49 protein-coding genes and 1 tRNA gene (1 of these 50 running past the window's edge) are annotated in these 57,671 nt (G+C 62.4%); 19 read left to right on the top strand and 31 right to left on the bottom strand.

The window, feature by feature from the left end; translation table 11 throughout:
* Positions 1-466 precede the first annotated feature (466 nt).
* Both rapA and rluA read left to right on the top strand, forming a co-directional pair.
* Positions 467-3,334, top strand: a complete 2,868-nt coding sequence (rapA, locus tag ACW5W4_RS14805; protein ID WP_456689886.1) for an RNA polymerase-associated protein RapA — start codon at positions 467-469, stop codon at positions 3,332-3,334.
* 182 nt (positions 3,335-3,516) lie between these two features.
* Positions 3,517-4,173: a bifunctional tRNA pseudouridine(32) synthase/23S rRNA pseudouridine(746) synthase RluA gene (gene rluA / locus ACW5W4_RS14810; RefSeq protein WP_408775853.1), complete on the top strand. Its 657-nt coding sequence runs from the start codon at positions 3,517-3,519 to the stop codon at positions 4,171-4,173.
* Between the two features lie 73 nt (positions 4,174-4,246).
* On the opposite strand, the gene ACW5W4_RS14815 is transcribed toward rluA, so the two are convergent.
* The 5 genes from ACW5W4_RS14815 to ACW5W4_RS14835 all read right to left on the bottom strand — a co-directional run bounded on the left by ACW5W4_RS14815 (position 4,247) and on the right by ACW5W4_RS14835 (position 8,998).
* On the bottom strand, positions 4,247-4,393 hold the full coding sequence (locus ACW5W4_RS14815; RefSeq protein WP_456689887.1) for a hypothetical protein: 147 nt from the start codon (positions 4,391-4,393) through the stop codon (positions 4,247-4,249).
* Between the two features lie 102 nt (positions 4,394-4,495).
* On the bottom strand, positions 4,496-6,313 hold the full coding sequence (locus ACW5W4_RS14820) for a putative bifunctional diguanylate cyclase/phosphodiesterase (RefSeq protein WP_427262215.1): 1,818 nt from the start codon (positions 6,311-6,313) through the stop codon (positions 4,496-4,498).
* Between the two features lie 123 nt (positions 6,314-6,436).
* Entirely contained in the window at positions 6,437-6,931 is a 495-nt protein-coding gene (locus ACW5W4_RS14825; RefSeq protein WP_456689917.1) for a molybdopterin-binding oxidoreductase, read from the bottom strand.
* A gap of 96 nt (positions 6,932-7,027) precedes the next feature.
* Positions 7,028-8,665 carry a chaperonin GroEL gene (gene groL / locus ACW5W4_RS14830; RefSeq protein ID WP_427262153.1) on the bottom strand — a complete coding sequence of 546 codons (1,638 nt, stop codon included), beginning with the start codon at positions 8,663-8,665 and terminating at the stop codon, positions 7,028-7,030.
* 39 nt (positions 8,666-8,704) lie between these two features.
* The gene (locus ACW5W4_RS14835) at positions 8,705-8,998 is read right to left on the bottom strand and encodes a co-chaperone GroES (protein ID WP_041995438.1); all 294 of its coding nucleotides are present in this window, start codon (positions 8,996-8,998) and stop codon (positions 8,705-8,707) included.
* Between the two features lie 248 nt (positions 8,999-9,246).
* Between ACW5W4_RS14835 and ACW5W4_RS14840 the strand changes: the two genes are divergently transcribed.
* On the top strand, positions 9,247-10,572 hold the full coding sequence (locus tag ACW5W4_RS14840; protein ID WP_456689918.1) for an MATE family efflux transporter: 1,326 nt from the start codon (positions 9,247-9,249) through the stop codon (positions 10,570-10,572).
* A gap of 100 nt (positions 10,573-10,672) precedes the next feature.
* On the opposite strand, the gene ACW5W4_RS14845 is transcribed toward ACW5W4_RS14840, so the two are convergent.
* The gene (locus tag ACW5W4_RS14845; RefSeq protein WP_456689888.1) at positions 10,673-11,137 is read right to left on the bottom strand and encodes an FxsA family protein; all 465 of its coding nucleotides are present in this window, start codon (positions 11,135-11,137) and stop codon (positions 10,673-10,675) included.
* Positions 11,138-11,581: 444 nt separating this feature from the next.
* Between ACW5W4_RS14845 and aspA the strand changes: the two genes are divergently transcribed.
* Positions 11,582-13,024 (top strand): aspartate ammonia-lyase, encoded by a 1,443-nt coding sequence (aspA, locus tag ACW5W4_RS14850; protein WP_427262155.1) that lies wholly within the window; start codon positions 11,582-11,584, stop codon positions 13,022-13,024.
* A 128-nt stretch (positions 13,025-13,152) separates the two neighbouring features.
* The gene (locus ACW5W4_RS14855; protein ID WP_456689889.1) at positions 13,153-14,472 is read left to right on the top strand and encodes an anaerobic C4-dicarboxylate transporter; all 1,320 of its coding nucleotides are present in this window, start codon (positions 13,153-13,155) and stop codon (positions 14,470-14,472) included.
* Positions 14,473-14,593: 121 nt separating this feature from the next.
* Here the strand turns inward: ACW5W4_RS14855 and mdtH are convergent, their stop codons facing one another.
* Positions 14,594-15,787: a multidrug efflux MFS transporter MdtH gene (gene mdtH, locus ACW5W4_RS14860; protein WP_456689919.1), complete on the bottom strand. Its 1,194-nt coding sequence runs from the start codon at positions 15,785-15,787 to the stop codon at positions 14,594-14,596.
* Between the two features lie 94 nt (positions 15,788-15,881).
* Here mdtH and ACW5W4_RS14865 point away from each other — a divergent pair, with 94 nt between their 5' ends.
* A complete protein-coding gene (locus ACW5W4_RS14865; RefSeq protein WP_408801196.1) occupies positions 15,882-16,781 on the top strand; it encodes a LysR family transcriptional regulator in 900 nt (299 codons plus the stop codon).
* A 45-nt stretch (positions 16,782-16,826) separates the two neighbouring features.
* On the opposite strand, the gene ACW5W4_RS14870 is transcribed toward ACW5W4_RS14865, so the two are convergent.
* Entirely contained in the window at positions 16,827-18,596 is a 1,770-nt protein-coding gene (locus ACW5W4_RS14870) for a M4 family metallopeptidase (RefSeq protein WP_456689890.1), read from the bottom strand.
* Between the two features lie 352 nt (positions 18,597-18,948).
* On the opposite strand from ACW5W4_RS14870, the gene ACW5W4_RS14875 reads away from it, so the two are divergent.
* Positions 18,949-19,503 (top strand): GNAT family N-acetyltransferase, encoded by a 555-nt coding sequence (locus ACW5W4_RS14875; protein ID WP_456689891.1) that lies wholly within the window; start codon positions 18,949-18,951, stop codon positions 19,501-19,503.
* On the top strand, positions 19,503-20,078 hold the full coding sequence (locus ACW5W4_RS14880) for a GNAT family N-acetyltransferase (RefSeq protein WP_456689892.1): 576 nt from the start codon (positions 19,503-19,505) through the stop codon (positions 20,076-20,078). The genes ACW5W4_RS14875 and ACW5W4_RS14880 overlap by 1 nt, the downstream gene beginning before the upstream one ends.
* Positions 20,079-20,127: 49 nt before the next feature.
* Here ACW5W4_RS14880 and ACW5W4_RS14885 read toward each other — a convergent pair whose 3' ends face one another.
* Positions 20,128-20,328, bottom strand: a complete 201-nt coding sequence (locus ACW5W4_RS14885) for a hypothetical protein (RefSeq protein WP_456689893.1) — start codon at positions 20,326-20,328, stop codon at positions 20,128-20,130.
* 380 nt (positions 20,329-20,708) lie between these two features.
* A complete protein-coding gene (locus ACW5W4_RS14890) occupies positions 20,709-21,875 on the bottom strand; it encodes a multidrug effflux MFS transporter (RefSeq protein ID WP_456689894.1) in 1,167 nt (388 codons plus the stop codon).
* A 172-nt stretch (positions 21,876-22,047) separates the two neighbouring features.
* On the opposite strand from ACW5W4_RS14890, the gene ACW5W4_RS14895 reads away from it, so the two are divergent.
* From ACW5W4_RS14895 to hemW, 3 genes are all read left to right on the top strand, one after another.
* Positions 22,048-22,737, top strand: coding sequence for a metallophosphoesterase (locus ACW5W4_RS14895; RefSeq protein ID WP_456689895.1), 690 nt, complete (start codon positions 22,048-22,050; stop codon positions 22,735-22,737).
* Between the two features lie 131 nt (positions 22,738-22,868).
* Positions 22,869-23,465 carry an RdgB/HAM1 family non-canonical purine NTP pyrophosphatase gene (rdgB, locus tag ACW5W4_RS14900; protein WP_456689896.1) on the top strand — a complete coding sequence of 199 codons (597 nt, stop codon included), beginning with the start codon at positions 22,869-22,871 and terminating at the stop codon, positions 23,463-23,465.
* A 166-nt stretch (positions 23,466-23,631) separates the two neighbouring features.
* Entirely contained in the window at positions 23,632-24,777 is a 1,146-nt protein-coding gene (hemW, locus tag ACW5W4_RS14905) for a radical SAM family heme chaperone HemW (RefSeq protein WP_456689897.1), read from the top strand.
* Between the two features lie 96 nt (positions 24,778-24,873).
* On the opposite strand, the gene ACW5W4_RS14910 is transcribed toward hemW, so the two are convergent.
* Positions 24,874-25,113 (bottom strand): alternative ribosome-rescue factor A, encoded by a 240-nt coding sequence (locus ACW5W4_RS14910; protein ID WP_456689898.1) that lies wholly within the window; start codon positions 25,111-25,113, stop codon positions 24,874-24,876.
* A gap of 146 nt (positions 25,114-25,259) precedes the next feature.
* Positions 25,260-25,700, bottom strand: coding sequence for a Zn(2+)-responsive transcriptional regulator (gene zntR / locus ACW5W4_RS14915; protein ID WP_427262167.1), 441 nt, complete (start codon positions 25,698-25,700; stop codon positions 25,260-25,262).
* 455 nt (positions 25,701-26,155) lie between these two features.
* Between zntR and purH the strand changes: the two genes are divergently transcribed.
* The 6 genes from purH (at position 26,156) to ACW5W4_RS14945 (ending at position 33,814) form a co-directional block, all read left to right on the top strand.
* A complete protein-coding gene (gene purH, locus ACW5W4_RS14920; RefSeq protein WP_456689920.1) occupies positions 26,156-27,748 on the top strand; it encodes a bifunctional phosphoribosylaminoimidazolecarboxamide formyltransferase/IMP cyclohydrolase in 1,593 nt (530 codons plus the stop codon).
* Positions 27,749-27,816: 68 nt separating this feature from the next.
* Positions 27,817-29,106: a phosphoribosylamine--glycine ligase gene (gene purD / locus ACW5W4_RS14925; RefSeq protein ID WP_427262168.1), complete on the top strand. Its 1,290-nt coding sequence runs from the start codon at positions 27,817-27,819 to the stop codon at positions 29,104-29,106.
* A 268-nt stretch (positions 29,107-29,374) separates the two neighbouring features.
* On the top strand, positions 29,375-31,951 hold the full coding sequence (locus ACW5W4_RS14930) for an alpha amylase C-terminal domain-containing protein (protein WP_456689899.1): 2,577 nt from the start codon (positions 29,375-29,377) through the stop codon (positions 31,949-31,951).
* A gap of 290 nt (positions 31,952-32,241) precedes the next feature.
* Positions 32,242-32,616 carry a cytochrome b562 gene (locus ACW5W4_RS14935; RefSeq protein WP_041995378.1) on the top strand — a complete coding sequence of 125 codons (375 nt, stop codon included), beginning with the start codon at positions 32,242-32,244 and terminating at the stop codon, positions 32,614-32,616.
* On the top strand, positions 32,597-33,118 hold the full coding sequence (locus ACW5W4_RS14940) for a cytochrome b/b6 domain-containing protein (protein WP_456689900.1): 522 nt from the start codon (positions 32,597-32,599) through the stop codon (positions 33,116-33,118). The genes ACW5W4_RS14935 and ACW5W4_RS14940 overlap by 20 nt, the downstream gene beginning before the upstream one ends.
* 306 nt (positions 33,119-33,424) lie before the next feature.
* A complete protein-coding gene (locus ACW5W4_RS14945) occupies positions 33,425-33,814 on the top strand; it encodes a hypothetical protein (protein ID WP_456689901.1) in 390 nt (129 codons plus the stop codon).
* 3 nt (positions 33,815-33,817) lie between these two features.
* On the opposite strand, the gene ACW5W4_RS14950 is transcribed toward ACW5W4_RS14945, so the two are convergent.
* From ACW5W4_RS14950 to rpsU, 5 genes are all read right to left on the bottom strand, one after another.
* Positions 33,818-33,894 (bottom strand) — tRNA-Ile (locus ACW5W4_RS14950).
* A gap of 181 nt (positions 33,895-34,075) precedes the next feature.
* Positions 34,076-35,986 carry an RNA polymerase sigma factor RpoD gene (rpoD, locus tag ACW5W4_RS14955; protein ID WP_258955577.1) on the bottom strand — a complete coding sequence of 637 codons (1,911 nt, stop codon included), beginning with the start codon at positions 35,984-35,986 and terminating at the stop codon, positions 34,076-34,078.
* A gap of 168 nt (positions 35,987-36,154) precedes the next feature.
* Positions 36,155-37,939 carry a DNA primase gene (gene dnaG / locus ACW5W4_RS14960; protein ID WP_456689902.1) on the bottom strand — a complete coding sequence of 595 codons (1,785 nt, stop codon included), beginning with the start codon at positions 37,937-37,939 and terminating at the stop codon, positions 36,155-36,157.
* 87 nt (positions 37,940-38,026) lie between these two features.
* Positions 38,027-38,470, bottom strand: coding sequence for a GatB/YqeY domain-containing protein (locus tag ACW5W4_RS14965; protein WP_408796711.1), 444 nt, complete (start codon positions 38,468-38,470; stop codon positions 38,027-38,029).
* A 14-nt stretch (positions 38,471-38,484) separates the two neighbouring features.
* Complete coding sequence (gene rpsU, locus ACW5W4_RS14970) at positions 38,485-38,700, bottom strand: 30S ribosomal protein S21 (protein ID WP_005309452.1); 216 nt, start codon at positions 38,698-38,700, stop codon at positions 38,485-38,487.
* A 179-nt stretch (positions 38,701-38,879) separates the two neighbouring features.
* Between rpsU and tsaD the strand changes: the two genes are divergently transcribed.
* A complete protein-coding gene (tsaD, locus tag ACW5W4_RS14975; RefSeq protein WP_427262175.1) occupies positions 38,880-39,893 on the top strand; it encodes a tRNA (adenosine(37)-N6)-threonylcarbamoyltransferase complex transferase subunit TsaD in 1,014 nt (337 codons plus the stop codon).
* A gap of 94 nt (positions 39,894-39,987) precedes the next feature.
* On the opposite strand, the gene rpoS is transcribed toward tsaD, so the two are convergent.
* The 14 genes from rpoS to rlmD all read right to left on the bottom strand — a co-directional run bounded on the left by rpoS (position 39,988) and on the right by rlmD (position 54,610).
* Positions 39,988-40,965 carry an RNA polymerase sigma factor RpoS gene (gene rpoS / locus ACW5W4_RS14980; protein WP_427262176.1) on the bottom strand — a complete coding sequence of 326 codons (978 nt, stop codon included), beginning with the start codon at positions 40,963-40,965 and terminating at the stop codon, positions 39,988-39,990.
* A gap of 46 nt (positions 40,966-41,011) precedes the next feature.
* Entirely contained in the window at positions 41,012-42,073 is a 1,062-nt protein-coding gene (locus ACW5W4_RS14985) for a LysM peptidoglycan-binding domain-containing protein (protein WP_456689903.1), read from the bottom strand.
* A gap of 10 nt (positions 42,074-42,083) precedes the next feature.
* A complete protein-coding gene (locus ACW5W4_RS14990) occupies positions 42,084-42,665 on the bottom strand; it encodes a YqaA family protein (protein WP_427262178.1) in 582 nt (193 codons plus the stop codon).
* Positions 42,662-43,279: a protein-L-isoaspartate(D-aspartate) O-methyltransferase gene (locus ACW5W4_RS14995; protein WP_408796706.1), complete on the bottom strand. Its 618-nt coding sequence runs from the start codon at positions 43,277-43,279 to the stop codon at positions 42,662-42,664. The genes ACW5W4_RS14990 and ACW5W4_RS14995 overlap by 4 nt, the downstream gene beginning before the upstream one ends.
* A gap of 4 nt (positions 43,280-43,283) precedes the next feature.
* On the bottom strand, positions 43,284-44,030 hold the full coding sequence (surE, locus tag ACW5W4_RS15000) for a 5'/3'-nucleotidase SurE (RefSeq protein ID WP_427262179.1): 747 nt from the start codon (positions 44,028-44,030) through the stop codon (positions 43,284-43,286).
* Positions 44,031-44,074: 44 nt separating this feature from the next.
* Positions 44,075-45,145 carry a tRNA pseudouridine(13) synthase TruD gene (gene truD, locus ACW5W4_RS15005; protein WP_456689904.1) on the bottom strand — a complete coding sequence of 357 codons (1,071 nt, stop codon included), beginning with the start codon at positions 45,143-45,145 and terminating at the stop codon, positions 44,075-44,077.
* Positions 45,145-45,621, bottom strand: coding sequence for a 2-C-methyl-D-erythritol 2,4-cyclodiphosphate synthase (gene ispF, locus ACW5W4_RS15010; RefSeq protein ID WP_456689905.1), 477 nt, complete (start codon positions 45,619-45,621; stop codon positions 45,145-45,147). The genes truD and ispF overlap by 1 nt, the downstream gene beginning before the upstream one ends.
* A 79-nt stretch (positions 45,622-45,700) precedes the next feature.
* Complete coding sequence (gene ispD, locus ACW5W4_RS15015) at positions 45,701-46,414, bottom strand: 2-C-methyl-D-erythritol 4-phosphate cytidylyltransferase (RefSeq protein ID WP_456689906.1); 714 nt, start codon at positions 46,412-46,414, stop codon at positions 45,701-45,703.
* The gene (ftsB, locus tag ACW5W4_RS15020) at positions 46,407-46,715 is read right to left on the bottom strand and encodes a cell division protein FtsB (protein WP_427262183.1); all 309 of its coding nucleotides are present in this window, start codon (positions 46,713-46,715) and stop codon (positions 46,407-46,409) included. Before ftsB ends, ispD begins: the two co-directional genes overlap by 8 nt.
* A 167-nt stretch (positions 46,716-46,882) precedes the next feature.
* Entirely contained in the window at positions 46,883-48,184 is a 1,302-nt protein-coding gene (gene eno / locus ACW5W4_RS15025) for a phosphopyruvate hydratase (protein WP_456689907.1), read from the bottom strand.
* Positions 48,185-48,273: 89 nt separating this feature from the next.
* Positions 48,274-49,911 carry a glutamine hydrolyzing CTP synthase gene (pyrG, locus tag ACW5W4_RS15030; RefSeq protein WP_408796700.1) on the bottom strand — a complete coding sequence of 546 codons (1,638 nt, stop codon included), beginning with the start codon at positions 49,909-49,911 and terminating at the stop codon, positions 48,274-48,276.
* A gap of 141 nt (positions 49,912-50,052) precedes the next feature.
* The gene (mazG, locus tag ACW5W4_RS15035; protein WP_456689908.1) at positions 50,053-50,850 is read right to left on the bottom strand and encodes a nucleoside triphosphate pyrophosphohydrolase; all 798 of its coding nucleotides are present in this window, start codon (positions 50,848-50,850) and stop codon (positions 50,053-50,055) included.
* Positions 50,851-50,929: 79 nt separating this feature from the next.
* Positions 50,930-53,137 (bottom strand): GTP diphosphokinase, encoded by a 2,208-nt coding sequence (gene relA / locus ACW5W4_RS15040; protein ID WP_041995340.1) that lies wholly within the window; start codon positions 53,135-53,137, stop codon positions 50,930-50,932.
* A 150-nt stretch (positions 53,138-53,287) separates the two neighbouring features.
* Positions 53,288-54,610, bottom strand: a complete 1,323-nt coding sequence (rlmD, locus tag ACW5W4_RS15045; RefSeq protein WP_456689909.1) for a 23S rRNA (uracil(1939)-C(5))-methyltransferase RlmD — start codon at positions 54,608-54,610, stop codon at positions 53,288-53,290.
* 461 nt (positions 54,611-55,071) lie between these two features.
* Here rlmD and barA point away from each other — a divergent pair, with 461 nt between their 5' ends.
* Positions 55,072-57,671: the 5' portion of a two-component sensor histidine kinase BarA gene (gene barA, locus ACW5W4_RS15050; RefSeq protein WP_456689910.1), read on the top strand. Its footprint extends 109 nt past the window's final position; 2,600 of the gene's 2,709 nt are visible here — the first part of the coding sequence; it begins with the start codon at positions 55,072-55,074; its stop codon lies off the right edge, out of view.

A 57,671-nucleotide genomic window follows, 5' to 3' on the forward strand; every position in this document is an offset into this window, starting at 1 on the left:
ATGTTCGATGCTGTGAGTGCCCACACAGATTGCTTGATTCAAATTGTTAAAGAGCGTCACGCTTATCGCGTTGAGGAGGCGCATCTTACGCCCCTCACTTCGAAAGTCAAGCGGTTGTTTTCGCTTTTCTTTCGGCGCCCACTTCGCTAGGAAGCTGGCTCATCAGTGCGGCGTGTTCCGCCGTGCTGGTAGGGGCGCATTATAGGGATGGCGCGCCCGCTGGCAAGGGAAGAATGACAAAAAGATGACAGAAAGAGTGCGTTCGCTGGTAAATGCAGCAAAACACTCATTTATCGAGCGCTTAACCCAACGGACAAGCCGGTCAGGGGCAATGGGGCTCCATGACACATAGGGAGGAGCGGCTATCTTTGCTGCCAGCCATATCCATGATGATCGCGTTCACGCCTTCGGGTAACATAGCGCCCCTTTGTGATTCACACACTCTTGTTGGGCTTTGGAGAGTTTAATGCCTTTTGCACTTGGCCAGCGTTGGATTAGTGATACGGAAACGGATCTGGGGTTGGGAACAGTTGTGGCCGTCGAAGGGCGCATGGTGACCCTGCTGTTTCCGGCGACCGGTGAAAACCGCATGTATGCCAAAGAAGAGGCGCCGGTCACCCGGGTCAGCTTCAATGTGGGGGATCAGATTGCCAGCCATGAGGACTGGACCCTGACCGTCGACGAAGTGCAGGAAAAGGATGGCCTCCTTATATATGTAGGCACACGCACCGACAACGGTGAACCCGTGGCGCTCAAGGAAGTGTTTCTCAACAATTTCATCAAGTTCAACAAGCCGCAGGAGCGCCTGTTCGCCGGTCAGATCGATCGGATGTCCCGCTTTACCCTGCGCTACGAAGCCCTGGTCAATCAGCACAAGCGCCGTCGCAACCCGACCCGCGGTCTGGCCGGTGGCCGGGTCAGCCTGATCCCCCATCAGCTCTATATCGCCCATGAGGTGGGTCATCGCTATGCCCCCCGCGTCCTGCTGGCCGATGAAGTGGGTCTGGGCAAGACCATAGAAGCGGGCATGATCATCCACCAGCAGCTGCTCTCCGGTCGCGCCCAGCGGGTGCTCATCCTGCTGCCCGAGACCCTGCAGCATCAGTGGCTGGTCGAGATGCTGCGCCGCTTCAACCTGCACTTCTCCCTGTTTGACGAGGAGCGCTGCATCGAGGCCTTCGCCGACGCAGAGAACCCCTTCGAGACCGAACAGCTGGTGATCTGCAGCCTCGACTTTCTGCGCAAGAAGCGCCGCCGCTTCGAACAGGTGCTGGAAGCCGAATGGGATCTGCTGGTAGTCGACGAGGCCCATCACCTGGAGTGGAGCGTGGAGGCACCGAGCCGCGCCTATGAGATGGTGGAAGCCCTGGCCGAACAGGTGCCGGGCGTGCTGCTGCTGACCGCCACCCCGGATCAGCTGGGCCACCAGAGCCACTTCGCCCGCCTGCGTCTGCTCGATCCCGAGCGCTTCTACGACTACGATGCCTTCCTCGCCGAGGAACAGGCCTATGGCCAGGTGGCCACGGCAGCCCAGGAGCTGCTCGATGGCGAGACCCTGAGCGAGGAGGGAAAGCAGATCCTCGCCAGCCAGCTGGAAGGGCTGGATCTGCGCGATGCTACCGCCCGTCAGCAGGCGGTCGCCAAGCTGCTGGACCAGCACGGCACCGGCCGGGTGCTGTTCCGTAACAGCCGCGCCAATATCCAGGGCTTCCCCGAGCGTCACCTCAACGTCTACCCCATGCCGCTGCCGGAGCAGTACAAGACCGCCATCAAGGTGATGAGCATGATGGGGGGCAATGGGGGCGACCTGCAGGCTCGCGCCCTGCGCTACCTCTATCCGGAGAAGATCTACCAGCAGTTCGAGGGCGATAGCGCCAGCTGGACCCAGTTCGACCCCCGCATCGACTGGCTGCTGGAGCTGCTGCTCGGCGCGCGCCAGCAGAAGGTGCTGGTGATCTGCTCGGAGGCGGCCACCGCCCTGGCCCTGGAAGAGGCACTGCGCACCCGCGAAGGGATCCGCGCCACCGTCTTCCACGAAGGCATGTCCATCCTGGAGCGGGATCAGGCGTCCGCCTATTTCGCGCAGGCCGAGGGCGGCGCCCAGGTGCTGCTCTGCTCCGAGATCGGCTCCGAGGGTCGCAACTTCCAGTTTGCCAGCCACCTGGTGTTGTTCGACCTGCCCCTCAACCCGGATCTGCTGGAGCAGCGCATCGGTCGTCTGGACCGGATTGGCCAGCAGAACACGGTCGAGATCCACGTCCCCTACCTGGCGGGCAGTGCCCAGCCTGCGCTCCTGCGCTGGTACCATGATGGCCTGGATGCCTTCGAGCAGACCTGCCCCACGGCCCGCCCGGTATTCGAGGCCGTGCAGGATCAGCTGTTCGAGCTGCTGGCCGCCAACAGCGGTGACACCGACGAACTCGACGCCTTGCTCGACCGAACCCGCGAGTTGCACGAACCGCTCAAGGCGCGCCTCGAGCAGGGGCGCGATCGCCTGCTGGAGATCCACTCCAGCGGGGGCGATGCCGCCAGACAGCTGGTCGAGAAGCTGGCCGCCGAAGATGACGACACAGCCATGATCTCGTTTGCCCTCAAGATGTTCGACGAGATCGGCGTCAATCAGGATGACAGGGGCGAAAACGCCCTGGTGCTGACCCCGGGGGATCACATGCTGGTCTCCAGCTTCCCGGGCCTGCCCCAGGACGGCATGACGGTCACCTTCGACAGGGATACCGCCCTCTCCCGGGACGATATGTTCTTCCTCTCCTGGGATCACCCCATCATGCGCGGCGGCATAGATCTGATCCTGGGTTCCGAGATTGGGGCCACCTCGGTTGCCCTGCTCAAGAACAAGGCGCTGCCGGTGGGCTCCATCCTGCTGGAGCTGATCTTCGTGGCCGAGTCGGCGGCCCACCCTCAGCTTTACCGTTTCATGCCGCCAACTCCGATCCGTCTGCTGATGGACAAGAACGGCCAGAACCTGGGCGAAAAAGTGGCGTTCGATGCCTTCAACCGCCAGCTGACCCCGGTCAATCGTCACCTGGGCAGCAAGTTGGTGACTGCGTCCCAGCCGGTGATCCATGGGCTGATCGGCAAGGGTCAGGTCATTGCCGACACCCTGAAGGTCGCCATCGTCGATGAGGCCCGTGGTCAGATGGCGCAGACCCTGCAACAGGATCTGGACAGGCTGGAGGCCCTCAAGGCCGTCAACCCGAACGTGCGTGACAGCGAGATCGACTATCTGCGCGACCTGCAAGCCGAGCTGCACCACCTGATCGATCAGACCCAGCTCAAGCTGGATGCCATCCGCTTTATCGTGGTCACCCATAACTGACTTGATACTAAAGAGGCATGACCTGATCAGGCTGGATGCCATGCACTTTTTATCGTGGTCACCCATAACTGACGCGATATTAAAGAGCAAGGATCCGGCTCACGCGGGATCTCATGCCCTTTATGATTGTGGTTACCCATAACCGATGGGGGCTTGCCCCCACCTTCTGATGCGAGACCTTTATGTTTGAATACTCACCGCCTCTGGAACCCTGGCTCGATATCCTGTTCAAGGACAAGGACATCATGGTGGTCAACAAGCCCACCGGCCTGCTGAGCGTCCCCGGGCGCGGCCCCGAGAATGAAGACAGCGTCCTGCACAGGGTGAAGCAGCAGCACCCCAAGGCGGCGGCGGCCCATCGCCTAGACATGTCCACCACCGGGGTGCTGGTGATCCCGCTCAACCCCAATGCCCACCGGGAGCTGAGCCGGCAATTTCGCGAGCGGGAGACGGAGAAGCACTACCTCGCCTGGGTCTGGGGCGAGCCGGCGGCGCAGTCCGGCGAGATTGACCTGCCTCTGTGCGTGGACTGGCCGAACCGGCCCAAACAGAAGGTGGATTTCGAGGAGGGGCGCCATGCCCTGACCCTGTGGCAGACGCTGAAGGTGGAAAACGGCAACAGCCTGATCAAGCTGACTCCCATCACGGGTCGCTCGCACCAGCTGCGGGTCCATATGCTGGAACTGGGGCACCCCATCCTCGGGGACAACCTCTATGCCCACCCACAGGCCCTGGCGGCGGCTCCCCATCTCTATCTCCATGCGGCCAGTCTGACCATCAGCCACCCCCGCAGCGGCGAGCGGATGACCTTTGAGGCCCCAGCTCCCTTCTCCTGCTAAGGCACCTCCCAGCACAGTGTCCTGAATGAAGAAAAGCCTCGGTCGAGAGACCGAGGCTTTTTGTTGCTTGGCATCATACGTGGATGTTGATGTTGCCACCCAGGGTGCTGCCTGCCGTGCTCTTGGGCGCGGGAGCGGACTCCGCTGCGCCCTGCAACAGGGCCAGGGCGGTTTGCCCCTCCTGCACCTGTTGCTTCTTCGCCAGGCTGGCGACCATCATGGCACTTCCATAAGATGCAGATGTAGAACCAGATATTTCCATGTGCATTCCTCCTGCCTTCAAGCTATCGGCCAGGGGAGCAGAACCATGAGCCACGATCGTTCAACTGTTGCATGCCTTGCCGGATTCTTTGCCCCCCAGCCAACGCTCTTCCATCTCCAGCAGGGTCTGATAGGCGGCCTCGGCCTGGGCCGGACGGCTAAACAGGTAACCCTGACCATAGAGATGAATATCGGTGAGGCTGCGCAACACATCGAGCTGGGCCTGGGTCTCAATTCCCTCGCACACCAGCGTCTTGCCCAGCATGGAGCCGAGTCGGCAGATGTTGGCGACCAGCTCCGCGGCCTCGACGGAACTGTCGATCCCCTGGATGAAGGAGCGGTCGATCTTCACCTTGCTCACCGGCAGTTTCTGCAGATAGCTGAGGGAGGAGTAGCCGGTGCCAAAGTCATCAAGGGCCAGCTGCACCCCCTGCTGATCCAGGTCCTGCATCAGTTGCAGCGAATTTTTCACCTCGTGCATCGTCGTGTCCTCCGTCACCTCCAGCACCAGGTGGGTGGCGGGAATATGATGATCCATCAAGGCCTTGGCGACCAGTTTCAGCAGGCTGCGCTGGTACATGCCGGGGGAGATGTTGACGCACATCTGCAGATCGACCAATCCCAGTTGCTGCCATTGATAGAGCTGCTCACAGGCCGTATTCAACACCCAGCTGCCCAGCTTCTCGGCCAGCTGAAACTCCTCGGCCACCTGGATCACCTCATTGGGAGGAATGAAGCCAAGCTCGGGGTGACGCCAGCGCAGCAAGGCCTCGACGGCTTCGCAGCGTCCCGTCTCCAGATTGATGATGGGCTGGTAGTAGAGTTCGAGGGCATTGCGCTCGAGAGCCACCACCATGTCGGAGGCCAGGTGCTTGCGCCTTGCCGTCTCGTTTTGCAGGGACTTGTCGTAGATGACGTAGGGCACATGGGTCTTGCGACTGTGGAAAAGCGCCTGCTCGGCCCGGCTCAGCAGCTCCTGAGTCTCCTCGCTGTCCATCGGGAAGAAGGCGATACCGATCCCCACCTCCAGGCGAAACGGGTAGTGATCCAGCAGTATGTCTTGCTTGATCAGATGGAGCAGACGGGAGACCAGCTCGCGCACCTGCTTGAGGTCGCTGCTGCCGCGCTGGATGATGGCGAATTGATCCCCCACCAGCCGCGCGGCCCATTCACTCTCGTTGCACAGTGAGGTCAGCCGGCGTGCCAGCTCTTGCAGCAAGAGATCGCCGATGTTGTAGCCAAACTTGCTGTTGATATCGCGAAACTCGTTGATGTCTATCAGCACCAGCCCAAAGGGCTGCTCCCGGGTGACGCACTCCTCCATCTGCTCCAGCAGGGCGAGGCGATTGGAGAGACCGGTCAACGGATCGAGGCGAGCCTCCCGATAGTGACGGCGTCCCTCACGGATCAGCAGGATGCTGAGCATGACCACAGACAGCAGCAGACCGCTCACCATGAACAGCAAGGAGTTGCGCAAAGAGCCAAAACGCTGGTCATTGCCCGTGTAGACCTTGATGTTCTGTTGCATCACGGAGGCGAGGGAGTAGGAGAGCGGCTCTTGCAAGGGAGAGAGCCGCATCATCACCTGTTGATAGTCACCATTGCCGCTATTGAGAGCCATGATACGGGGCTCGAGCTCGCGGATGGTGCTCTCGATCAGCTGCACCAGACGCAGGGCCTTCTGCTTGTCGTGCAGGCTCTCGCGCAGCTGGCCGCTCAGCAGCACAGGGGTGCGGCTCCACAGGATGTCGTAGCGCAGCATCAGGGTGTCATGGTCGATGCCGCCATAATGGTAGAGCTCGACCGAATTGAGAAAGCGTCCCAGCTCCAGTTGCAACTGCATCAAGGCCCAGGAGACGTCATAGGTGTACTTCTCCATGACCCGGGTCGCATTCTGGATCTGCACCAGGCAGTAGAGGGTACTCCCGGTGAATGAGAGTATGGAGAGGTAGAGAATGAGCAATATCGGCCAACTCTTTCTTTTCACCCGCCCTCCCCCTCGTCAGTGCTGGATATCGATGGCACTCAGTTGCCAGATCATCATGTCGGTGAAGACAGACTGCTTGAGTTCCGGATATTGGTCCAAGGGTAGGATAAACCAAAGCGGTCCCTTGTCACGTACCCGCATGGTGATGCCGTCGTCCTGCCAGGCCAGTATGGGCTCGTATTGCTGCACCTTCTCCCAATCGACCTTGATCTGAAAACTGTTGAGGGCGGTCAGGGTCAGGGTCTTGCCCTTGGCATCGAGCGCCGCCAGCAGATCCGCCACCTTGGGTCCCTTGTAGTGATGGGGTTTGTCGACCCAGGGGTTGCTGGTGACTATCTCGTGCTGGGGCAGGGACTGGATGAGGGCAAGATCCAGCGCGACCCGGCCATCTTGCGCGTGCTCGGCCTGGACGTTGCCGGTCACGGTCAGGATGACGGGCCCCCTGGGCGCCTCCATGGCCATGACCGGGCTCATGAGACCGGCAAGCAGGGCGAAAACAACGAGTTTCATCATAGATACACCAATGATTTCATTATCAATATAACCAGTTTAACCGCAGTAAAAAAAACGGCCCGCCAATGCGAGCCGTTTGATGGCAAGGTGCGATTACATCATGCCGCCCATGCCACCCATGCCGCCCATATCCGGCATGGCAGGGGCATCTTTCTTCGGCAGTTCGGTGACCATGCACTCAGTGGTGATCATCAGACCGGCGATGGAAGAGGCGAACTGCAGCGCGGAGCGGGTGACCTTGGTCGGATCCAGGATCCCCATGGCCAGCATGTCGCCATACTGTTCGGAGTAAGCGTTGTAGCCGTAGTTGCCTTCACCGTTCTTCACGGCATTGGCGATGACGGAGGCCTCTTCACCGGCGTTGATGACGATCTGACGCAGCGGGGCTTCCATGGCGCGCAGGGCGACCTTGATACCCACGTTCTGATCTTCGTTGTCGCCACGCAGGCCAGTCAGCTTGGCGGCCACGCGCACCAAGGCGACACCACCACCGGCCACCACGCCTTCTTCCACGGCAGCGCGAGTGGCGTGCAGGGCATCGTCGACGCGGGCTTTCTTCTCTTTCATCTCGACTTCGGTGGCAGCGCCAACCTTGATCACGGCAACACCGCCGGCCAGCTTGGCCACGCGCTCTTGCAGCTTCTCGCGATCGTAATCGGAGGAGGTCTCTTCGATCTGCTGACGGATCTGAGCCACACGGCTCTCGATCAGGGCAGCATCACCCACGCCATCGATGATGGTGGTGTTCTCTTTGGTGATGACGATGCGCTTGGCGCGGCCCAGATCTTCCAGTGCCGCCTTCTCCAGCTCCATGCCCACCTCTTCGGAGATGACGGTACCGCCGGTCAGGATGGCGATATCTTGCAGCATGGCCTTGCGACGGTCACCGAAGCCAGGGGCCTTGACGGCGGCCACCTTGACGATGCCACGCATGGTGTTGACCACCAGGGTCGCCAGGGCTTCGCCTTCCACGTCTTCGGCGACGATCAGCAGGGGTTTGCCCGCCTTGGCCACGCCTTCCAGCACCGGCAGCATTTCGCGGATGTTGGAGACTTTCTTGTCCACCAGCAGGATGAAGGGGTCATCCAGCTCGACGGCGCCGGTTTCCGGCTTGTTGACGAAATAGGGGGAGAGGTAGCCACGGTCGAACTGCATGCCTTCCACCACGGCCAGCTCGTCTTCCAGGCCCTGGCCATCTTCGACTGTGATGACACCATCACGGCCGACCTTGTCCATGGCTTCGGCAATCAGCTTGCCCACTTTCTCGTCGGAGTTGGCGGAGATGGTACCGACCTGGGCGATGGCATTGCTGTCGGCGCAAGGCTGGGACAGGGTCTGCAGCTCGGCAACGGCGGCCACCACGGCCTTGTCGATACCACGCTTCAGATCCATGGGGTTCATGCCGGCGGCAACGGCCTTCAGGCCTTCGTTGACGATGGCCTGAGCCAGCACGGTGGCGGTGGTGGTGCCGTCACCGGCGGCGTCGTTCGCCTTGGAAGCGACTTCCTTGACCATCTGGGCGCCCATGTTCTGGAACTTGTCTTCCAGTTCGATTTCACGGGCGACGGAGACGCCATCCTTGGTGATGGTCGGGGCACCGAAGGACTTGTCCAGTACCACGTTGCGGCCTTTCGGGCCCAGGGTCACCTTGACGGCATCGGCCAGGATGTTGACGCCTTCCAGCATTTTGATGCGGGCTTCGTTGCCAAACTTAACTTCTTTAGCTGCCATGATTGTTGAATCCTTTAATCAATTCGGGGGAAGGAAAAATTACGCTTCGACGATCGCCAGGATGTCGGTCTCGGACAGGATCAGCACGTCCTGGCCGTCCAGCTTCTCGGTCTTGACGCCGTAACCTTCGTTGAAGATCACCTGGTCGCCGACCTTGACTGCGAGGGCTTTCACTTCGCCATTATCCAGAATTCGACCAGTCCCCACGGCCAGAACTTCACCACGGGTGGACTTCTGAGCCGCAGTACCAGTCAGGACGATACCGCCAGCGGATTTGGCTTCAGCCTCGATGCGCTTGATGATGACGCGGTCGTGCAGTGGACGAATTTTCATCGATAACTCTCCCAAAATGAGTCACTTTGTTACTTGAGGAATGGCCATTCCTGGCCAAATTGCATATGTCCCAGATGTGGGGCACTTATTCCGCCCCTTCAAGGGCGGATACAAAAAAAATTTTTTCACGTACTATGAACGCCTTCGATGGATAGCCGTGCCCCGTCATGGACCCGGGTTTGCCCCAGCGCAAACCAGACCTCAGTCCCCAGCCGTGAAGAGACGAGCCCTTGACCCGACCCAACCCCATGCTGACCGCCCCCATGCCCGCCGTTCTGCTGCGCATGACAGGTCCCATGATCCTCGGCATCGTCGCCATCCTGGCCTTCAACCTGATCGACACCTTCTTCATCGGCATGCTGGGCACCCAGGCACTGGCGGCCATCAGCTTCACCTTCCCGGTCACCTTCGTGATCACCTCCCTGGCCATGGGACTGGGGGCCGGGCTCAGCGCCGTGATCGGCCATACCCTGGGCCAGGGCAAGCACGAGGAGGCGGCCCACCTCACCACCGACAGCCTGTTTCTCGCCGTGGTGCTGGTCTGTGCCCTCGCCCTGCTGGGCGCCCTCACCATAGACCCGCTGTTTCGTCTGCTGGGGGCAGGGGAGGCGCTGATCGCCCTCATCCACGACTACATGTTGATCTGGTACCTGACGGTGCCCATGCTGGCGCTGCCCATGGTGGGCAATGCCGCCATTCGCGCCAGCGGGGACACCAAGACCCCCAGCCTGGTGATGGCGGTGGCCGGCCTGGTCAACGGGGTGCTGGATCCCCTGCTCATCTTCGGCATAGGCCCCTTCCCCGAATGGGGCATTCGCGGGGCGGCCATCGCCACCTCCCTCTCCTGGCTGATGGCCATGCTGGTCAGTCTCTACATATTGCGTCATCGGGAAGGCCTGCTGCGCTGGCGCCTCTCGCCCCGTCACGCCCTGCTGGCTCACTGGCGCGCCCTGCTCCAGGTGGCCGTGCCCGCATCGTTTACCAACATGCTCAATCCCCTGGCCAACGCCGTGCTGATGACCATCTTCGCCGGGCTGGGCACCGAGGTGGTGGCCGCCTACGGGGCGGCATCCCGGGTCGAGGCTTTGTTGCTGATCGTCATGATGGCGCTCTCCTCGGTGCTGGCGCCCTTCGTGTCCCAGAACTGCGGCGCGAGCAATCCGGCCAGGGCCAAGGCGGCGCTGCTGCTCTGCATGCGCTTCGCCCTGCTGTTCCAGCTCGCCATCTATGGCCTGACCTGGTTGCTCGCCCCCCTGATAGCCACCCTGTTCAGCGACAACCCCCAGGTGGTGCGCCTCATCGTCCTCTACCTGCATCTGGTGCCCATCGGCTACGGTTTTCAGGGCATGGTGATGCTGCTGGCCTCCTCCCTCAATGGGGTGCGGGCCTCCAGCATCTCTTTCCTGTTCAATGGCATGAGGCTGTTCTGCCTGTTGCTGCCCGGGGCCTGGCTCGGCGCCCGGCTGGGCGGGGAGGAGGGAGTCTATCTGGGCATACTGATCGCCAATCTGGTGGCAGGGTCTCTGGCCTGGTTTTATGCCCACCACCACTTCGAGCGGCTCTGCCGCCGCTAAGGCGGGGGCCGCGAAGCCATATGACAAACGGGGCCGCTGTTGCGGCCCCGTTGCGTCTCATCCTGTCCCAGCCGGGGCAAAGTCCCCGTCGGCGCGAGCATCACTCCTTGCGCTCGAACTCCCCCTCTATGGTGGTGCCGGGACGATCGTGCAGCCTGGGCTCCGGGGAGGTTCCAAAACCCTCCTGGGATGGGAAGCCCCCCATGGCCCCCTGCACCCTGACCCCCTTGACCAGCTTGTCGGCCAATCGACCCCGCAGCGGCGGCAGCAACAGCAGCAGCCCCAGCAGGTCGGTGACAAATCCCGGCACGATCAGCAGCAAGCCCGCCAGGGCGAGCAGCATGCCCCCCAGCAGTTCGCGGGCCGGCATCTCGCCCAGTTGCATCCGTTGCTGGGCCTCGAGCAGGGTCTTGAGCCCCTGCCGCCTCACCAGGGCGCTGCCCACCATGGCGGTCAGCACTATGAGTACCACGGTCGGCAGGGCGCCGATCACGGTCCCCACCTGGATCATGACGGTCAGCTCCAGCAGGGAGAGACCGATAAACAGCAGAAACAACTTACCCATGTTGACCTCGGTGCGGCTTGATAGAGATAGGCCAGTCCTGGCTGGCACTCGCCTTCTCCACCCTGTTCGGGTCAAAGAAACGGCATTCCTGTCCATTAGATGGGGGGGGATGCCTGCATCTTCAAGTCAAAGCGCGATCCACTCGTGATTTCAGGGAAAAATTCTGCTGACATGGCTGGGCGTCACGGCCCTGTTCTGTCACAGTAAATGGGTCAATTGCAACATCTGTTGAATAGCCGCAATAAATTTGAAAATCTCTCAAATTTAGTGATCTGCGTCTAGTTAGGATTACCCCCATTGGGGTAAAGTTGCCGACAGTAATTGGGGAGCCATTCCCCTACCGCCCCACTCGATGTGTGGTGCTTCAGGATGAGCCGTGCGCAAGGAACTCGCGACCACTCGGTGAGGATCATTTTCCATTTATCTGATTTCTGAGGCATGACAATGAGCGACATCAACAACGTCCGCATCGAAGAAGATCTGCTGGGCACCAAAGAAGTGTCCAATGAACTCTACTACGGCGTCCATACCCTGCGGGCGGTCGAAAACTTCAAGCTGAGCACTCAGAAAATTTCTGACGTTCCCGAGTTTGTCCGTGGCATGGTGCTGACCAAGAAGGCCGCCGCCCTCGCCAACGGCGAGCTGGGCACCATTCGTCCGGAAATCGCCGACAAGATAGTCGAAGCCTGCGACCTCATGCTCAACACCGGCAAGTGTTTCGACCAGTTCCCGATCGACGTCTACCAAGGCGGCGCCGGTACCTCGGTCAACATGAACACCAACGAAGTGCTGGCCAACATCGCCCTCGAAATCATGGGGCTGGAGAAGGGTCACTACGACGTCATCAACCCGAACGACCACGTCAACAAGTGCCAGTCCACCAACGATGCCTACCCGACCGGTTTCCGCGTCGCCGTGGTCAACAGCACGGACACCACCCTGGATGCCCTGGAAGATCTGATCACCGCCTTCGATGCCAAGGCCAAGGAGTTCAGCGGCGTGCTCAAGATGGGCCGCACCCAGCTGCAAGACGCCGTGCCCATGACCCTGGGTCAGGAGTTCCACGCCTTCGCCGTCACCCTGCGTGAAGAGATCAAGTCCATCAAGCGTTGCCAGGAGCTGCTGCTGGAGGTGAACCTGGGGGCCACCGCCATCGGGACCGGCCTCAACACCCCGCCCGAGTACTCCGCCCTGGCCATCCAGCGCCTGGCCGAGATCACCGGCCGCGCCTATGTGCCCGCCGAGGATCTGATCGAGGCGACCTCCGACTGCGGCGCCTACGTCATGCTGCACGGCGCCGTCAAGCGTCTGGCCATGAAGCTCTCCAAGATCTGCAACGACCTGCGTCTGCTCTCCTCCGGCCCGCGCACCGCGCTCAAAGAGATCAACCTGCCGGAGATGCAGGCTGGCTCCTCCATCATGCCGGCCAAGGTCAACCCGGTCATCCCGGAAGTGGTCAACCAGGCCTGCTTCAAGGTGTTTGGCAACGACGTCACCATCACCTTCGCCGCCGAGGCGGGTCAGCTGCAGCTGAACGTGATGGAGCCGGTGATTGGTCAGGCCATGTTCGAATCCCTGAGCCTGATGAAGAATGCCTGCATCTCCCTGCGCGAGAAGTGCGTGGAAGGCATCACCGCCAACCCGGAGATCTGTATGAACCACGTGCTCAACTCCATCGGCATCGTCACCTACCTCAACCCCTTCATCGGTCACCACGAAGGGGATATCGTCGGCAAGATCTGTGCCCAGACCGGCAAGAACGTCCGTGAAGTCGTGCTCGAGCGCGGCCTGCTGACCCCGGAACAGCTCGACGAGATCCTCTCCATCGACAACCTGATGAACCCGCAGTACAAGGCCAAACGCTTCCAGCGCGGCGCCACCGTATAAGCGAGTCAGGGCCGGGACACTCCCGGCCCTGAAAGCCATTTCCCGACGCGCAGGTTCACCCGGCCCATCGGGAAATGGCTTTATGCCAGAGCTCATTTTCAAAACTAAAAAATAACGGAGTGTTCACTATGATTGGAATCGAGTTGGCCGTCGTGCTCGGCGCTATCTATCTGGGGGCCAGAATAGGCAGCATAGGCATCGGCTTCGCCGGTGGCCTGGGGGTGCTGGTGCTGACCTGGGGGCTGGGCATGCAGATCCCGGGTGATCAGCTGGTCAGTTACATCCCCTGGGACGTGATCATGATCATCGCGTCCGTCATCTGCGCCATCGCCTGCATGCAGCTGGCCGGCGGCATGGACTACCTGGTCTCCCTGGCCGAGAAGGCCCTGCGCAAGAATCCCAAGCACATCACCTTCGCCGCCCCCGTGGTCACCTACCTGATGACCATGCTGGCCGGGACGGGTCACACCGCCTTCTCCACCCTGCCGGTGATCGCCGAGGTGGCCAAGGAGCAGGGCATTCGCCCCTCCCGCCCGCTCTCCATCGCCGTGATTGCCTCCCAGATCGCCATCACCGCCTCCCCCATCTCGGCGGCCGTGGTGGCCTTCTCCGGCATGCTGGAACCCTTTGGCGTCGACTACCTGACCCTGCTGGCCATCTGCATCCCCTCCAGCTTCCTGGCCTGCATCCTGGGCGCCTTCGTGGCGAACCTGATGGGCAAGCCGCTGGATCAGGATGAGGTCTATCTGGAGCGCAAGGCGAAAGGCCTGATCAAGCTGCGCGGTACCAGCCAGGTCGAGCTCAAGCCCTATGCCAAGCTCTCCGTTGGCATCTTCGTCGCCGCCATCGTCGCCGTCATGGCCTATGCCACCGCCATCTCAGGCAACGTGGGCCTGATTGCCCACCCGCCCATCCCCCGCGATGGCGCCATCATGGGCATCATGCTCGCCGCCGCCACCATCATGACCCTGGTATGCAAGCTGGACGCCACCCAGGTCACCAACATGCCCACCTTCAAGTCCGGTATGTCCGCCTGTATCTGCGTGCTGGGGGTGGCCTGGCTCGGCAACGTCTTCGTGAAGGGCAACATGGACACCATACAGATGGTGGCCGGCGATCTGCTCAACAACTACAGCTGGCTGCTGGCGGTGGTCTTGTTCTTCTCCTCCATGCTGCTCTACTCCCAGGGTGCCACCACCAAGGCTCTGATGCCGGCCGCCCTGGCACTGGGGGTCAGCCCGCTGACCGCGATTGCCTCCTTCGCCGCCGTGAGCGCCCTGTTCGTGCTGCCCACCTACCCGACCCTGCTGGCCGCGGTGGAAATGGACGACACCGGCTCCACCCGTATCGGCAAGGCGGTGTTCAATCACCCCTTCTTCGTACCGGGTGTCGCCACCATCGCCATGGCCGTGACCCTGGGCTTCTTCTTCGGCGGTCTCATGCTCTGACCCCGACACGCCCTGCTCTGAAAAAGCGGCCTGCGGGCCGCTTTTTCATGGCCGCCGCTCAGGCAAGACCCCCTGCAACGACACCGGCCGCATCAGCGGCCGGTCTCTTCTTGTCTCGCGCTCACGCCCGGAGCTGGGCCAGCTCCGGGCGGTGGGCGAAGCAGCGCGCCAGCAGCAACAGGGTCACCACGCCGACGGTGCCGAGCACCAGCCAGGGCAGCCAGGGCTGTCCCTGGGCCATGGCGTAGTCATGGAGCGCGCCCCCACCCACGTACCCCGTCATGCCCCCCAGGGCCAGGCCGAGCCGGCTGAAGCCCATGTAACTGCCCCGCGCGCTGGGGTGGGCCAGCCGGGTCATCAGGGTCTCCCGGGCCGGCTCCACTATGATGATGCCGAGATAGAAGCAGGCCAGCAGCACGAAGATCGCCTCCAGGCTGGTGGCAAACGCCACCAGGCCTATGCCGGTGGTCATCAGCAAGATGCCCGCCAGCAACCGGGTCTCCAGCCGGAAGTGGCGCTCGCCGTAACGGGCAAGGGGATAGAGCAGCGCCAGGGAGAGGGCCGCCTCCAGGCTGTACATCCAGCCCACCGCCGTGCTGCTGCCCGCCATCTGCTTGACCAGAATGGGGAAGATCAGCATCACCTGCACCCAGAGCGCATAGTAGCCGCTCAAGATCAGCACCACCCGGCAGAAGCCCTTGTCCGCCAACACCCGGCCGAGCCCGGCCTTGATCGGCGTGGGACGCAGGGAGATCCTGTAGGCGGGCAGGATCAGCCAGTTGCACAGGGCGGCGCAGACGAAGAGCCCCGCCCCCAGCAGGCAGACATATTCGAAGTCGAAGTTGAGCAGCCAGCTGCCGAGCAGGGCGCCGAGCACGGCCCCGGCGCTCTCCAGCATCATCAACAGCGAGATGTAACGCCCGCGCTGATGGGGACGGGTGAACTTGATGACCAGGGCCGCCCGTGGCGGATCGAACAGGCAGCCCCCGAGGCCTGAGACCACGCAGGAGAGGATCAGGGCCAGGCCGCTCTCGGCATAGGCCAGGCTGGCGAACCCCAGGGCCCGCAGCAGCATGCCGCCGACGATGAGCGGCCGCGCCCCGAAGCGATCGGCGAGCGACCCGCCGAAGATGCCGAGCCCCTGCTGGGTCAGCTGACGCAGGCCCAGGGCCAGCCCCACCACCCCGGCCGCCCAGCCAAGCTGATCGACGAACCTCAGGCTGATCATGGGCATCACCACGAAGAACCCCAGGATCACCAGCAAGGAATCCAATGCCAAGAACCAGCGTCCCAGCCGCCGCGCCCGCTCCACCATAGCCACCTCTGTCCCCAATTGATGCTGCTATTCTGCGAGGGGCAGAGATATAGTGGTAGCCGACAACTGGCTATATTTCATATTGGAAAATTTTATGGCTATGACGCTCGATGATCTGCAGCTGCTGCTGGATGTGGTCAACCGGGGCAGCTTCAGCAAGGCGGCCGCGGTGAGGGGCTGGTCGCAACCCATGGTGAGCCAGCGCATCGCCGTGCTGGAGCAGGCCCTCGGCCAGCCGCTGTTTCGCCGCCATCGCCGCGGTGCCACCCCCACCACGGCCTGCGAACAGTTTCTACCGGCGGTCAATACCGCCCTCGCCACCCTGGCGGCCGGCCAGCTCGCCCTGCAGGGCACGCCCCTGCTGCCACGCATCCGCCTCTCTTGCCTCCCCTCCCTCACTACTGTGGTGTTCGGCCCCCTGTTGCTGGCCCTGGTGGACGAGAGCTTCGAGATCCGCTGCAGCACGGATCACTCCGGCATCATCATGCAGGAGCTGCTGACCGGGGAGACGGATGTCGGCTTCATCCTCAAGTGCCCCGCCATCGCCGGCATCCAGCTCGAGCTGCTCTACCGCTCCCCCATCATAGCGGTGGCCTGTGCCACCCATCCCCTGGCCGGTCGCCAGGGGTTGACCCTGCAAGACATCGCCAACGAGCGCCTCGCCCCCCAGCAGTGGGGCACGGGCTGCGACGAGCTGCTGATCCAGCTGAGGCTGCTGCGCCAGGTGACCCGGCCCCTCCATGCCATCCAGCCCGCCAGCGCCGCCCGGGAGCTGGCTCTGGAGCACGGCTTCATCACCCTGATGCCCGCCCTGGCCATCGCCCGGGATCTGGAGTTCGGTCGCCTGGTGCAGCTGGATGTGACGGATCTGCCGCCGGATCACTGGGACGTCATGATGGCCTGGCGCGGTGGCAAGCGCCCCAACCCGGAGAAGGAGCGGGTGCTCGAGGCCGCCCGCACCCTGGCCCGGCGCTGGGCGGGGGACCTCACATAAAAAAGCGCCGGACCAGGCCGGCGCTCTTCTTCATCCCGTTCAGGCTCAGTAGCTGGCCTTGAGGGTCACGCCGGAGAAGGCGCTGTAACCGCTCAGCTGCACATGCCAGATCCCCGCCCTAGGGGCATTGAGGGTGCAGGTCTCGGTGTTGCCGCTCTGGTAGGGACGGCAGTCATAGCTGGTCGCCGTGGGCGCCGCGCCGAACTTCACGTAGAGATCCGCATCACCGCTGCCGCCACTGCTGGCGACCACCAGCTGGCTGCGACCGGCGGGCACCTCGACGGTGAAGTTCAGTTTGCCCCCCTTGGCGGCGGTGAGGTTGCTCATCGGCACCCCGTTTTGCAGCACGCTGCCCGGCGGGGGCGGGGTGGTGCCACAGCCGGCATTGACCCCGACCGCGCTGAAGGCGGCCGCCACGTCGCTCATGCTGTAACCGAGATCCGTGGCGGCCTTGGTCACGCCGCAGGCCCCCTGATCAAAGCTGGTGTTGGGACCCCAGTAGAGGCGGTTGGCCAGCACGAACACCTCGAACGCCTTGCGGGTGTTCCAGCCGCTGGTATTGGCCAGCAGGTAGAAGGCGCGGTTGTAGACCCCGGAGCTGTGGTGTACGTCCATGCCGTTGCGATAGTCGCTGGCATGGCCGATGGAGCTGCCGTCCCGGGTCGGATCCTCGAAGTAGCGCAGGGAGCCGTTGCCCTTGAAGATCTGGGCCCCCACCAGCCAGTCGTTGCTGCCCTTCATGTAGTTTTCCGCCGCCTCGCCCGCCATGTCCGAGAAGGCCTCGTTGATGCCGCCGGACTGGCCCGAGTAGACCAGCCCCGAGTTCTGCTCGGTGAAACCGTGGCTCACCTCGTGGGCGGCCACGTCCAGGCTCACCAGGGGGTGGAAGGTGGTGGCACCGTCGCCGAAGGTCATCTGGCTGCCGTCCCAGAAGGCGTTCTCGTAGTTGCGGCTGTAGTGCACCCGCATCTTGAGCTTGAAGCTCAGCGGCGCCGTGTTGTACCAGTTGCGGTACATGTCGAACACCACGTTGCCGAAGTAGTGGGCGTCGTTGAGGGGAGAGTAGGCGCCGTTGATCTCCTTGACCGTATTCTCCGGGCAGGTGAACTGGTGGACGGATCCCCCCGAGGTGCCATGGTTCATGTTGATGGTATCGACATGGGTGCTGCTCATGCGGCAGTTGGCATCGACCAGCAGGGGGCCGAAATCGGCACCATAGAAGTACTTCCCTGTCTTGATGTTGCCCCCGGGACCACCGGCGTTCTGGTGGTTGATCCCCTCCCAGCGCTTGAGCTCGGCGCCGCTGTTGGCATCCACCATCACGAAGGGGCGACTCGGCACTTCGCTCGCCGCCAGCCAGGAGACCAGGTAGACCAGCCGGGCCTGGCCCGCCTCATCCTGCACCACGAACAGCTTGACCCGCTCGTTGCTGCCCTTGGCCCCGGCGCGGGCCTTGGCCGCCGCGTCGGCGGGGGAGAGGCTGGCTTTCGGGCTGGCGAGATCGCCCTCGATCTGGCGCAGCATCTGACCGGACAGCTTGCTGACCTGGCCGCCGAGAGACTGCTCGGCCACCAGCACCTGACCCCAGACCGGGATCCCGTGCCAGGTCTGCTCATAGCGGACCCGCTGTTGACCATTGGGCAGGGTGACGGCCCGCACCTGGCGATACTCCCCCTCCCCTGCCAGTGCGCTCACTCCGGCCGCGCCACTCGGCGCCCCTTGCATGCCCGCGACCTGGGTGATGGTTACCTGCTCGGCCGCCAGGGCAATGCCGCCCCAGCAGGCCAGCGCGACGGCCACATAGACTCTGTTCATCTCAGCTTTCCTTAAAATCGATGATATGCCGGGCCACTCCCGGCGCCTCTAAGCTAGCGAGCGCCCGCCAGATTGCGCCCTGTCAAAACTGACAAGTCAGCACAAAGGGGTAGCAGGATCTGCTGATGCCCCCCTGGGGGGGGCCTGAAGGCGACCGACTCAGCATCTTGTGCCAGTGGCGGGGAGTCCGGGGCCAAATGCCCCCCCATATTCGGCGTATCTGTCACAGGGTCCCCATATGCTTCGCCGTACCGGTTCGCACACCGGCAGACGATGACGACCCCATGGCACTCCACGGGCCGATTGGCTACATTGGCACCACACAACGCGATGGCATGGATGGAGAGACCCTATGTTCACCTGGCAGCTGGATGACGAACTGGCGCTGATCTTCTTGCAGCCCGACATGGCGACCGAACTGTACGCCCTCTGTCGACAGAACCGGGATTACCTCGCCCAGTGGCTGCCCTGGCCTCCCCTCATCCAGCGCCACGACGACACGGCCACCTTCATCCGCCATGCCATCGAGGGGTTCGCCTGGGGCGAGTCCCTCACCACCGCCATCGAATATCAGGGGGATCTGGTCGGCATCATCAGCTACAACCGGATCGACCACAGCCTGGGCAAGGTGACCCTGGGTTACTGGCTGGCGGAGCGCTGGCAGGGCAACGGCATCGTCACGCGCGCCTGCCGCGCCCTCATCCATCATGCCTTCGAGGAGATGGTCATGGAGAAGGTGGAGATCAGTGCCGCCCTCGACAACGAACCGAGCCGGGCCCTGTGCGAGCGGCTCGGCATGCGTCAGGAGGGGGTAGTGCGCCGGGCCGAGCGGCTGGGGGACAGGGTGCTGGATCACGCCCTCTACGGCCTGCTGCGGGACGAATGGCTGCAGCAGAGGGATGCCTGATGGCCCTGCCTCACCTGACGACGGCGCGCACCCGGCTCACCGTGCTGCCCCCCGAGCGGGCGGATCTGATGCTCGACTATTACCTGCGCAACCGCCGGCACCTGGCCCCCTGGGAACCAAGACGTGACCCCGAGTTCTACACCCTGGCCTGCTGGTTCACCCGTCTGCGGGAGAGCTATGCCCAGTTCTTCGCAGGCCAGGCAGTCAACCTGGTGGCCCTCGACGGCAGCGGGGAGAGGGTGATCGCTACCTGCAACTTCACCAACATAGTCCATGGCATGTTCCAGGCCTGTCACCTGGGCTACTCGATCGATGAGGCCCACCAGGGCCAGGGGCTGATGCAGGAGGTGGTGCAGGGGGGAATCGACTACCTGTTCGGCGAGCTGGGGCTGCACCGCATCATGGCCAGCCACATGCCGGCCAATCTGCGCAGCGCCGCCCTGCTGGCCCGGCTCGGCTTCGAGCGGGAGGGGTATGCCCGCGACTACCTGATGATCAATGGCCGCTGGGAGGATCATGTGCTGACCGCCCTGCTCAACCCCGACTGGCGCGCCTCTGAGCGGGAGCAGCAATGAAAACGGGCCCGGGGAGATCCCCGGGCCCGTCTCTCAAGGCAGAGCCGGCTTAGTTGGCCTTGGCATCGCTCACGGCGGCTTCGACCTTGTCGGCGGCGTCGCTGGCGGCCTGCTCGACGGTGGCACCGGCTTCGCTGGCGGCTTGTTCTACTTTGGCAGCAACGTCAGCGGCAGGGGTCGCCGCTTCTTCTTTCTGACCACAGGCGGTCAACATCAGACCCAGGATACCGGCTACCAGTACTTTGTTCATGTGCATACCCTCAAGAAATTGGAGAGATGGCATCGTTGCCATCACAGGCATCTTGCCCCCTCTTCGATCAGCAATGAAAGGGAGCCAAGAGGCGCGCAGAATATAACCCCAACCCCGGACAATAGAAACGCGTATCACAATGATATTTTCTCACCCATTGGATAAATAAACCCGAATTAACGCGCTTTATTGACACAAATAATCAACAATAAACGATTTTGCGCACAACTTGCTCACTGTTCAGGCCAACTTCTCCCTCTTCTCGCCATCGAGGGTCAGGCCCCGCAGGGGCCTGGGCTCAGACAGCTTCTGACCGGATGGGCGGCACCAGGGGCAAAAACAAAGACGGGGGCCTGGGCCCCCGTCTTCTTCTACATCCCTCAGCCATTGACGCAGAGGCTGCGGCCACGGCGGGTCAGCAGCACCAGCAGAGGCGGCAGCAGCAGCCACATGTGCAGGGCAAGCTGATTGAGGGGGTCCGGCATCAGGGCCCCCGTGAGCCCGACCAGGGCACCGGCCCCGCTCATCTGGAGCAGGCCCAGCAGGGCGGCGGCGGTGCCGGCGCAGTGCCCGAAGGGGGCCAGCGCCATGCCGGCGGCAGCCCCCAGCACCATGGCGAACCCGATGCTGGAGAGGAATACCGGACCCATCATGGCCAGGGGATGGGGAATATGCTGCACCAGGGTCAGCATCAGGGCCGACAGGCAGATCACCAGCAAGCCGAGACGCAGGGTGCGCCTGGGGCCGACCCTGGCGATGAAGCGCGGTGCCAGGAAGCAGGTGGCGATATTGAGGACGGCATTGGCGGTGAACCAGTGGCTGAAGCCGTTCATGTCCAGTCCCAGCTTGACCATCAGCTGCACCGGCGCCGCCGTGACATAGGCCAGGATCACCGCCATCGCCAGCATGCAGAGGCTGGCATTGAACAGGAAGCTGGGGGAGCGCAGCACAGGGCTGTAACGCTCCCAGCTGATCAGGGCCCCCTCGCTGCGGGTCTCCTCGGGGCGGGTCTCCGGCATGCGCCACACCAGCCAGCAACCGACCAGGGCGGCATAACCCGCCATGAACCAGAAGTTCGCGGACCAGCCCGCCTGGGCGGTCAACCAGCCACCGAGCAGGGGGGCCAGCGCCGGGATGAAGCAGATGGCGCCGTTGAGATAGGAGATCATCTGGCCGCTCTTCTTGGGGCCATAGCTGTCACGCACCACGGAGAAGGCGGCGACCGAGGTGGCGCACGCGCCGAAGCCTTGCAGCACCCGGGCCAGCATCAGCTCCCCCAGGCTGGCGGCGAAGCTGGCCCCCAGGGCGCTCAGGCCATAGAGCAGCACGCCGCACAGGGCGATCGGCTTGCGGCCGTAGCGATCGGCCAGCGGCCCCACCAGCAGCTGCCCCAGTCCCATGCTGAACAAAAACCAGGTGATGGTGCCCTGCATCAGGGTCACGTCGGCCCCCAGTTGCTCGGCCATCTGCGGGATGGCCGGCAGATAGATGTCGATGGCCAGTGGGCTGAACAGCACCAAGAGCACGAGTAACAGGATCAGGGGCATGACTTACCTCATACGGGCCTGGGGAGGCCTAAGCTTACTGGAGTGGGGCGGCAGTCTACTGGCTCAGTGAAATGAACAGAAATGGTATTTACTCACCAATGTTATTCCATATGAGAAATCACTCCCCCACGACACCCGATCATCGCCTGGCTGGCGGACACCCGGAGGTCCCATGCCCCCTGTCATCTCCATCCCCGGTCGCACCCTGATCGTCGGGGATCTGCACGGCTGCCTGGCCCAGCTCAACCAGGCCCTGGCGCGCCTCGACTTTGATCCGGCGGCCGGGGACAGGCTCTGCTCGGTGGGGGATCTCATCGACCGGGGCGAAGAGAGCCCGGGCTGCCTGGCCCTGCTCGACCAGCCCTGGTTTCATGCGGTGCTCGGCAACCACGAGGCCATGCTGCACAGCGCCCTGACCTGCGCCGATCCCCAGGCCAGGGCGCACTGGCGTCGCAACGGGGGCGCCTGGTTTGATGCCCTCAGCCCCCGGGAACAGGCTGGGGTCCGGGCGCGGCTGCCCCAGCTGGCCCGCTTGCCCCTGGCCCTCACCCTGCAGACCGCCCTGGGTCGGCGCATCGGCCTGGTGCATGCCGATCCGGTGGCGGACGATTGGGATGCGCTCACCCCGGCTTTTCTGGCCAGACACAGGGAAACTCTCCTGTGGGAGCGCGGCCGCCTGCTGCGCCTGCTGCAAGACCCCGCCCTGCCCCAGACGCGGATCGCCCATGTCGATCTGGTGGTGATGGGCCACACCCCGCTGCGCGCCGGCTGGTGGCGCCACGGCAACCTCTGCTGGATAGACACGGGGGCCGTCTATGGCGGCGCGCTCACCCTGCTCGAGCCAGACGGCCTCACCCTGTGAGCGCCGGGCTGGCCGGCTTGGCGCGATCCGGCCCATCGCCCGCCCCCGGGCGCCACAAACTCGACAATTGCCCCTTTGATTGGCGCTGCCCTGCCCGTAGAATGCGCAGGTTATTTTTGCGGAGGTGCACGATGAACAAGCTTGTCCTGGCAACAGGAAACCAGAAGAAGGTCAAGGAATTGGCCGCCATGTTGGCCGACATGAAGATCCAGGTGATCCCCCAGAGCGAGTTTGCCGTGCCCGATGCCGACGAAACGGGCACCACCTTCGTCGAGAACGCCATCATCAAGGCGCGCCACGCCGCCCGCCTCACCGGCCTGCCCGCCGTGGCCGACGACTCCGGTCTGGAAGTGGATCTGCTCCATGGTCGCCCCGGGGTCTATTCCGCTCGCTTCGCCGGGGATCAGGCCAGCGACAGGGAGAACATCGACAAGCTGCTGACCGAGCTCAACGGCGCCCCCGACAACCTCAAGAGCGCCCGCTTCTGGTGCGTGCTGGTCTATATGCGCCACGCCGACGATCCCACCCCCATCATCTGTCAGGCGAGCTGGGAGGGGCTCATCCTGGATGCGCCCCGCGGTGAACAGGGCTTTGGCTATGACCCCGTCTTCTTCGTGCCCGACGAGGATTGCAGCGCCGCCCAGATGCCGAGCGAGCTCAAGAACCGCCTCAGCCACCGCGGCCAGGCTCTGGCCAAGCTCAAGGCCGCACTGGCGGCGACGCACTGAGTTCAGGCGCAGCGACAGACCCAGGTTTGCGTTGTCATCTACCGTTGTCATCTACAATGGGGGCCATCAGCCCCCGTTTGTTCGCTGAGCCCTGGTTCGACGAGCCCGTATCCTCATCTGCTACCAGGGCCAATCCATCGGCCCCTGTTTGATCATTGGAAGCCCCATGCTGCAACTGCCGCCCCTCTCCCTCTATATTCATGTGCCCTGGTGTGTCCAGAAGTGCCCCTACTGCGACTTCAACTCCCATGCCCAGAAGGGGGAGCTGCCGCACATGGAATATGTGGCCGCCCTGCTGGAGGATCTGAGCCAGGATCTCAAGTGGGCTCAGGGTCGGGCCCTCTCCTCCATCTTTATCGGCGGTGGCACGCCGAGTCTGCTCTCCGTGGAGGCGATGCAGGCGCTGCTGGACGGGGTGCGCTCGCGCATTCCTCTGATGACGAACTGCGAGATCACCATGGAGGCCAACCCGGGCACGGTGGAGGCGGACAAGTTCGCCGGCTTCCAGCGGGCCGGCATCAACCGCATCTCCATCGGGGTGCAGAGCTTCCAGCAAGACAAATTGACCCGGCTCGGCCGCATCCACGGCCCAGAGGAGGCGCGCAAGGCTGCCGCCCTGGCCCACGCCATCGCGCTGCCCACCTTCAACCTGGATCTGATGCACGGCCTGCCGGATCAGAGCCTGGACGATGCGCTTTACGACCTGCAGCAGGCCATCGACTGCGCGCCGCCCCATCTCTCCTGGTATCAGCTCACCATAGAGCCGAACACGGCGTTTGCCTCCAAGCCGCCCACCCTGCCCGATGACGACATCCTCTGGGACATCTATGAGCGGGGCCATGCCCTGCTCACCGCCCGGGGCTATCGTCAGTACGAGATCTCCGCCTACGCCAAGGAGGGTTACCAGTGCCACCACAACCTCAACTACTGGCGCTTTGGCGACTACTTGGGCATCGGCTGCGGCGCCCACGGCAAGGTGACGGATCTGGCGGGACAACAGGTGCTGCGCAGCGCCAAGGTCAAACACCCCAAGGGCTATCTGGATCCGGCGCGGGACTACCTCGACAGCCAGTGGCAGGTGGCGGCGGCGGATCTGCCGCTGGAGTACTTCATGAACCGCTTCCGCCTGTTCGAACCCGTGCCCAAGTGGGAGTTCGAAGCCTATACCGGCCTGCCCCTGGAGCGGGTCGAGACCATGCTCGACATCGCCCACAGCAAGGAGCTGATCGACGATCACGGGGATCACTGGCAACTGACGGCCCTGGGCCATCGTTACCTCAATGTGCTGCTCGAGCTCTTTATGGATGAATAAGCCGACGGGGCATCAAGGTCTGGCTTCACCACCAAAACAGAGAGGGTGCCCATGGCACCCTCTCTGTTTCAGTCATGCCTCGCGGCAGAAACCCGCTCAGCAGCAGACGTGGATCATCCGCTGTTGGCCGGGCTCCCACCGCTGGCCGTGCTTGGCCTTGCGCTGGTAACTCCCCTTGCCCTTCCTGCTCGGCTCGACCCGGCTGCGAAACAGCGGATCCGTCAGCAGCGCCTGCAGGTGGTTATCCTTGATCTCGCCCCGTCGATGGGCATAACCCGGCTCCCGGGTTGTCATCACAGACGCCATGCTGACGTCATCCTTCCTCTTCTTGGCCATGATGGCTCCTCATTGTCACGCTCTTCATTCAGGGGTTGAGGCAGCCTCGGCAGGCCGCGCCCGGCAACCCGAACCGGTCAAAAACCCGGCGATTCTGTCATTGAATCACCGCCGGGGCAAGGGGGTCGCCCCCCGTTCCCCAGACCCTATTCATGGCGATGATCGTGATGCTCGTGGCGGGACGGGGCGCCGGACTCCAGGGTCTCCAGGATGGCGCAGTGCTGCGCCGAGCGGGGGCCGCCGCAGCAGATGTCGGACAGCGCCCTCAGGTTCTCACGAAAGCGGGTCAGCTCCATTATCTTCTGCTCCACCTGTACCAGCTTGGCATCGGCCACCGCCTTCACCTCCTGGCAGGTCACGCTGGCCTTGTTGGTATCGAGGGCGAGCAGCTCGCCTATGTCCATCAGGGAGAAGCCCACCGACTTGGCGCGAATGATGAATTCGAGCCGCCGCCTGTCCTGCTCGCCATAGAGCCGATAGCCGGACTCGTTGCGAATGCTGGGGGCGATCAGCCCGCTCTTTTCGTAAAACCTCAGGGTGTCGGCCTTGACCCCGCACGCCTTGGCCAGCTCTCCAATCCGGTACATGTCTCCCCCTCAACCCGGCCTCCATGGGCCACCGTTATGAACCCAGGCTGTCAAAAAAATCCATTTGAAGCCAAACCTTGTCACTATCCCGCCTTTGCCACCAAATTGCCAGCCAAGGGCCGGAAACAACACAGGATCCCCCTGACCGCCTCGCCTTTACCCCTAACTCACTAAAAATAAAAACGTTTACCAATCAACCCAAGAAAAACGTTTAGCCCCTTGTGGCGCAAGGGGTTGCCGCGACAAAAAATCCACCACGGCTCACATTTTTTGTGTAGAATACGCGCCCACAAGAGAGCGCCGCACCAAGCGGGCATTTCCTAAACCACTCTTGCCCTCCCGGGCCCCAGAGTGGTTTGCGAAATACCCCCACATCCATTTATTTGGGGACTCTCTGTGTCATGGTGCTTACACAGCCTGCATGGAAGTCCCCGCACCCTGAGGACGATAGAGTGATGGAACAAGCCAGGCCCATTCGCCGTGCACTGCTGAGTGTTTCTGACAAGACCGGCATACTGGAATTTGCCAAGGCACTCAACGAGCGCGGCGTGGCTCTGCTCTCGACGGGCGGCACCGCCAAGCTGCTGGCCGACGCCGGCCTGCCGGTGACCGAGGTCTCCGACTACACGGGTTTCCCCGAGATGATGGACGGCCGGGTCAAGACCCTGCATCCCAAGGTTCACGGTGGCATCCTCGGCCGTCGCGACCAGGATGACGCCATCATGGCCCAGCACGCTATCTCCCCCATCGACATGGTCGTCGTCAACCTCTATCCCTTCGCCGCCACCGTGGCCAAGCCTGGTTGCACCCTGGCTGACGCCGTCGAGAACATCGACATCGGCGGCCCGACCATGGTGCGCTCCGCCGCCAAGAACCACAAGGATGTCACCATAGTCGTCAAGGCGGCCGATTACGCGCGCGTCATCGCCGAGATGGACGGCAACGGCAACAGCCTGACCTTGGCCACCCGCTTCGATCTGGCCATCGCCGCCTTCGAGCACACCGCCGCCTACGACGGCATGATCGCCAACTACTTCGGCACCCTGGTGCCCTCCTACGGCGACAACAAGGAAGGCGACGAGGAGTCCCGCTTCCCGCGCACCTTCAACGCCCAGTTCATCAAGAAGCAGGACATGCGCTACGGCGAGAACAGCCACCAGGCCGCCGCCTTCTACGCCGAAGAGCAGGCCGCACCGGGCTCGGTGGCCAGCGCCATCCAACTGCAGGGCAAGGCGCTCTCCTACAACAACATCGCCGACACCGACGCGGCGCTGGAGTGCGTGAAGGAGTTCAGTGAGCCGGCCTGCGTCATCGTCAAGCACGCCAACCCCTGCGGCGTCGCCATCGGCGGCGATCTGCTGGGTGCCTATGACCGCGCCTACCAGACCGACCCCACCTCGGCCTTTGGCGGCATCATCGCCTTCAACCGCGAACTGGATGGCGCCACCGCCGCCGCCATCGTCGCCCGCCAGTTCGTGGAGGTGATCATCGCCCCCAGCATCAGCCAGGCCGCCCGCGACGCCGTGGCCGCCAAGCAGAACGTGCGCCTGCTGGAATGCGGCCAGTGGACGGCGCCGGCGCAAGGGTTTGACCTCAAGCGCGTCAACGGCGGCCTGCTGGTGCAGGAGCGGGATCACGGCATGGTCACCCTGGGGGATCTGACCGTGGTCAGCAAGCGCCAGCCGACCGAAGCCGAGCTCAAAGACCTGCTGTTCTGCTGGAAGGTGGCCAAGTTCGTCAAGTCCAACGCCATCGTCTACGCCAAAGACGGCCAGACCATAGGCGTCGGCGCCGGCCAGATGAGCCGCGTCTACTCGGCCAAGATAGCCGGCATCAAGGCGGCCGATGAGGGGCTGACCGTGGCGGGTTCCGTCATGGCCTCCGACGCCTTCTTCCCGTTCCGCGACGGCATCGATGCCGCCGCCGCCGCAGGCATCTCCTGCGTCATCCAGCCCGGTGGCTCCATGCGCGACAGCGAGGTGATCGACGCCGCCGACGAACACGGCATGTGCATGGTGTTCACCGGCATGCGCCACTTCCGCCACTGATCATCAGAAGAGGGCTGCCCAGGCAGCCCTCTCGGATCCGACCCTGATCCCTATTCGAGAGCCCAGACATGAAAGTATTGGTAATTGGTAATGGCGGTCGCGAACACGCCCTGGCCTGGAAGGCCAAACAATCCCCCCTGGTGAGCCAGGTGTTCGTGGCCCCCGGCAATGCGGGCACCCGCCTCGAGCCGGGCGTCGAGAACGTCGCCATCGAGGCCACCGACATCCCGGCCCTGCTGGCCTTCGCCAAGGAGCAGCAGATAGGGCTGACCATAGTCGGCCCGGAAGCCCCCCTGGTGAAAGGGGTGGTGGATGCGTTTCGCGCCGAGGGGCAGACCATCTTCGGCCCCACCGCCGCCGCCGCCCAGTTGGAGGGCTCCAAGGCCTTCACCAAGGACTTCCTGGCGCGCCACGCCATCCCCACCGCCGCCTACCAGAACTTCACCGAGGTGGAGCCGGCCCTGGCCTACCTGCGCCAGCAGGGTGCCCCCATCGTCATCAAGGCCGACGGCCTGGCGGCCGGTAAAGGGGTGATCGTCGCCATGACCCTCGAAGAGGCCGAAGAGGCGGTGCGTGACATGCTCTCCGGCAACGCCTTCGGCGATGCCGGTGCCCGGGTGGTGATCGAGGAGTTCCTCACCGGCGAGGAGGCCAGCTTCATCGTCATGGTGGACGGCGAGCAGGTGCTGCCCATGGCCACCAGCCAGGATCACAAGCGGGTCGGCGATGGCGATACCGGTCTCAACACCGGTGGCATGGGGGCCTACTCCCCCGCGCCCGTGGTGACCGACCTGGTGCACCAGCGCGCCATGGAGCAGGTGATCATGCCGACGGTGCGCGGCATGGCCGCGGAAGGCAATCGCTATTCCGGCTTCCTCTACGCCGGCCTGATGATCGATGCCGAAGGCAACCCCAAGGTGATCGAGTTCAACTGCCGCTTCGGCGACCCCGAGACCCAGCCCATCATGCTGCGGATGCAGTCCGATCTGGTGGCACTCTGCCTCGCGGCCTGCGCCGGCGAGCTGGAAGGCCAGGAGGCCGTCTATGATCCCCGCGCCGCCATCGGTGTGGTGCTGGCGGCCGGCGGCTATCCCGGTGATTACGCCAAGGACTTGCCCATCAGCGGCCTGCCAGAAGAAGAGGTGCCGGGCGAGAAACTGTTCCATGCCGGCACCCGCTTCGAGGGCGACACCGTCGTCACCAGCGGCGGGCGCGTCCTGTGCGCTACCGCCCTCGGGGAGACGGTGGCCCAGGCCCAGGCCCGCGCCTACCAGTTGGCCGACCAGGTGCAGTGGCAGGGCGTCTTCTGCCGCCGGGACATCGGCTGGCGCGCCATCGCGCGCGAGCAGGGCGAGTAAGCGCCCATCCTCGAAGGGCCCGCCGCTGCGGGCCCTTCCATTTTTCCTACCTTCGCCCCTCAAGAAACCGCTTTCAGCCTTTGTCGTCGGATCGATGACGTTCTCTGCCGTTGAAAGCATTTTCACTCACACTTCTCAACTTATCCCCGCCCTTCTATTTTCACGCACCGCTATTTCATCAATGCTGATCAACCGAACGAGGATTGTTCGATGTCCGTTCGAAAAAGCGACTGTGACAGCCAATAACAAGATCGAAGGGAAAATCGTCATGCACACCACACTGTTTCGAACCGCCATCCTCGCCGCGGCACTGGGCTCATTGAGCCAGGCTGCCACGGCAGAAGGGGTCATGGTTCATCTGTTCCAATGGAAGTTCAACGACATCGCCAACGAGTGCGAACAGGTACTGGGTCCCAAGGGATTTGGCTCGGTGCAGATCACCCCGCCGGCGCAGCACAAGCAGGGCAGCGAGTACTGGTGGACCGTCTATCAACCGGTCAGCTTCAACAACTTCAACAGCTTGGGCGGCAGCGAGGCAGAGCTCAGGAGCATGGTAGCCCGCTGCAACGCGGCCGGGGTCAAGATCTACGCCGACGCCGTCTTCAACCAGCTGGCATCGGGCTCGGGCACCGCCACCGGCGGTGGCAGCTACCACTCGGGCCAGTTCCAGTATCCCCAGTTCGGTTACAACGACTTTCACCACAGCGGTGACATCAGCAACTACGGCGACAGCAACAACGTCTGGAACGGCGCCCTCTACGGCATGCCGGATCTGAAGACGGAGTCCCCCTATGTGCAGGATCAGATAGCCGGCTACATGAAAACCCTGCTCGGCTGGGGCGTGGCGGGCTTTCGCATCGATGCGGCCAAGCACATGCCCCCCGCCGATGTGAAGGCGATCCTCGACAAGGCGGGCAGCCCCAGGGCCTACCTGGAGGTGATAGGCGCAGGCGGCGAGTCCCCCGACATCCAGCCAGGCCGTTACACCTATGTCGACACCGTCACCGAGTTCAAGTACGGCACGGATCTCGCCGCCAACTTCAACGGCCAGATCAAGCAGCTCAAGACCCTGGGCGAGAGCTGGGGCCTGCTCCCATCCGGCAAGGCCTTCGTCTTCGTGGTCAACCACGACCGCGAGCGGGGCCACGGTGGCGGCGGCATGCTCACCTTCATGAGCGGCGCCCGCTACGAGCTGGCCAACACCTTCATGATGGCCTGGCCCTATGGCTGGAAGCAGGTGATGTCCGGCTATCGCTTCGAGGACATGGGCAAGTACGAGACCGACAAGGGGGCGCCCGCCAGCACACCGTGCAGCGATGGTCAGTGGAACTGTGAACAGCGCCGCCCCCAGATCATGAACATGGCCCTGTTCCACAACAGCACCCAAGGCCAGCCAGTCAGCCACTGGTGGGACAACGGCAACAACCAGATAGCCTTCGGTCGGGGGGACAAGGGCTTCGTCGCCATCAACAACGAGAGCGGCAGCCTGGTGGCCTCGGTGCAGACCGGCCTGCCGGCCGGCGAGTATTGCAACATCCTCAATGGCAACGACTACTGCAGCGGCACCTACATCCAGGTCGACGGCAGCGGCAAGGCCAGCCTGAACGTCCCCGCCATGAAGGCCGCCGCCATGGTCGCGGGCTGCACCAAGACCAGCCCCTGCGGTGGTTCAGTCCTGCCGGGCAACAAGTTCGGCAGCATGACCCTGCGCGGCACCCACAACGGCTGGGGTACCAGCCAGATGACGGTGGACGAGCAGCGCATCTGGTCCGCCATCGTCAACTTCAGCGGCGCGGGTGACGCCACCGGTGCCCAGCGCTTCAAGTTCGACGTCTTCGGCAACTGGACCGAGAGCTATGGCGACAACGAGGGGGACGGCATCGCCGACAAGGGCAGCGCCCAGGACATCCTGTTCAGCGGCGCGGGCAGCTACCGCATCGCCCTGAAGGAGAGCGATCTCAGCTACTCGATCACGGCCCTCGGCAGCAATCAGGCGCCGGTCGCCGCCCTCTCCCCCAAGACACTTAGCGTCAAGACAGGTGAGAGCGTGGTGTTCGATGCCTCCGCCTCCAGCGACGACGGCGGCGTGGTGAGCTACCTCTGGTCCAGCGGCGGTACCGGCGCCAGCGAGACGGTCCAGTTCGACACCCCTGGCACTCACACCGTCACCGTGACGGTCACCGATGCCGAGGGACTGACCGCCAGTGCCAGCGCCACCGTGACCGTCGCCGACGACAATGGCACCTACGCCAGCGCGCTGCCGAGCCTGCACTTTCGCGGCACCGCCAACGGCTGGGGATCCCTTGCCATGACCCTGGTCGCCGACAATCAGTGGCAGGCTCAGGTCACCTTCGACGGTCAGACCAACCAGCGCTTCAAGTTCGACGTCAAGGGGGACTGGAGCCAGAACTATGGCGACAGCAATCAGGATGGCGTGGCTGAGCAGGCAGGGGCCGACATCGCCACCCAGGTGACAGGCTCCTATCTGGTTCGTTTCAACGATCTGACCCTGCACTACAGCCTGAGTCCGATCGGCGGCGACGCTGCCAGTAACTTCCCCACGCTCAACCTGCGCGGCACTGTCAACGGCTGGGGCAACACGACCATGACCCTGGTCGGCGATCACCTGTGGCAGGCCAGCGTCGACTTCACCGGCGCCGGCGATGCCAATGGCGCTCAACGCTTCAAGTTTGACGTCAAGGGCGACTGGACCCAGGGCTATGGGGACAGCAATGGGGACGGTATCGCCGAGCCGGGCGGCGCAGACATAGGCACCCAGGCAAGGGGACCCCATCTGGTGCGCTTCAACGATCAGAGCCTCGCCTACAGCCTGCTCCCCCAGTAACAGGGCGCAGCCCCCCCATATACGAACATGACCAAGGGCCCCGCGGGGCCCTTCTTCCTGCTCGCAGCCCTGGGATCGCAGTCCCCGCCACTGGTCGCGGGCAGCGCACGCCAGGATGAACTCCACGGCCGGCAACTCGTGTCGCCCCGTCAACCCTCTGTCACCCTTTGTCACAAAAAAACCAACTATTCACAAACGGTTCACGGTACCTCGTGGCATCATGCAGGGTAAGAACCCAATAAAGGGTTCAATTGCAGCCCACGCATGTCGTTATCGAATAAGGAGATCCCATGTTGAATACCGTTCGCCCCCTGCTGCTGCCGCTGATGTTCGGCCTCTTCACCCTGCCCGCCCTGGCAGGTGATCTGGAGCAGCCGATGAAGAAGATGGGCTTCAACTACAAGCAGGCCACCAAGGCGAGCGATCCGGCCACCATGGAGAAGCACATCAACCAGATGCGCGCCGAGATCGACGAAGCCAAGACACGCCAGATGCCGACGGCCAAAAAGGAGAAGTTCCTGGAGGGCCTCACCGAGGTGCAGAGCGAGCTGGATGCCAGCCTGGCTGCCCTCAAGGCGGGTGACGAGGCCAAGGCCCGTGAGCACCTGGCCAAGGTGAATGATCTGAAGAAGGAGTACCACAAATATGCCAAGCAGAAAGGCTGACCCCTTTCGCTGGGATCCCCTGGTGCGTCTGACGCACTGGGGGCTGGCCATCGCCTGTATCGCCAACCTCTGGCTCAATGAGTCGGGGGAGCAGTGGCACGAGTGGCTGGGCTACCTTGCCATGTCCCTCATCGGTCTGCGCCTGCTGTGGGGGCTGACCCTGGCCAAAGGCGATGCCCGCCTGGGCGCCCTGCTCCCCAGCCGAGAGGACTTTCACCAGCAGGCGCGGGAGATGCGCGAGCGGCTGCCCGCCTCCCCCGGCCATCACGGCAGCGGCAAGCTGGCGGTCTGGGCCATCTGGCTGACCGTGCTCGCCACCGGCTTCACCGGCTGGTTTCAGAACACTGAACTGGGTTTCGAGCTGGAAGCCTATGACTGGCACACCTGGTGTACCTGGGGGCTGCAAGGCCTGATCGCCCTGCACCTGACGGCCCTGGTGTTCACCTCCTGGCGCCAGCGCAGCAATATGCTGCGGCGCATGCTGCCGGGCAAGGGGCACTGATCCCCCTTGCCAGCAAGACCAGGCGTGGTCAGACCCGCAGTGATGTCCCACAACAGACCCGCCCCCAAGGCGGGTCTGTTGCATTGGGGCTCGGCTCACGCCTCGTCCCTCACCACCCACATCAGGTTCAACGACTTGGGTTCGTCCGAACAGCCCGGCAGGCTCGCGCCATGACTCATGACATCGGGTGCAAGGAGAGCGGATGAGAGAACGGATGGCCCTCAAAGCGGAGGGGTGCATCGAGGAGGCCCGCCAGCATGGTCTGCGCCGCTGGGGCGAACGCCGCAGGATGCCGGCCATGACGAGGTGGCAAGCCTGCACGATCGACTCGGCCGCGAGCGGGAAGCCATTCCCCTCTATCACGAGCTGATCGCCCTGGGGCTGACCGGGGATACACTACGCGGTGCCTTGCTGGGGCTGAGGCTGGGCAGCTTCTGCCCTAGCCAGGGAGGCCCTGGAGCAAGGGTTGGCGCGGTTGCCACAGGCAGGGGGCGCGTCTTTCACGCCCTGGTCCATGACAATCTGGGTCGCCACAAGGAGGCGTGCGAGGCGCCGCTCGCTCTGCTGGTGCAAACCCCTCAGGATCCTGCGCTCATCCCGTGCGTGCGCCATGGCTCTCCACGTAGAGGATCCAGACAGGCACTGGTGAATACGCCAGAAGCGACAAGGCCGCTCATGATGAGCGGCCTTGTCTGAATGTGGTGGCCCCTGCCCGACTTGAACGGGCGACCAATCGATTATGAGTCGACTGCTCTAACCAACTGAGCTAAGGGGCCATATGTGTTGGTTTGCGGCGTGGATTATAGGGGATGGAAAAGCCCTAGTCCATAGCCATATCAATCACTTGGCGACATTTTGTCCATTCGATCCCCAAGTGCGTGATCCCCCTGACATAAATAAAACAAAGCCCCGCGTGGCGGGGCTTTGGGGAGGATAGCCGGGGGCAATGCCTCAGGACTACTCGTCCAGGAAGCTGCGCAGCACTTCCGAGCGGCTCGGGTGGCGCAGCTTGCGCAGGGCCTTGGCTTCGATCTGACGAATACGCTCACGGGTGACGTCAAACTGCTTGCCCACTTCCTCCAGGGTGTGGTCCGTGTTCATGTCGATCCCGAAACGCATCCGCAGCACCTTGGCTTCGCGGGCGGTCAGACCGGCCAGCACTTCGCGGGTGGCATTGCGCAGGCTCTCGCTGGTGGCCGCATCCGCCGGCAGGGCCAGCGTGGTATCTTCGATGAAGTCGCCCAGGTGGGAATCTTCATCATCACCGATGGGCGTCTCCATGGAGATGGGCTCCTTGGCGATCTTCAATACCTTGCGGATCTTGTCTTCCGGCATACCCATGCGCATGGCCAGCTCTTCCGGGTTCGGTTCACGACCCATCTCCTGCAGCATCTGACGGGAGATACGGTTGAGCTTGTTGATGGTCTCGATCATGTGCACCGGGATACGGATGGTACGGGCCTGATCCGCGATGGAGCGGGTAATGGCCTGACGGATCCACCAGGTGGCATAGGTCGAGAACTTGTAGCCACGACGGTATTCAAACTTGTCCACCGCCTTCATCAGACCTATGTTGCCCTCCTGGATCAGATCCAGGAACTGCAGACCACGGTTGGTGTACTTCTTGGCGATGGAGATAACCAGACGCAGGTTCGCCTCGACCATCTCTTTCTTGGCACGGCGGGCCTTGGCCTCACCTATGCTCATGCGACGGTTGATGTCCTTGATCTGGGCAATCGACAGGCCCGTCTCTTCCTCGATCTGCTGCAGCTTGCCGATGGCACGCAGCACGTCTTCGTCCATCTCCACCAGACGGGGAGACCAGGACTTGCCAGCCTGCTTCTGGTATTCGAACCAGGCAGTTTCGCACTCGTTGTTGGTGAAGGCAGCGACGAAGGTCTTCTTCGGCATCTTGGCCTGCTCAACGCAGAGCTTGAGAATGATCCTTTCCTGTACCCGCACACGCTCCATCATCTCGCGCATGTTGTTGACCAGACGGTCAAACTGCTTGGGCATCAGACGGAACTGACGGAACACGTCGGCCAGCTGGGCGATGGCGGCCTGGGTTTCGTCGTGGGCACGACCGTTGTTCTGGATGGAGAGGCGGGTGACTTCGTACTGGGCACGCAGTTCACCAAACTTCTCGCGAGCGACTTCGGGATCCGGACCACCGTCCCCATCGTCATCCGAGCTGTCGCCGTCTTCATCTTCGTCTTCGTCTTCGTCCTCATCTTCGTCGGCGAGGTCGTCTTCGCTGAGCTCGGAACCGATATGGGTCGCCGTCGGCGCCACATCATCGGCCTCGTTGGGATCGATGAAACCCGAGATGATGTCGGACAGACGCAGCTGTTCGGCTTCGAATTTATCGTACTGTTCAAGCAGATAAGTGATGGCTTCCGGGTACTCGGCCACCGAGCTCTGCACCTGGTTGATGCCGTCTTCGATACGCTTGGCGATATCGATTTCGCCTTCACGGGTCAGCAGTTCGACGGTGCCCATCTCCCGCATGTACATGCGGACCGGGTCCGTGGTGCGACCAATTTCAGATTCAACAGAGGCCAATGCTTGTGCCGCCGCTTCGGCGGCATCTTCGTCGGCGGTACCGCCTTCGGCCATGATAAGGTCATCGGCATCCGGTGCGTTTTCCACTACCTGGATACCCATGTCGTTGATCATCTGAATGATGTCTTCGATCTGATCAGAGTCAACGATCTCTTGAGGGAGGTGATCGTTCACCTCGGCATAAGTCAGGTAGCCCTGTTCTTTACCTTTGGCAACGAGGAGTTTAAGCTGAGACTGCGGGGTTTGCTCCATAGAACTCATCCGGTTGGTGTTGCTAGGTTGCGCGAGCGATGCGCTGGTGCGCAAATAGCCAATTCTAATAGAAAACCGCCAGACATGCTATGTCTGGTTGCGGCGTCGGTCTGAGAAACCCCTGCCCGCTTTGTTTGTCGGGGCCAGGTGGTTATAGGTTTTTGCATCTAATTCCCGTCGATTCGGGCAACCATGTTTATATTGGGACTAACCACTCAGATATCAAGCCCCAATGTCATTTCTTTTCTCATTCTGTACTTCCCGGATCAACATCATCAGCTCCTTGGTTTCCTCGGCGCTCAGTCCTTGCTGGGCCACCTTGGTCTGCAACTCTTCGATGCGCTGCTTCAAGAACTGGTTGATGAAGCCGACGAAGGTGTCTTGCAACTCGCCCAAGATATCCGGTTCACGCTCGAGCTGGATCTCGAACAAGTCGTGCATGGCCAACTGAGCCAGGATCTCTCCCTCTTTGGTACCACGCCAGTGTTCGAGCAATATCCCCGTGGTGATGCCGGGCTGGGCCAGGATCTGCTGGTGCAGTTTGAGCAGAAACCCAATTCCCTGCAACTTGAGCCCGGCCAGTTCCGGCATGGCGGGCAGTTCGGCGGTCACCCCGGGATACTGCACCATGAGCGCCAGCGCCCGGCGCAGAGGGGTCAGTTTGCCTCGCTGCGGCTTGGCCTGCTCCACCTTGGGCTGGCTATGACGGGCAAACAGCTCGGTAATACGCTGCCGATTCTCGCCCCAGCGCATCATGCTGGAGAGTCGGGTGATCAATCCCTCCCGGGTGAAGCCTTCCGGCACCCGGCGGATCAGCTCGGCAGCCTTGTTGGCCACCTCGAACTTGCCCGCCTCGCCGGTCAGGGCCGCATCCCGTGCGAGACGCTCGAACATGAAATCGGCGAAGGGTTGCGCCTCGTCCAGCAAATGCTCGAAGCCCTCCTTGCCAATCTGGCGCACCAGAGAATCGGGATCTTCGCCATCGGGCAGGAACACGAACTTGAGCTCGCGGCCATCCTGCAAGTGAGGTAGGGCATTGTCCAGCGCCCGCCATGCCGCTTCCCGACCGGCGTTGTCACCGTCGTAGCAGCAGACCACCTCGGCGGTGGTGCGAAACAGGGTATGGATATGGTCGCTGGTAGTGGCCGTGCCCAGCGCCGCCACCGCATAGTCGATCTCGTACTGACCGAGCGCCACCACATCCATGTAGCCCTCCACCACCAGGATCCGGCGAGGATCCTTGTGCGCCTGCTTCACCTCAAAGAGGCCGAACAGTTCGCGTCCCTTGTGGAAGATGGGGGTTTCCGGGGAGTTCAGATACTTGGGTGTCCCATCACCCAGCACTCGGCCACCGAAGCCGATGACCCGGCCTCGCTTGTCGCGGATGGGGAACATGATGCGATCGCGAAAACGGTCATAGCTGCCGGGGCCGCTGTCGCGGGGGATCAACATGCCGCCGGTGATAAGCAGCTGCTCGTGCTCCCGGCTGGTGCCAAAGCGGCGCCGCACCTGATCCCAATCCCCCGGGGCATAGCCTATGTTGAAACGCTTGACCACTTCGCCGGTGAGGCCACGCCCCTTGAGATACTCCACCGCGTGGCTGGCGCTCTTGAGGTGGCTCTCGTAGAAACGGGCGATCTGATTCATCAGCTCATAGAGATCCTTGCTGACGGCCGGTTGGGAATTGCCAGAGCCGCCCTGACTCTGCTCGCGAGGCACCTGCATACCTTGCATGCTGGCGAGCTCTTCGATGGCATCGGGGAATTCGAGGCCGTCATACTCCATGACAAAGCCGATGGCATTGCCGTGGGCGCCACAGCCGAAGCAGTGATAGAACTGCTTCTCCTGACTGACGGTGAAGGAAGGACTCTTTTCGTTATGGAAGGGGCAGCAGGCCTGATAATTCTTGCCGGCCTTTTTCAATCGCACCCGTGAGTCGACCAGCTCGACGATATCGGTACGAGCGAGCAGATCATCGATGAAGGATTGCGGGATCCTGCCTGCCATAACCATCCTGATTCATAAGGAGAAAAATAAAAAAGCCGCGCATTCCCAGGGAAGCACGGCTTCTTCGACCAACGAGAGCACAGCCTGTTACGCCAGGCGGGTTTTCACCAACGCGCTGACGGCGCCGACATCGGCACGCCCCTGAATGTTTGGCTTCAAGACAGCCATGACTTTGCCCATATCGGCCATGACGGCAGCACCGCTCTGGGCGATGGCTTGCTCTATCAGGGCATCAATTTCGGCAGCGGTCAGCTGTTGCGGCAGGAACTCCTGCAGCACCTGGATCTCGGCGGCTTCGACATCGGCGAGATCTTGGCGACCAGCGGCCTCATATTGGCTGATGGAATCACGGCGCTGTTTGACCATCTTGGTCACGACAGCGAGGATATCCTCATCATTGAGCTCAATACGGGAATCAATTTCACGCTGCTTGATCTCGGCCATCAACAAACGGATCGTCCCCAGGCGGGCCTTGTTCTTGGCCAGCATGGCGAGCTTTTGTTGATCCTTGAGCTGATCTTTCAGAGACACGGCTGAAACTCTAATTAGTACAGGCGGATACGACGAGCGTTTTCGCGAGACAGCTTCTTGGCGTGACGCTTGACGGCAGACGCTTTGGCACGCTTACGAATGGTAGTCGGCTTCTCGTAGAACTCACGGCTACGAACTTCAGACAGGATACCGGCCTTTTCGCAAGAACGCTTGAAGCGACGCAGAGCAACGTCAAACGGCTCATTTTCACGGACTTTGATTACTGGCATGTGCCTTTCACCTCAGTGATAAATTGTTAGCTGATCATCATTCGATCAGCATGTCTTAAAATGGTGCGAAATTATACTCTGGACAGGGAATGAAAGTAAACCCGCAGAGATCGCTCTGGTTTAAAAAACCCGCGAAGGTTACCATAGCCGTCTCATTTTAGCAGTGAAAATTTTTAGCAATGCGTGTATTGGGCATAGAGACATCCTGTGACGAAACCGGGATCGCGATCTTCGATGATCAAAAAGGGATCCTTTCCCATCAGTTATACAGCCAGGTCAAGCTGCATGCGGACTACGGTGGCGTCGTCCCCGAGCTCGCCAGCCGGGATCATGTCCGCAAGACGATCCCCTTGATCCAGGCCGCATTGCTAGAGGCAGGTCTGGGCAAGGATGACATAGACGGCATCGCCTACACGGCTGGACCGGGTCTGGTGGGGGCCATCCTGGTGGGCGCCACCATAGGGCGTTCCCTGGCCATGGCATGGGGCAAGCCTGCCGTGGCGGTGCATCATATGGAAGGCCATCTGCTGGCCCCCATGCTGGAAGAGCAGGCCCCCGAGTTCCCCTTCGTGGCGCTGCTGGTCTCCGGCGGCCACTCCATGCTGGTGCGGGTAGACGGCATCGGCCGCTATCAGCTGCTGGGTGAATCCATCGACGATGCCGCCGGCGAGGCGTTCGACAAGACCGCCAAGCTGATGGGTCTGGACTATCCTGGCGGTCCCCTGCTCTCCCGTCTGGCCGAGAAAGGCACCACGGGGCGTTTCCACTTCCCCCGCCCCATGACCGACAGGCCAGGTCTCGACATGAGCTTCTCCGGTCTCAAGACCTTTGCCGCCAACACCATAGCCGCCAACGGTGACGATGAGCAGACTCGCGCCGACATAGCCCGCGCCTTTGAAGATGCGGTGGTCGATACCCTGGCCATCAAGTGCCGCCGGGCCCTGAAAGAGACCGGGCTGAACCGCCTGGTTGTGGCCGGCGGCGTCAGTGCCAACCGCCATCTGCGCGCCCAGTTGGCCGAACTGATGGAGAGCCTCAAGGGTGAGGTGTTCTATCCGCGCACCGAGTATTGCACCGACAATGGCGCCATGATCGCCTATGCCGGCATGCAGCGCCTCAAGGCGGGGGTATTCGAACCGCTGGAGGTCAAGGCGGTGCCGCGCTGGCCGCTGGATACCCTTGCTCCCGTCTGAGCAGCATCATGAAGAAGGGGCCCGAGGGCCCCTTCTTGCATCCACCCATCTGACGATGGCGACGGGACAGCATCTGCCGGCCCCGGTTCGAGCCTCAATTACTGCGAAACAGGGCCTCGATGGAGAGCCCCTGGCCCACCATGATTTCCCGCAGCCGACGCAGTCCCTCGACCTGGATCTGGCGCACCCGCTCCCGGGTCAGGCCTATCTCAGCCCCGACATCCTCCAGGGTGGCGGGCTCGTAGCCAAGCAAGCCGAAACGACGTGCCAGCACCTCGCGTTGCTTGGGATTGAGCTCCTCCAACCAATGGACAATGCTGCTGCGCATGTCATCTTCCTGAGACTCCAGCTCGGGGCCCATGCCGCGCTCGTCTGAGAGCACATCCAGCAGGGCCTTGTCGCGATCGCCACCGATCGGCGTGTCGACCGAGGTGATCTTCTCGTTGAGCTTGAGCATGCGGTTGACGTCATCGACCGAACGATCCAGCGCGAAGGCGATGTCTTCGGCGGTCGGCTCATGGTCGAGGCGATGGGACAATTCACGGGCGGTACGCAGGTAAACGTTGAGTTCCTTGACCACGTGAATGGGCAGGCGAATGGTACGAGTCTGATTCATGATGGCTCGCTCTATGGTCTGGCGGATCCACCAGGTCGCATAGGTCGAGAAGCGAAACCCTCGTTCCGGGTCAAACTTTTCCACGGCGCGGATGAGGCCGAGGTTACCCTCTTCAATCAAATCGAGCAGCACCAGACCACGATTGTTGTAGCGTCTGGCAATCTTGACCACGAGGCGCAAGTTGGACTCAATCATGCGCTTGCGGGCCGCCTTGTCGCCGCGCAGGGCGCGACGGGCGTAATAGACCTCTTCCTCGGCGGTGAGCAAGGGAGAGAATCCTATCTCTCCCAGGTAGAGCTGGGTCGCATCCATCACCTTGTGCAGATCCGGTGCCAACAGCTCCTCGGAGATGACCTCCTCGGGCTCGGCTGCGACCGCCTCGACTACCTCCGCCTCTTCAACCTCCAGTTCCTCATCGAACTCTGCATCCTGCATAACCAATTGTTCTTGGCTCATGGTGTGTCTCCCTGACCTGAACCAGAGTTAGCACTACGCTCTGGGGTTAACGCTTTGGCAAGTATCCCATGGGATTGATCGACTTGCCTCGGTACCGGATTTCAAAGTGCAAGCGCACATCCGGCGCATCCGTGCTTCCCATATCGGCGATGACAGCGCCACCCTTGACCACATCCCCTTCCCGGACCCGCAACGCATCGTTGTGCGCATAGGCCGAGAGGTAGTCGTCGTCATGTTTGAGGATGACGAGCTTGCCATAGCCTCTCAAGGCACTTCCGGCATAGACCACTTTACCGCCGCTGGCCGCGTAGACGGGTTGCCCCTTCGTACCAGCTATGTCTATGCCCTTGTTCCCCTGCTCCGCAACAGAGAAGCCTTCCACAATGCGGCCCTTGGCGGGCCAATGCCAGGCGAGGTGCGATGAGGAGGCACTGTTATTGTTCTGCGTGACACTGTTGTTATTTTGTACTGCCGTGCCAGCGTATGCTTTTGACGCAGGCTGGGCAACGCTTTTATTGGTGACGAATGCACTGGTCGTACCTGAACTGGCCGTGGTCAGAGGACGACTGGTCGACGCCGTCACCACAGGCATGCTGGGCGCGGCCGTCCCGCCCACATTGAGGGTCTGGCCCACATTCAGGTTGTAGGGGGCGCTCAGGTTGTTGCGCTGTGCCAGGGTCTGATTGGAGACGCCAAACTGGCGGCCAATGCTGCTCAGGGTATCGCCACGGCGGACCTGATAGGTACGAGCGGTACCGCTGCTCATGCTGCCGGCGCTGATCGGCGCCAGGGCGGCGCCTCCATCCAGGCGCAGCACCTGACCAGGATAGATCCCGTAGGGGGGGCTGATGCCGTTGAGCCTGGCCAGGGAGGGAACGTCGTTGCCCGAGTTGAACGCGATGGAGTAGAGGGTATCGCCGCGCTTGACCGTGTAGCTTCGCCCCTGGATGTTCGGCTTGCTCGCACCAGCCTGCCGACTCGGCACGCCACGGACGAAACCATCATTGGACAGGCCCTGCACCGGGGCCGGCGTCGTGCTGGAGGAACAGGCCGCCAGCAAACCGGATAAGAGGGTGGCGGCGCACCCGCGCCATATATGCCCATTCATAGAGACATCCTCAACGACTAAACCAGAAATAGGCCGCCACGGCCAGGGCGATGCAGATCCAGCCGAGCACATCCACATAGTGCATCAGCTTGCGCTCCATCTTCTCCCCTCCCCAACGCATCAGGCCCGCCACCAGGAAGAAGCGCATGCCCCGCCCTATGATGGAGGTCACGATGAAGGGGAGGAGCGCCATATGGAGCAGACCTGCCGTGACGGTAAAGACCTTGTAGGGGATGGGGGTGAAGCTGGCAATGAAAATCACCCAGATGCCCCACTGCTCGAACCAGTGCTGGGCCAGGGCTATCTTGTCCTCATAACCGACGGAGACCACCATGGGTTGCACCACCGGCTCCCAGAGCGCATAGCCCAGGCCATAACCGACCACGGCCCCCAGCACGGAGAACAGGGTCGCCAGGGTGGCATAACGCCATGCCTTCTCCGGCTTGGCCAGCGCCATGGGCGCCAGCATGACATCGACCGGAATGGGCCAGAATACCGACTCGATGAAGGCGGTGATCGAGAGGTAATAGGGGGCATATTTATGGCGGGCCCATTGCATCACCAACACATACAGGCGAGAAAACAGCTTCACTCAACATCTCCGTCGACAAGGGGTACAAAACGCACCGGCTCCAGGACTCGACTGGTCAGCTGGGAGCCATTGCGCTCGATGAGTTGCAGGGTCTGATGACTGTCCCCTACCGGTAATATCATGCGGCCGCCATCGGCCAGTTGATCCGTCAGTGCGGTCGGCACTTCGCTTGCCGCCGCCGTGACCAGGATGGCATCGAAGGGGCCCTTGCTGGGCCAGCCGAGCCAGCCGTTGCCATGCTTGGCCGATACATTGTGCAGGTCCAGCTGCCTGAGCCTGCGCCTGGCCTGAAATTGCAGCGATTTTATCCGCTCCACCGTATAGACCCGCTCCACCAGATTGGCGAGCACGGCGGTCTGATAGCCGGATCCCGTCCCGATCTCCAGCACATGGGCGGGATCGTTTTGCATCAGCAGCTCTGTCATCCGCGCCACTATGTAGGGCTGGGAAATGGTCTGCCCCTGGCCGATGGGCAGGGCGGTATTGTCCCAGGCCTTGTGGGCCATGGCCTCATCCACGAACAGCTGACGCGGCACCTTGGCCAGGGCCGCGAGCACGCGAAAATCGCTGATCCCCTGGGCGATGAGTTGATTTAAAAGGCGTTGCACTATCACACCTTCATCCCTGCAGATCCAGCCATGCCCCCAGACCCGCCAGACTGTCGTAGGCAGTCATATCTATGGTCAGAGGGGTAATGGAGACATATCCCTGCTCGATGGCAGCGAAATCCGTGCCTTCTCCCGCATCCTGCTGGGATCCGGGCGGTCCTATCCAGTAGATGGGCTGACCCCGGGGATCCTCGCTGCGGATCACCGCCTCGGCCCGATGACGGTTGCCGAGCCGGGTGACCTTGATCCCCTTGATCTCGCCAAGGGGCAGGTCGGGCACATTGACGTTGAGGATCTGGTTGGCCGGCAGGGGAAACTGCATCAGGCCCTTCACCAGCTGCACCGCGTAATGGGCCGCCGAGGCGAAATGGGTCTTGCCCACCAGGGAGATGGCCAGGGAAGGGTAGCCCAGATGGCGCCCCTCGGTCGCCGCGGCGACCGTGCCCGAATAGATGACATCATCCCCCAGGTTGGCGCCATGATTGATCCCCGCCACCACCATGTCGGGCTCAGGGCTCAGCAGCTCGTTGACCGCCAGGTGCACGCAGTCGGTCGGCGTGCCCTTGACCGAGTGATAGCCGGTCTGCGGGATGCGACTGACCCGCAGCGGCACCTCCAGGGTCAGGGAGTGGCTCGCCCCGCTGCGGTTGCGATCCGGCGCCACCACTGTCACCTCGCCACAGGCGCGCAGCGCCTCGCTCAAGGCGTGGATCCCCTCGGCATGCACGCCGTCATCATTACTCACCAGAATGCGCATCTATGCCCTTCCTGAAACCATAAACAAGGCTTCCTGCCGCATCATCATGACTGAGCAGGTTGCACATCATTGCCATCCGCCTGGCCCGTGAAGCCATGGTCAGCCTCTTCGGCCAGCATCAGCTCGCGCACCAGGCTGGTGGCAAACGCCCCGGCCGGCAGGAAGAACGACAGGGTCAGCACCGCGTCATCCAGCTGCCAGCTCATCTGCTCCGGCTTGAGCAGCAGCGGACGCCTGTCCTGATCCAGCCCGGCCTTCTCCAGCCCTTCACACCACTCGCCGTAAGAGGCCAGCACCCCTTGCTCGAACTCGGCGGCGGCGCCCTGGCTCGCCAGTCGGCCACGGCCCCACTGGGGGGCGGTGAGCTGCACGTCGCCGGAGGCGAGCCGCGCCTCCAGCTCGGGAGTCACACTCTCTTCGCTGAAGATGGAGTGGCTGCCCTTGAGCATCAGGCAATCGCCGGCCAGCAGCCGATTGGCCAGCCCCTGCTCGATGCGGGCGCTGACGATGGCGTTGAACAGCATGCTGCGGGCGGCGGAGAGATAGAGGGAGCGCTTGTTGCGATCCTTGATGCGCTTGCCGGCGAACATCGCCTTGGCCGCCTCCAGGTTGTTGCCGCCACGACCGAAGCGCTGCTCGCCATAGTAATTGGGCACCCCCTGAGCGGCGATGGCCTGCAGCCGGGCTGTCAGTGTGTCTGCCTGCTCCAGGCCGGTGAGGCGCAGGGTGAAGTGGTTGCCCTTGAGGTAACCGACCCGCAGCTTCTTGTTGTGACGCTTGGCCTGCAGGATCTGGATGCTGTCGCTCTCGATGACCGACAGATCCGGCTCCCCCTTGCCCGGCAGATGGATGCCGAACCACTGCTCGGTCACCGCGTGGCGATCTTTGAGCCCCGCCCAGGTCACCGCATTGCGGTTGACCCCGGCCGCATCGGCCAGCAGGCCGGCGACCCAGGCGGTATTCTCGCCGGTTTTTCGCACCCGGACGAAGATATGCTCCCCCTCGCCGCAGGGTTCGAAGCCCAGATCCTCGACCACCATGAAGTCAGCGGCCTCGGCCTTGAGGATGCCACGGGCGGTGGGGGCGCCGTGCAGATATGCGAGTTGTTGCAGCATTATGTTCTTACCAATAAGACGACGGCTTCGGTGGCAATGCCTTCCTTGCGCCCCGTAAACCCGAGTTGTTCTGTGGTGGTCGCCTTGACGTTCACCCGGTTCAAATCACATTGCAGATCGGCGGCCAGTACGGCGCACATGGCGTCGATATGGGGCGCCATCTTGGGGGCCTGGGCGATGATGGTCACATCCAGGTTGCCGATGGCATAGCCCGCCTCTTGTACTCGGGCAAACACGTCCCGCAGCAGGATCCGGCTGTCGATATCCTTGAATTGCGCGGCAGTATCGGGGAAATGACGGCCGATGTCACCGGCGCCGATGGCCCCGAGCAGAGCGTCGCTCACCGCGTGCAGCACCACATCTCCATCTGAGTGGGCCAGCAGCCCCTGCTCATAGGGAATGGCGACCCCGCCCAGCATGCAGGGGCCCACCCCGCCAAACTTGTGCACGTCAAAACCATGTCCAATTCGCATCATGCCTGATCCCCCCTCAATACACAGAAATCTGTTTCATCAAAACCATGTCCAATGCGGATCATGCATGCCCCTCTGCGGGTCAATCGGGTCGCGCCAGCTGGCGCGCACTCTGTTGTTGTAAAAAGAGCTCGGCCAGGGAGAGATCTTCCGGTCGGGTCACCTTGATGTTGTCGGCGCGTCCCTCCACCATCCGCACCGGGAACCCGGCGCGCTCCATGGCGGAGGCCTCGTCCGTGATGGTGGCGCCCAGCGCCAGCCCCTCTTCCAGCGCCCGCTTCAGGGGGTCGGTGGGAAACATCTGCGGCGTCAGGGCATGCCACAAGCCGTCGCGATCGACGGTCGCCACTATGTTGCCCCTCTCATCGCTGCGCTTCATGGTGTCGCGCACCCGGCTGCCGAGGATGGCGCCGCCGCTCGCCATGGCGGCGGCGATCAGCTCATCGAGATCGCCATGGGTCAGGCAGGGGCGCGCCGCATCGTGCACCAGCACCCAAGGCCCCGTCGCCACATGGAGGGCATTGAGCACAGAGTAAGCCCGCTCCGCGCCGCCCTGGACCCGCAGGATGCGCAGATCCCTCGCCACGGACAGGGTCTCGAACCAGGTATCATGAGGCGCCAGTGCGACTATGACCTGGGCGATGGCAGGGTGGGTCAGGAGAACGCCCAGCGTGTGTTCCAGAATCGTCTTGCCTGCCAGCGGCAGATACTGCTTGGGGCAGGAGGCCCCCATGCGACTGCCGATGCCGGCGGCAGGCACCACGGCCGTCAGGCCAAGGGAAGCGCCTTCACTCATCCATGTCACCGTCGGCAGGCTCATCCTGCTTGTTCGGAATGATCCGGTAGAAGGTCTCCCCCTGCTTGATATAACCGAGATCGTTGCGCGCCAGCTCCTCGATCGCCTCAAGGCCGGATGTCAGATCGTCTATCTCGCGGTAAATCAAATTATTACGTTCCTTGAGCGCCTGATTGTCCTGCTCTTGCCGAGCGATGGCATCGGATCTCTCTTGGTAATCGGACAGGCCGTTTTTCCCCAGCCAGAGATGGTATTGCAGGCCTCCCAGCAGGAGGAACAGGATCAGGGTGAATAGCCGCATGCACTAGGTCTCCATCAAGCGGCTTAGTTTCCCATATTCGCGGGAAAGACAAAAGAAAGCAGACACATCCGCGCGCCGACCGGTATCGAAAAGCCGTGCGGCGCCCCCGGGAATGAAAAAACCCCGCCGAGGTGGCGGGGTTTTGAGCGGTGGAAGGAAGGCGGGAATTACGCCTGGCCTTTCACTTCTTTCAGACCGTTGAACGGAGCCTTGGCACCCAGGGCTTCTTCGATACGGATCAGCTGGTTGTACTTGGCAACACGGTCAGAACGGCTCATGGAACCGGTCTTGATCTGGCCAGCAGCGGTACCCACGGCCAGGTCGGCGATGGTCGCGTCTTCGGTCTCACCAGAGCGGTGGGAGATGACGGCGGTGTAGCCGGCGTCCTTGGCCATCTTGATGGCAGCCAGGGTTTCGGTCAGGGAGCCGATCTGGTTGAACTTGATCAGGATGGAGTTGGCGATGCCGTTGTCGATACCGCGCTTGAGGATCTTGGTGTTGGTAACGAACAGGTCATCACCCACGATCTGGATCTTCTTGCCCAGCTCGGCAGTCTGGTAGGCGAAGCCTTCCCAGTCAGATTCGTCCAGGCCATCTTCGATGGAGACGATCGGGAACTTGGTGGTCAGGTCGGCCAGGAAGTCGGTGAAACCGTTGGAGGTGAAGATGCGACCTTCGCCTTTCAGGTTGTACTCTTTCTTCTCTGCGTCGTAGAACTCGGACGCGGCGCAGTCCATGGCCAGGGTGATGTCGGTGCCCAGCTTGTAACCGGCAGCGGCAACGGCCTCGGCGATCACTTCCAGCGCTTCGGCGTTGGACTTCAGGTTGGGAGCGAAGCCACCCTCGTCACCGACGGCAGTGTTGTAGCCCTTGGACTTCAGCACCTTGGCCAGGTTGTGGAACACTTCGGCGCCCATGCGGACGGCCTCTTTCAGGGTCTTGGCGCCAACCGGCTGGATCATGAACTCCTGGATGTCGACGTTGTTGTCGGCGTGCTCACCACCGTTGATGATGTTCATCATGGGCAGCGGCATGGAGTAGACACCCGGGGTACCGTTCAGCTCGGCGATGTGGGCGTACAGCGGCAGGCCCTTGGCAGAAGCGGCGGCTTTGGCGTTGGCCAGGGAAACGGCCAGGATGGCGTTGGCGCCAAACTTGGATTTGTTCTCGGTGCCGTCGAGGTCGATCATGATCTGGTCGATAGCGGCCTGGTCCTTGGCATCTTTACCCAGCAGCGCCTGAGCGATCGGGCCGTTGACGGCTTCGAGCGCTTTGAGCACGCCTTTACCCAGGAAACGGCTCTTGTCGCCGTCACGCAGTTCCAGCGCTTCGCGGGAACCGGTGGACGCGCCAGACGGAGCGGCTGCCATACCAACAAAACCACCTTCCAGGTGAACTTCGGCCTCAACGGTCGGGTTACCACGGGAGTCGATGATTTCACGACCGATCACTTTAACGATCTTGGACATGTGTATTTCCTCAGGTTTCGTAAAAAAACAACAAAAATATGCCAAAAAAAGCGGCTGGGGCCCAGAGCCTCAACCGCATTTATTTTCAATTACTTCAAATTACGCTTCTGATACTCGCCTGCCGCCTTCACAAAACCGGCGAACAGGGCGTGGCCATCACGGGGAGTCGAGGTGAACTCCGGGTGGAACTGCGCCGCCACAAACCAAGGGTGATCCGGGATCTCGATAATTTCCACCAGCTTCTTGTCGGCGGAGAGACCGGTCACCTTCAGACCTGCTGCCTCGATCTGCGGCAGCAGCTTGTTGTTCACTTCATAGCGATGACGGTGACGCTCGTAAATGGTCGGGCTGCCGTACATCTGACGCACCTTGGAATCGTCCACCAGGTGGCAGAGCTGGGAGCCCAGACGCATGGTGCCGCCCAGATCGGACTTCTCGGTACGGGTTTCGACGTTGCCTTCTTCATCCACCCATTCGGTGATGAGGCCCACCACGGGATAGGCGCAATCTTTCTTGAATTCGGAGGAGTGAGCCCCTTCCAGACCCGCCACGTTGCGGGCAAACTCGATCAGTGCGACCTGCATGCCGAGGCAGATGCCGAGGTAGGGGATCTTGTTCTCACGGGCATAACGGGCCGCCAGGATCTTGCCTTCCACGCCGCGCTCGCCAAAGCCGCCCGGTACCAGGATGGCATCCAGACCTTCCAGCAGCTCTTCGCCGCGGGTCTCGATGTCCTGGGAGTCGATGTACTTGATGTGAACGGAGAGTCGATTCTTCAGGCCGCCGTGCTTGAGCGCCTCGTTGACGGACTTGTAAGCATCCGGCAGGGAGACATACTTGCCCACCATGCCGATGGTCACTTCCGCAGTCGGGTTGGCCTCTTCATAGATGACCTGTTCCCACTCGGACAAGTCTGCTTCCTTGCACTCCAGACCGAAGCGCTCGATGAAGTAGGTGTCCAGATTCTGGGACTTGAGCAGGGCCGGGATCTTGTAGATGGAGTCGACGTCCTTCATGGAGATGACGGCGCGCTCGGGCACGTTGCAGAACAGGGCGATCTTGGCGCGCTCAACGGCCGGGATGGCGCGGTCGGAGCGGCAGATCAGCACATCCGGCTGGATACCGATGGAGAGCAGTTCCTTGACGGAGTGCTGGGTCGGCTTGGTCTTCACCTCGCCGGCGGCGGCCAGGTAGGGAACCAGGGTCAGATGCATGAACATGGCGTTGTTGCGACCCACTTCCGCGGCCAGCTGGCGCAGGGCCTCGAGGAACGGCAGGGACTCGATGTCGCCCACGGTACCGCCCACTTCGACGATGGCCACCTGATGGCCCTCGGCACCGGCAATCACCCGCTCCTTGATGGCGTTGGTGATGTGCGGGATCACCTGGATGGTGGCACCCAGGTAGTCACCACGGCGCTCCTTGCGCAGCACGTCGGCATAGATGCGGCCGGTGGTGAAGTTGTTGCGGCGGGTCATCTTGGTGCGGATGAAGCGCTCGTAGTGGCCCAAGTCCAGATCGGTCTCGGCCCCGTCCTCGGTTACGAATACTTCACCGTGCTGGGTCGGGCTCATGGTGCCCGGATCCACGTTGATATAGGGGTCCAGTTTCATGATGGTCACATCCAGACCACGGGCTTCCAGAATGGCTGCCAGAGAAGCTGCGGCAATGCCTTTGCCGAGGGATGAAACAACGCCACCAGTTACAAAAATATATTTTGTCGTCATGCTGAACCTGAAAGAAGTTTAGGGATTTTTAAGGGGTGCTTCGGGGATGAAGCAGGACGGGGAAACAGTATACCAAAACCCCCTCTCCCAAACAATGAACAAAAATCTATCAGGCCCGCACGCCAGGCGCCTTGCGCCAAATCAACTTTGCTCGGTTTGCTTGGCTCTGTCCCAGGCCCCATCGAGTTTTTCCAGGGAACAATCGGTCATCTTGAGCCCTTCGGCGGCGATAAACTGCTCAACCTGACGAAAGCGGCGCTCGAACTTGGCATTGGCGCCCCGCAGCACCTGCTCCGGATCCTTGCCCAGATGGCGCACCAGGTTGACGGTGGCAAACAGCAGATCGCCGAGCTCGTCGCTCACCCGCGCCTCGTCCACGTCCGCCATCAGCGCCTCTTCCATCACCTCGTCCAGCTCCTCATGGATCTTGTTCACCACGGGGCCGAGCGTCTTCCAGTCGAAACCGACGCTGGCGCAGCGCTTCTGGATCTTGGCGGCCCGGGTCAGGGCCGGCAGCGAAAGGGGGATGTCGTCCAGCACGCTCTCTTGGTCCAGCGCAGCCCGCTCCTTGGCTTTCTCCGCCTCCCAGTTCACCTTCACCGCCTGCTCGTCGCCGAGCTCCGCATCGGCAAACACGTGGGGATGGCGGCGAATAAGCTTCTCGCTCACCGCATCGACGATGTCGGCGAAATCGAACAAGCCCCGCTCCTTGCCGAGCTGGGCATAGAACACCACCTGGAACAGCAAATCCCCGAGCTCCCCTTTCAGCCCCTGCCAATCCTGGGTTTCGATGGCGTCGGCCACTTCATAGGCCTCTTCCAGGGTGTGGGGCACTATGGTCTGGAAGCTCTGCTTGAGATCCCAGGGGCACCCCCCCTGGGGATCCCGCAGGCGAGCCATGATATCGAGCAGTTGTGGGAGGTCGTAACGTTGGGACATGGGATCTTCGCTTTCGATTCGTTCAAGAAGGGTCATGAAGAACAACCGGCCACGGGGGCCGGTCACTTTTAATCGGCGATCAGAGGCGCTTGGCGCTGATCACGTCGTTGAGCTGGCTGAGCTTGGCCAAGGCCCGGTTGAAGGCGTTGATGTTGTAGATCTCCAGCTCCATGTCGATCTCGGCGGTCTGATCCTTGACGTTGGAGCGCGAGCGCACCCCCATGACGTTGATCTTCTCGTTGGCGAGCACAGTGGTGATGTCTCGCAGCAGGCCGGATCTGTCATTGGAGAGGATGCGGATGGTCAGGCCATAGCCGCCGGAGTAGTTCTCCCCCCAGACCGCATCGATCAGGCGCTCCGGGTTGCGGCGCGACAGCTCCTTGAGCTGCTCGCAGTCGTCCCTGTGGATGGAGACGCCGCGCCCCATGGTGATGAAGCCCTGGATGGCATCCCCCGGGATCGGCTGGCAGCAGCGGGCGATGTGGGTCATCAGATTGCCCACCCCCTCCACTACGATGTGATCCTTGGGCTTGGGCCGGAACGGCGTATTGGCCTTCTGCTCCAGCTTCGCCAGCAGGCGGCGATCTTCCTCCTCCGCCGTCGGCTTGTTGTAGCGGGTGTCGAGGTAGTTGAGCAGCTGGTTGATGCGGATGTCGCCGCTGCCGATCCCCGCCAGCAGATCGTCGAGCTCCTCGGCATTGAATCGCTCCAGCACCACCTTGTCCACCTTGGAGAGGGTCAGATTGTGTCTGTCCAGCTCCTTGTCGAGCAGCTCCTTGCCGGCGGCGACATTCTTGTCCCGATCCAGCTTGCGAAACCAGGTGGCGACCTTGGCCCGGGCCCGGCTGGAGCGCAGGAAGCCGGCGTTCGGGTTCATCCAGTCGCGGCTCGGGTTCGGCTCCTTCTGAGTGATCACCTCCACCTGATCGCCGGTCTGCAGCGTGTAGGTGAAGGGCACGATGCGACCATCTATCTTGGTGCCGATGCAGCGGTGGCCGATCATGCTGTGAACGTGATAGGCAAAATCGAGCGGGGTGGCCCCCGCCGGCAGGTCGATGACGTCGCCTTTCGGCGTGAAGACATAGACCCGCTCCTCGAACACCTGACTGCGCAGATCCTCGAGCAGGGAGCCGCTCTCGGAGAGATCTTCCTGCCAGGCGAGCAGCTTGCGCAGCCACTCTATCTTGTCTTCGAAGTTGGTGGTCTTGCTGGCCTGGGCCCCTTCCTTGTAGCGCCAGTGCGCGGCGACACCGAGCTCGGCATCCTGGTGCATCTGGTCGGTACGGATCTGGATCTCCACCGCCTTGCCCTCGTTGCCCACCACCACGGTATGGATGGATTGATAACCATTGGGCTTGGGGTTGGCGACATAGTCGTCAAACTCGCGGGGAATGTGGTGGAAATGGGTGTGAACGATGCCGAGCGCCGCATAGCAGTCCTGCAGCCGCTTGGTGATGACCCGCACCGCGCGCACGTCGAACAGTTCGTTGAATTCCAGGTGCTTCTTCTGCATCTTGCGCCAGATGCTGTAGATGTGTTTCGGGCGGCCGTAGACTTCGGCCTCGACCCCGGCCTCGGCCAGGGCATCGCGCAGGGACTGCACGAACTCGCGGATATAGCGCTCCCGATCGAGTCGCTTCTCGTCGAGCTGTTTGGCGATCTGCTTGTAGGTCTCCGGGTGCAGGTAGCGAAAGGCGAGATCCTCGAGCTCCCACTTGAGCTGACCTATGCCGAGCCGGTTGGCCAGCGGTGCATAGATGTTGGTGATCTCCTGGGCCATCAGCACCCGGGTCTCCTCATCAGCCAGCTTGGCCTCTCGCAGGCAGGCGATCCGCTCCGCCAGCTTGATCACCACGGCGCGCACATCTTCCACCATGGCGAGCAGCATGCGCCGCACATTGTCCACCTGCTCCGGGGAGGTCTCGCTGCGATGCAGGGTCTGCAGGGAGCGGATGGCCTCCATCTCCAGCACCCCTTCCACCAGCTTGGCGATCTTGGAGCCAAAGTCCTCCTCCATGCGGGCGGCCGGGATCAGGCCCGCCTCGACGAAGGGGTAGAGGATGGCCGCCTTGAGGGTGGCGACATCCATGTTGAGCATCATCAGGATGCCCACCATCTCCACACCGCGCACCAGCAGGCGAGAGGTGAGCGCCTCCTCCCCCTGGCTCACGCAATACTGGTATGCGGTTCGCAGCTGATCCTTTTCAGCCTCACCGAGGGAGAGGGAACTGACCCACTCATCCAGGGTGAAGTTGTCTTTCAAGTGAATATCGCGAACCGCAACCATGGTATCAATCCTTAATTGTTGGGACCCGGGCGAACCCGACCCCGCACTTTGACGAGACTCGCCTCAAATGGGGACGCAACAACCCAATTTCAAGCCGGCGTAGCGGCCGATCTCGGTTGTTCTCCCCGGCGAGGCATCAGATTACTGCAATCACCCCAGCTCGAACAACGCCATGGATTCGAGATGACCGGTATGGGGGAACATGTCCAGCATGCCCAGACGGGTCAGCTTGTAGCCCCCCTCCACCAGCACCTTGCTGTCCCGGGCCAGGGTGACCGGATTGCAGGAGACGTAGACCACCCGCCTGGGGGAAAGTTTCACGACATGGTCCATCACCTCCAGCGCACCGGGGCGCGCGGGATCCAGCAGCACCAGATCGAACCCTTCCCGGGCCCAGGACATGCCGGCGATGTCGCCGCTCAAATCCGCCTTGTAGAAGCGGGCATTGTCGATGCCATTGCGCTTTGCGTTCTGGCTGGCCCGGGCCACCATGGCCAGATCCCCTTCCACCCCGACCACCTCCCTGGCCTTGCGCGCCAGGGGCAGGGTGAAGTTGCCGATGCCGCAGAACAGATCCAGCACCTTGTCCCCGACGCCGACCCCAAGCCAGTCGATGGCCTGGGCCACCATGGCCTGGTTGATGCCGCCATTGATCTGGATGAAGTCAGCGGGAGCAAATGCAAGAGTCAGGCCATCCAAGGAGTAAGCGGGCTCAAACTGCTGGCTCAGGGGCTCGATACGCTCATCGGCCGCCTGCAGATAGAGGTCTATCCCCTGAGCCTGCGCAAACGCCACCAGCAGGGCGCGATCCGCCTCGTTGGGGCGACCGGTATGGCGCAGCAGCATCAGGATCCCCTGCTCGGCCTGGATGAGCTCCACATGACCCAGCTCACGCTGGCTCTTGAGGCGGTTGAGACACTCGCGCAGCGGCGTGATCAGGGCCGAGAGCGGATCGACCAGCACGGGGCAAGCCCCTATCTCCACCAGGTCGCTGGATTGGCGACGGCGAAAGCCGACCCGAGTGCAGCGGCCGTTCTTGTCAAACTTGATGGCCAGCCGGCAGACCCGGCGATAGGCGCGGGATCCCCCGGTCAGCACGGGTGCGAGGGCCGGCGCCTGGATGTTGCCCAGGCGCTCGAACAGGCTGACCAGTCCGGCCTGCTTGGCCGCTTGCTGATCGGCCTGGGACATGTGCTGGGCATTGCAGCCACCACATTCGCGGTAATGGGCGCAGAACGGAGAGATGCGGTTGTCGGCCGGCAGCACCACCTGCTGCAGGGCGCCGTGGCCATAGTGCTTCTTGTCATCGACGATGCGAGCCTTGACCCGCTCGCCGGGTAGCGCCCCTTCGACGAAGATGGCCTTGCCCTGATGGCGGCCGATGCCGACGCAGTGATGGTCCAGACTGTCTACCGTAAATTCAATGCGTTGGGGCTGGGTGGATTTCTTTTGGGGCTTGAAAAACTGGGCCATAAAACTTGGTGCCTATAGGTGGCTATGTCATGATTGTGGAATCTGCAGCAGGCTATTGTCCCACAAGAATAATAGTATGACCAAATACGGCCTGAGAGCCCGCCCCCGCTCATTCACCCTATTGTCCACCCTGCTCACCGGGGGATCTCTCCCATGACCCAAGGCAGCCTGCAGGCACACGCTCGTCCGTTGACACCCTTGCTAACCCTGTTCATCGTGGGGGCTCTCCCATGACCCGATACCACCTGCGGGCACGCGCTCGTTCGTTGACACCCTTGCCAGCCCTGTTCATCGTGGGGGCTCTCCCATGACCCGATACCACCTGCGGGCACGCGCTCGTTCGTTGACCCCCTTGCCAGCCCTGTTCATCGTGGGATCTTTCGCATGACCCGATACCACCTGCAGGCACGCGCCCGTCCGTTGGCCCCCTTGCCAACCCTGTTCATCGGGGGGGCTCTCCAATGACCAAATACGGCCTGCGGGCACGGGTGCTTGCCTTCACCATTTTGCCGACCCTGATCATCGGCGGCCTGATGGCCGGTTATTTCACCTTCCACCGTTATCAGCAGCTGGAAAACAACCTCATCGATCAGGGGATCAACATCATAGAGCCCCTGGCGATCGCCAGCGAATACGGCATGACCCAGCACAGCCGCGAGTCGCTCAAGCGGCTGATCGGCCTGACCCACCGCAAGAACTCGCCGCTCATCAAGTCCATCGCCGTCTTCACCCAGGACAACCAGTTGTTCGTGACGTCCAACTACCATCGCGACTTCACCCGGCTGCGGCTGCCGGATGGCCGCCCCATCCCAGAGCTGACCAGCGTCAGCCGCTATGGCGACGACATCATATTGCGCACCCCGATCCAGGCCGAGACCAGCCTGGACGGCTTCCCCCTGCCCAGCGATCTCGATCCCCCCGTCATCGGCTACATCTCGATGCAGATGACCATGGACAGGGCCATGATACTGCAGTACCGCGACACCTTCTTCGCGGTGATCATGGTGCTGATCGGCATCGCCGTCAGCGCCCTGTTCGGCTTTCGCCTGGTCAAGAGCGTGACCCAGCCCATCACCGACATGGTGAAGGCGGTGCACAAGATCAGGGAAGGGCGCCTCGATACCCGGGTCAGCGGCCAGCTCACCGGCGAGCTGGACATGCTGAAAAACGGCATCAACGCCATGGCCAAGGCGCTCTCCGAATACCACGAGGAGATGCAGCAGAACATCGATCAGGCCACCTCGGATCTGCGGGAGACCCTCGAACAGATAGAGATCCAGAACGTCGAGCTCGACATGGCCAAGAAGCGGGCCCAGGAGGCGGCCAGAGTCAAATCCGAATTTCTGGCCAACATGTCCCACGAGCTGCGCACCCCCCTCAACGGCGTCATCGGTTTCACCCGTCAGCTGCTCAAGACGGCGCTGACCCCGAGCCAGACCGACTACATGCAGACCATAGAGAAGTCGGCCCGCAACCTGCTCAGCATCATCAACGACATCCTCGACTTCTCCAAGCTGGAGGCGGGCAAGCTGCAGCTGGAGCACATCCCCTTCAGCCTGCGTGACACCCTCAACGAGACCATGCACCTGCTGGGACCGAGCGCCCACGACAAGCAGCTGGAGCTCTCATTGCGGGTCGATGCCGAGGTGCCGGACCACCTCACCGGCGATCCCATGCGCCTGCAGCAGGTGATCACCAACCTGGCCGGCAACGCCATCAAGTTCACAGAACAGGGCAACGTGGACGTCCACATCAGCCAGAGCGGCCCCCTGCACCAGGGCAAGTGCCGCCTCAATGTGCAGATCCGCGACACCGGCATCGGCATCTCGCCAGATCAGCAACGCCAACTGTTCCAGGCCTTCAACCAGGCGGACTCCTCCATCTCCCGCCGCTACGGCGGCACAGGGCTCGGCCTGGTCATCACCCAGAAGCTGGTACAGCAGATGGGCGGCCTCATCCGCTTCGAGTCCGAACTCGGCCAGGGATCCGTATTCACCTTCAGCCTGGATCTCGAGGTCTCCCTGCTGCCCCAGGCGGATCAGCTGCCGCTGGATCGCATCCGGGGCCGCCGGGTCTGGCTGCTGGAGCCGGATCCCTTCACCCGGGCCGCCCTCTGCGCCCTGCTGGAGGAGTGGCGGCTGGATGTCAGCCTAGTCGAGCCCGATGCCCCCTGGCCCGCCATCGCCGACCAGGACATGGTGCTGATCGGCAGCAGCCAGCGCCACGGCCCCGAATCCGTGCTGGCTCGGCTCGATGGCCTCAAGGGACGGCAGAACCGCATCGTGCTGCTCAGCAGTCACGAGCCGGCCCTCTATGAGGAGATGCACCAACATGGGGCCCTGCATTGTCTCTCCAAGCCCATCAATCACCGCAAACTGCTGCACGCCCTGCTCTCCCCCGAGGCGACCAAGAACGAGCTGCTGCCCGCCCCCCAGCCGCGCCATATCGAAGACATACGGGTGCTGGCGGTGGACGACAATGCCGCCAACCTCAAGCTCATCGCCGCCATGCTCAAGGAGATGGTGAGCCAGGTGGTGGTGTGCAAGAACGGCAAGGAGGCGGTCCATCAGGCCCAGAATCAGGGCTTTGACATTATCTTCATGGACATACAGATGCCCATCATGGATGGCATCAGCGCCACCCAGGCCATTCGCAGCCAGTCTCTCAATACCGAGACCCCCATAGTCGCGGTTACCGCCCATGCCATCCCGGGCGAGCGGGAGCGGCTGATCCGCCAGGGCATGGACGACTACCTGGCCAAGCCCATCGACGAGGCCATGCTGGCCCAGCTCATCAAGGACTTCGCCCATCGCCGCCACCAGAGCAGCGGTCCCCAGCAGATAGACTGGACCCTGGCGGTGCGCCAGGCCGCCAGCAAGCCGGAGCTGGCCCAGGAGATGCTGACCATGCTGCTCATCAGCTTCGACGAGGTGGACCCCCTGCTCGAGGCCGCCATCCGGGGCGAGGCCCCCTCCCAGGAGGTACTGGATCAGCTGCACCGCCTCAACGGTGGCTGCGCCTACTCAGGGGTGCCCGGCCTGCAGCGACTGCTCTCCCAGCT

The organism is Aeromonas crassostreae, assembly GCF_054052445.1.

Coding starts and splice junctions, on each gene's coding strand:
- pyrG (WP_408796700.1), bottom strand. CDS start 49,911: ATGACGACAAAATATATTTTTGTAACTGGTGGCGTTGTTTCATCCCTC.
- eno (WP_456689907.1), bottom strand. CDS start 48,184: ATGTCCAAGATCGTTAAAGTGATCGGTCGTGAAATCATCGACTCCCGT.
- ACW5W4_RS14825 (WP_456689917.1), bottom strand. CDS start 6,931: ATGAAACTCGTTGTTTTCGCCCTGCTTGCCGGTCTCATGAGCCCGGTC.
- ACW5W4_RS14815 (WP_456689887.1), bottom strand. CDS start 4,393: ATGATGGTCGCCAGCCTGGCGAAGAAGCAACAGGTGCAGGAGGGGCAA.
- zntR (WP_427262167.1), bottom strand. CDS start 25,700: ATGTACCGGATTGGAGAGCTGGCCAAGGCGTGCGGGGTCAAGGCCGAC.
- dnaG (WP_456689902.1), bottom strand. CDS start 37,939: ATGGCAGGCAGGATCCCGCAATCCTTCATCGATGATCTGCTCGCTCGT.
- mdtH (WP_456689919.1), bottom strand. CDS start 15,787: ATGGTGGAGCGGGCGCGGCGGCTGGGACGCTGGTTCTTGGCATTGGAT.
- truD (WP_456689904.1), bottom strand. CDS start 45,145: ATGCTGCAACAACTCGCATATCTGCACGGCGCCCCCACCGCCCGTGGC.
- hemW (WP_456689897.1), top strand. CDS start 23,632: ATGCTGCAACTGCCGCCCCTCTCCCTCTATATTCATGTGCCCTGGTGT.
- purD (WP_427262168.1), top strand. CDS start 27,817: ATGAAAGTATTGGTAATTGGTAATGGCGGTCGCGAACACGCCCTGGCC.
- rapA (WP_456689886.1), top strand. CDS start 467: ATGCCTTTTGCACTTGGCCAGCGTTGGATTAGTGATACGGAAACGGAT.
- ACW5W4_RS14910 (WP_456689898.1), bottom strand. CDS start 25,113: ATGGCCAAGAAGAGGAAGGATGACGTCAGCATGGCGTCTGTGATGACA.
- ACW5W4_RS14840 (WP_456689918.1), top strand. CDS start 9,247: ATGCTGACCGCCCCCATGCCCGCCGTTCTGCTGCGCATGACAGGTCCC.
- ACW5W4_RS14890 (WP_456689894.1), bottom strand. CDS start 21,875: ATGCCCCTGATCCTGTTACTCGTGCTCTTGGTGCTGTTCAGCCCACTG.
- rluA (WP_408775853.1), top strand. CDS start 3,517: ATGTTTGAATACTCACCGCCTCTGGAACCCTGGCTCGATATCCTGTTC.
- mazG (WP_456689908.1), bottom strand. CDS start 50,850: ATGTCCCAACGTTACGACCTCCCACAACTGCTCGATATCATGGCTCGC.
- purH (WP_456689920.1), top strand. CDS start 26,156: ATGGAACAAGCCAGGCCCATTCGCCGTGCACTGCTGAGTGTTTCTGAC.
- ACW5W4_RS14930 (WP_456689899.1), top strand. CDS start 29,375: ATGCACACCACACTGTTTCGAACCGCCATCCTCGCCGCGGCACTGGGC.
- ispF (WP_456689905.1), bottom strand. CDS start 45,621: ATGATGCGAATTGGACATGGTTTTGACGTGCACAAGTTTGGCGGGGTG.
- rlmD (WP_456689909.1), bottom strand. CDS start 54,610: ATGGCCCAGTTTTTCAAGCCCCAAAAGAAATCCACCCAGCCCCAACGC.
- ACW5W4_RS14875 (WP_456689891.1), top strand. CDS start 18,949: ATGTTCACCTGGCAGCTGGATGACGAACTGGCGCTGATCTTCTTGCAG.
- ACW5W4_RS14845 (WP_456689888.1), bottom strand. CDS start 11,137: ATGGGTAAGTTGTTTCTGCTGTTTATCGGTCTCTCCCTGCTGGAGCTG.
- tsaD (WP_427262175.1), top strand. CDS start 38,880: ATGCGTGTATTGGGCATAGAGACATCCTGTGACGAAACCGGGATCGCG.
- ispD (WP_456689906.1), bottom strand. CDS start 46,414: ATGAGTGAAGGCGCTTCCCTTGGCCTGACGGCCGTGGTGCCTGCCGCC.
- ACW5W4_RS14880 (WP_456689892.1), top strand. CDS start 19,503: ATGGCCCTGCCTCACCTGACGACGGCGCGCACCCGGCTCACCGTGCTG.
- ACW5W4_RS14870 (WP_456689890.1), bottom strand. CDS start 18,596: ATGAACAGAGTCTATGTGGCCGTCGCGCTGGCCTGCTGGGGCGGCATT.
- rpsU (WP_005309452.1), bottom strand. CDS start 38,700: ATGCCAGTAATCAAAGTCCGTGAAAATGAGCCGTTTGACGTTGCTCTG.
- ACW5W4_RS14865 (WP_408801196.1), top strand. CDS start 15,882: ATGGCTATGACGCTCGATGATCTGCAGCTGCTGCTGGATGTGGTCAAC.
- ACW5W4_RS14895 (WP_456689895.1), top strand. CDS start 22,048: ATGCCCCCTGTCATCTCCATCCCCGGTCGCACCCTGATCGTCGGGGAT.
- ACW5W4_RS14835 (WP_041995438.1), bottom strand. CDS start 8,998: ATGAAAATTCGTCCACTGCACGACCGCGTCATCATCAAGCGCATCGAG.
- groL (WP_427262153.1), bottom strand. CDS start 8,665: ATGGCAGCTAAAGAAGTTAAGTTTGGCAACGAAGCCCGCATCAAAATG.
- ACW5W4_RS14935 (WP_041995378.1), top strand. CDS start 32,242: ATGTTGAATACCGTTCGCCCCCTGCTGCTGCCGCTGATGTTCGGCCTC.
- relA (WP_041995340.1), bottom strand. CDS start 53,137: ATGGTTGCGGTTCGCGATATTCACTTGAAAGACAACTTCACCCTGGAT.
- aspA (WP_427262155.1), top strand. CDS start 11,582: ATGAGCGACATCAACAACGTCCGCATCGAAGAAGATCTGCTGGGCACC.
- surE (WP_427262179.1), bottom strand. CDS start 44,030: ATGCGCATTCTGGTGAGTAATGATGACGGCGTGCATGCCGAGGGGATC.
- ftsB (WP_427262183.1), bottom strand. CDS start 46,715: ATGCGGCTATTCACCCTGATCCTGTTCCTCCTGCTGGGAGGCCTGCAA.
- rpoS (WP_427262176.1), bottom strand. CDS start 40,965: ATGAGCCAAGAACAATTGGTTATGCAGGATGCAGAGTTCGATGAGGAA.
- ACW5W4_RS14940 (WP_456689900.1), top strand. CDS start 32,597: ATGCCAAGCAGAAAGGCTGACCCCTTTCGCTGGGATCCCCTGGTGCGT.
- rdgB (WP_456689896.1), top strand. CDS start 22,869: ATGAACAAGCTTGTCCTGGCAACAGGAAACCAGAAGAAGGTCAAGGAA.
- ACW5W4_RS14985 (WP_456689903.1), bottom strand. CDS start 42,073: ATGAATGGGCATATATGGCGCGGGTGCGCCGCCACCCTCTTATCCGGT.
- ACW5W4_RS14855 (WP_456689889.1), top strand. CDS start 13,153: ATGATTGGAATCGAGTTGGCCGTCGTGCTCGGCGCTATCTATCTGGGG.
- ACW5W4_RS14820 (WP_427262215.1), bottom strand. CDS start 6,313: ATGGAGAAGTACACCTATGACGTCTCCTGGGCCTTGATGCAGTTGCAA.
- ACW5W4_RS14885 (WP_456689893.1), bottom strand. CDS start 20,328: ATGAACAAAGTACTGGTAGCCGGTATCCTGGGTCTGATGTTGACCGCC.